This window comes from Pseudomonas sp. 5.2 (assembly GCF_059025405.1).
Genome location: NZ_JBYBHH010000014.1, coordinates 57,672 through 113,505 on the forward strand (window position 1 = coordinate 57,672; position 55,834 = coordinate 113,505).

The following is a 55,834-nucleotide window of genomic DNA, read 5'->3' on the forward strand; positions in this document are numbered from 1 at the left end:
CGTTCCGCATCGCCATTGGCGGGCCGCAGTGCCGGCAACCTTACTCGGCATCGATCTTCAACATCTCGGCCATGAGTTTCGGCGCCCTCAGCGCCAACGCCATCGCGGCGCTCAACCAGGGTGCACGGCTGGGGCGCTTTGCCCATGACACCGGTGAGGGCAGCATCAGCCCCTACCACCGCGAACATGGCGGCGACCTGATCTGGGAGATCGGCAGCGGTTACTTTGGCTGCCGCACCGAAGAAGGCCGTTTCGACCCACAACGCTTCGCCGAGCAAGCCCGCTCGCCGCAAGTGAAGATGATTGAGATAAAGCTCAGCCAAGGCGCCAAGCCCGGCCACGGCGGCATCCTCCCAGGGCACAAAGTCAGCCCGGAAATCGCCGCCACCCGTGGCGTGCGTGAGGGCGAAGACTGTATTTCTCCGGCCGCCCATAGCGCGTTCCGCACGCCGGTCGAACTGCTGCGGTTCGTTGCCAACCTGCGCGAACTGTCGGGGGGTAAGCCGGTGGGTTTCAAGTTCTGCCTGGGCCACCCGTGGGAATTCATGGGCATTGCCAAAGCCATGCTGGCGACGGGAATCACCCCCGACTTTATCGTCGTCGACGGCAAGGAAGGCGGCACCGGTGCGGCGCCACGCGAGTTCAGCGACAACATGGGCGTGCCCATGCGCGAAGGCTTGATGTTCGTGCACAACACCTTGGTCGGCCTGAATTTGCGCTCGAGCATCCGCATTGGCGCGGCGGGCAAGATCGTCAGCGCCTTCGACATCGCCAGTGTGCTGGCCATTGGTGCCGACTGGGTGAACTCGGCGCGCGGCTTCATGTTCGCCATTGGCTGCATTCAGTCGCAGAGCTGCCACACCAACAAATGCCCGACCGGGGTCGCCACCCAGGACCCGCTCCGCCAGCGTGCGTTGGTGGTGCCGGACAAGGCTCAGCGGGTGGCGAGCTTCCACCGCAATACCCTGCATACATTGGCTGAGATGCTTGCGGCGGCGGGCCTGGAGCACCCGTCGGAGCTCAAGCCCAAGCATTTGGCACGGCGTGTCAGCGCCAGCGAGATCGGCTTGTTTTCAGACCTGCATACGTTCCTCAAGCCTGGCGAATTGCTCAGTGGCTCGATTGAAAGCGAGTTTTATGCGCGGATGTGGCGGATGGCGCGCAGCGACAGTTTTGCGCCGGAGACTGGGGAGGGGGTGCTGGTAGCGAAGGCAACTGGCAGGCGCCGTGAGGAAAGCGTCCCAGCTTGATGAGCTGGGGCCGCTTTGCGGCCCTTCGCAGCGCAAGGCTGCTCCTACAACAGGGGCAGCGAGCGCGATGTCCATGTATTTGTAGGAGCAGCCTTGCGCTGCGAAAGGGCTGCAAAGCAGCCCCGAGGCCATGCGATCAGAAGATGCTGATCGGGTACTCGACGAATACGCGGACTTCGTTACCGTCGTCGTTGTAGCCGTTCTGCTGTACGGCATTGTTGGTGCGTACGAACGAGCTGCGCAGCTTGACCGACAGGTCTTTGGCCGGGCCGTCTTGAACCACGTAACGGATCTGGTTGAAGATCTCGCGCTCTTTACCTTCACCGAAACCTTGCGGGTTGGCGACGTTGCGGGTGTTGATGTTGTCACCCACTACGTAGGCCAGCTTGTAGGTCAGGCCCGGTACGCCGTAGGCGCCGAAGTCCAGGCCGTAGCCCAGCTGCCAGGAGCGCTCGTCTTCGGCGTTGAAGTCAGACCAGTACGAGTTGGCCAGGTAGATGGTCGAACCACCGTCACCCACGCCGCCAGCGTTCTGGTAGAAGCCGTAGTTGTAACCGGTGCTGCCGGTGCTGCGCTGGTGAGCGATGGTGAACGAGTGCGCACCGTAGGCGTAGGTCGCCGCCAGGCTCCAGATGGTGTTGGAGTCACCATTGAGCTCGGCCGCTTTGACGAACTTGTTGTTGATGTCCGACTTGTAGCCGTTGAAGTCCAGGGTCAGGGACTGGTCGCTGGCGATCGGGAAGACATAGTTCATGCCCAGGTAGTGCTTCTGCATCACGTCTTCGTTGTCTGCGGTGTACAGCGAAGCGGTGAAGTTGTCGGTGAACTTGTAGCTACCACCGAAGACGTTGATCGACTTCAGGCCACCACCGTCACGACGCTCGGCACTTTTGCGCGCTTCTTGGGTGAAGCGGCCGGCGTTCAGTTCCAGGCCCTGGATTTCTTTGGAAGTAATCAGGGTACCGGTGAAGCTTTCTGGCAGCAGACGGGCGTCGTCGTACTGCAGCACAGGCAGTGCTGGCATCTGGTCACCGTACTTGAGTACGGTGTTGGAGATGCGGAATTTCACGGCTGCGCCGCCACGGGCCAGGTTATGTGGCGAGCTGGCGTTGCCGTCGGCGTTCTTGGTGTCGTGCGGTTTGAAGAAGTCGACGCCGCCACCACCGTTGTGGCCTTTGCCGCCGTCCAAACGCAAGGCGTACAGGCCGAATGCGTCGACGCCGACACCGACGGTGCCCTGGGTGAAACCGGAGGAGAAGTTGGCGATGACGCCTTGGCCCCATTCGATCTGGTCATCGGTACCGTGCTTCTTGTCACGGTTGATGTAGGCGTTGCGCAGCAGAACGTTGGCGTGGCTGTCTTCGATGAAGCCCTTGCTGTCGGCCTGCTCATTGGCCTGGGCCTGGGTCGCGGCGATCATTGCCAGTGCGACCAGGCTGATCCTGGTTTTCAACATGTTGTTTTCCTTATTTCTTAATCAAAAACGCTTCGCAATATGACGCCAGGAACCAACGCCCCTTCGTAGGTTCGACGCTATGCGGATCCAGCCTGAAAGGCTTGCCGGCAATCGCACGGTGGCCTTTTACAGCAGCATGGCCATGTCATGGCCAGCAGGCGTTGGCCGAATCCTAGCGGTGTGCGATTACAAATGTCAAAAAATCGTGAAATGCAGGTTGATATAACCAAAATCACCCAGCCCGCTGGTGCATTTCAATGCCTGTTGGCGCTATCAGTGGGCATTTTTTCTTCTGTCAGAAATGTCGCTTTGACCAACCCGGCAGCTTTCATGGGCGCGGAGCATACAACAGCGGCAGTTACAAAGTGATACATATGTAAAGACAACCCTTTACAAATACCCAAGCAACAGTAAATAGCAAGCATTACCATTCGCACCCTTTCTCACCTGCCACGGTCCGGATGTCTCCATGCTTGTACCCTGCCGCCTCTCCCCGCTGACGCTTGGCCTGTCGCTGCTGTTCAGCGCCAGCCTGGCCACCGCTGCCACCACCACCCTGCCGGAAATGTCAGTGACTGCCGAAGGCGAGCGCGAGGAGGACAACCCGCGGGTCAAGGAAGTCAGTACTGCGACGCGCACCTCGACGCCCGTGCGCTACGTGCCCCAGGCCATCGACACGGTCAAGACCGCCAACGTGCTGGACTACGGCAACAACACCCTGGGCAAGGCACTTGAGGGCATCCCCAACGTCAGCAGCGGCGCCGACACCCGCTTCGACAGCGTGCGCATCCGCGGCTTCGAGGCCAGCAACGACTTCTACCTGGACGGCATTCGCGACGACAGCCAGTACATTCGCGACCTGAACAACATCGAGCGGGTCGAGGTGCTCAAAGGGCCGGCAGCGGTGTTGTATGGCCGCGGCAGCCAGGGTGGCATCGTCAACCGCGTCAGCAAGGCGCCGGAGCACGGCCGCCGTTCGAGCATCGAGGCGCAAGGCGGCAGCGAAGATTTGCGCAGCCTGTACGCCGACCTCAGCGCCGACCCCAGCGATACCATCAGCCTGCGCCTGAACCTGGGCAACCAGGACAACAACAGCTTCCGCGACGGCATCGATGGCAGCCGCCAGCTGTTCGCCCCGTCGATGAGCTGGCAGCTCTCGCCCGACCTGAACTGGCTGGTGCAGTACGAATACAGCCGCTACAACCGCACACCAGACCGCGGTATCCCCGGGGTCAATGGCCGCCCGGCCGACGTCAGCCGCAGCACCACCTACAGCGATACCCAGCGCGACTACATCGATGACCGCGCCCAGTCGCTGCGCTCGCGGCTCAACTACCAGCTGAACGAAACCTGGCAACTGCGCCACACCCTCGGCCTGTTCAAGCTCGACAGCGAGTTCGACAACACCTACGCGACGGGCTACAACGCCAGCACCAACACCGTCACCCGCCAGCGCTGGCAGCAGGACCTGAACACCCGCAACCTGTTCAACAACCTCGAAGCCGAGGGCGACTTCACGACCGTGGGGCTGGAGCACAAGCTGTTGGTGGGCCTGGAGTTCGGCAGCCAACGGCGTGACCCGACCCTGTACACCGCTGCGCCTAATAGTGTGCCCAGCCTGGACGTTGGCAACCCCGACCGCAGCCGGCAGCACACGGGCCCGATGTTGCTGTCGAGCGACAACCACACCGTGGTCCAAAGCCGTGGCCTCTACCTGCAAGACCAGGTCCGCCTGAACGATCAATGGCAGGTGCTCGCCGGCGTGCGTTTCGACCAGTTCGAGGTGGAAACCACCAACAAGGATGGCCTGACCGAGCCGCAGGACAGCAACACCACCAGCCCGCGTCTGGGTGTGGTCTACACGCCGTGGCGCGACCACTCCTTCTACGCATCATGGAGCAAGACCTTCTCGCCAGTGGGCGGTGGCCTGATCGGCATTACCCCTGGCGCGCCGGGCAACACCAATGACACCGGGCCAGAGCTGACCCGTCAGAAGGAGATCGGGGTCAAGAGCGACTGGTTCGACCAGCGCCTCACCACCACCCTCGCCGTGTATGAACTGGAGCTGTACAACCGCCGCACGCGTGACCCGGAGAACCCGGAAATCACCCTGCTCAGCGGCTTGCAACGCTCACGAGGCATCGAGCTGACCGCCACCGGCAATATCGTCGGCAACTGGTACGTGCGCGGGGGCATCGGCCTGCAGGATGCAACCATCGTCAAAGACAACAATAACCAGGAAGGCAACCGCATCAACGACGTGGCCAAGCGTAATGCCAGCCTGTTCGTGACCTGGAAACCGGAATTGGGCTGGTACGCCGAGACCGGCTTGACGTTGGTGGGTGAGCGTTATGCCGACAACCAGAACACCACGGTGTTGCCAGGCTACGGCCGCTGGGATGCGCTGGCCGGCTACCGCACCCACGACTGGGATGTGCGGGCGGCGTTGAACAACATTGCCGACAAAACCTACTACAGCTCAGCGACCAGTGCGGCGCAGATCCAGGTGGGCGACCCGCGGAGCCTGGTGGTGACGAGCACTTACCGCTTCTGATCTTTGGTGGCTGTACCGGCCTCTTCGCAGCACAAGGCTGCGCCTACAGGGATCGCACGCTACCTGTAGGAGCAGCCTTGTGCTGCGAAGGGGCCAGCACCGGTAAAACCGATGAGATCAGTGCCACACCGCCATCAGCGCCTGCATCTCTGCTTCACTGATCAGCCCTTGCGGGTATCGCCCGGCAAGCAAACGTCGTGGGTCGGTCGTCCTGACCTGGATGTTTCCATGGTGCTTCAACCACTGCGCCAACAGCTTGAGCGATGGGTGGTTAACGGCCGATGGGCACAAAGCCGACTCACTTGCTGCGTTCATTTCCACACGTACTCCTTTGCCCGTGAGCGGCTAATTTACGTAGGCATTGTTACAGATCAGAGAGCCCGACCCATTCGAGCTATCTAATTGAAAAACAATACAAAACGTATGCCACTCAGGCGGCCGGACGTCGCTTGGAAAGGTCGCCCGAAAAAAAGGCCCGTCGTATGACGGGCCTCTTTATTCAGGGTGGTCTCAGCGCTTGACTGGCGCCGGCTGCTGCTGGGTCAGGCAGTGGATATTGCCGCCCCCCAACAACAATTCACGGCCTGGGATCATGACCACTTCATGATCCGGGAAGAGCTCAGCCAGGATGGCTCTGGCTTGGGCATCGGCAGGGTCATCGAAGCTCGGCGCGATGATGCCGCCGTTGACGATCAGGAAGTTCACGTACGAGCCGGCCAGGCGCACCGACGGGTCGCGTTCCTGGCTACCGGCCACTTGGTCGACGCCAGCACACTCTTCAGCCGTGGCGTACAGCGGGCCAGGGATCGGCATTTTGTGCACCACGAACTCACGGCCTTTGGCGTCGCGGGTGTTTTTCAACACGTCCATTGCCGCGTGGCAGCGAGCGTAGTTGGGGTCGTTGGAATCATCGGTCCAAGCCAGTAACACTTCGCCTGGGCGCACGTAACAGCAGAAGTTGTCGACGTGGCCGTCGGTCTCGTCGTTGTACAGGCCGTCCGGCAGCCAGACCACGGTATCGACTGCCAACTGCTCACGCAGGACCGCTTCGATTTCCTCACGGCCCAGGTGCGGGTTGCGGTTACGGTTGAGCAGGCATTCTTCGGTGGTGATCACCGTGCCCTCGCCGTCCACGTGGATCGAGCCACCCTCCAGCACGAAGCCTTCGGTCTGGTAGCGCTGGCAGCGCTCCATTTCCAGGACCTTGGCGGCCAGTTCTTCGTCACGGTTCCAGGGGGCGTAAAGCCCGCCATCGAAGCCGCCCCAGGCATTGAAGCCCCAATCCACGCCGCGCACTTCGCCGTGGTCGTTGATGACGAAGGTGGGGCCGGTGTCGCGCACCCAGGCGTCGTCATTGCTGATTTCCACGACGCGGATGTTCGGCAGGTCGAGCTGACGGCGTGCGTTCTCGTACTGGCCAGCAGAAACACCCACGGTCACTGGCTCGAAGCGGGCGATAGCCTTGGCCAATGTCACATGGGCGGCCTGTGCCGGCTTGCCACCCAGGCGCCAGTTGTCCGAACGCTCCGGCCAGACCATCCAGACCTGGGTCTGCGGCGCCCATTCAGCGGGCATGTGGAAGCCGTCGGCACGGGGGGTAGAATTGAGGGTTTTCATGGTTAACCTCTGCGTAGGCCCTGAGCCGATGTGCGCTGGGGCGTTGGTCGATGGGGGTAGGAGCAACGATGGCAAATTTATAACCGATATATATCGGCTTTAAAAGCAAAAATAGCCGATCGGCAAAGCCTTATCGCTTAATAAATCGATATCCATCGGCATATCCATCATGATCACGCTCAAACCCATGATATTTGTCTGCCACCACCCTAGCCGACCAGCTAGGCTGCATGCCATAGAACTTGGTTTACCAGAGGCGACTTGAGATGCGCATACTCGTCACAGGCGGCGCCGGCTTCATTGGCTCGGCGCTGGTCCGTCACCTGATCGGCAACACCGAACACGAAGTGCTGAACCTCGACAAGCTGACCTACGCCGGCAACCTCGAGTCGCTGCAAAGCATCGCCAACAATACCCGTTACGAATTCGTCCAGGCCGATATCGCCGATGCGGCGACAGTCAGTGCCGTGCTCGAGCGCTTCCAGCCCGACGCGATCATGCACCTGGCTGCCGAGTCCCATGTGGACCGTTCGATCGATGGCCCGGCGGCGTTCATCCAGACCAATATCGTCGGCACCTATGCCCTGCTCGAAGCCACCCGTGCCTGGTGGAGCCGCCTGCCTGCCGAGCAGCGCCGTGCGTTCCGCTTTCACCATATCTCCACCGACGAAGTGTATGGCGACCTGCATGGCGCCAACGACCTGTTCCACGAGACCACGCCGTATGCGCCCAGCTCCCCCTATTCGGCGAGCAAGGCCGCCTCGGACCACCTGGTACGCGCCTGGCACCGCACGTATGGCCTGCCGGTACTGATCACCAACTGCTCGAACAACTACGGCCCGTACCATTTCCCTGAAAAGCTGATCCCGCTGATGATCCTCAATGCCCTGGCCGGCAAGCCACTGCCGGTGTACGGCAATGGCCAGCAGGTGCGCGACTGGTTGTTCGTCGAAGACCACGCCCGGGCGTTGCTTGAGGTGGTTAGCCGCGGCGAGGTCGGCGAAACGTACAATATCGGCGGCCACAACGAGCAGAAGAACCTCGACGTGGTCCACGCCATCTGTGCCCTGCTCGACGAGCTGGCGCCACAGCACCCTGAAGGCGTGGCCCGTTATGCAGACCTGATCACCTACGTTCAGGACCGCCCCGGCCATGACCTGCGCTATGCCATCGATGCCAGCAAGATCGAACGGGAGCTGGGCTGGGTACCGCAGGAAACCTTCGCCACCGGGCTGCGCAAGACCGTGCAGTGGTACCTGGATAACCTGCAGTGGTGCCGCCATGTCCAGGATGGCAGCTACCAGGGGGAACGCCTGGGCAATACCGACATCAAGGAGCTCATTGCATGACCAAGGGCATCGTCCTGGCCGGAGGATCCGGCACCCGCCTGCACCCCATCACCCTCGGGGTATCCAAGCAACTGCTGCCGATTTATGACAAGCCGATGATCTACTACCCGATCTCGGTGCTGATGCTCGCCGATATCCGCGACATCCTGCTGATCTCCACGCCCCAGGACCTGCCTCAGTATCGCCAGTTGTTCGGCGATGGCAGCCAGTTCGGCATTCGCATCAGCTATGCCGAGCAACCATCACCCGACGGCCTGGCCCAGGCGTTCCTGATCGGTGAGCAGTTCATCGGTGACGACTCGGTCTGCCTCATCCTCGGTGACAACATCTTCCACGGCCAGAGCTTCACCGAACAGTTGCAGCGCGCGGTCAGCCACCCCAGCGGCGCCACCGTGTTCGGCTATTGGGTCAAGGACCCAGAGCGCTTCGGTGTGGTCGAGTTCGACGAGCAGGGCAACGCGCTGTCCATCGAAGAGAAGCCACTCAAGCCCAAGTCCAGCTATGCCGTGACGGGCCTGTACTTCTACGACAACGACGTGGTCGAAATCGCCAAAGGCATTCGCCCCTCGGAGCGCGGCGAGCTTGAGATCACCGATGTCACCAATGCCTACCTCCAGCGCGGCGACTTGCGCGTGGAGCGCTTTGGCCGTGGCTTCGCCTGGCTCGACACCGGCACCCACGAGAGCCTGCTGGATGCCTCGCAATATGTACAAACCATCGAGAACCGCCAGGGGCTGAAAGTGGCCTGCCTGGAAGAAATCGCCTTCAACAAGGGCTGGATCACCCGTGACCAGCTGCTGGCCAAGGCTGAAAAACTCAAGAAGACCGGTTACGGTCAGTACCTGGGCAAACTGGCAAACGAGTCTGCATGAACATCATCCCCACCGAGATCCCTGACGTACTGATCATCGAGCCAACGGTATACGGTGACAGCCGTGGCTTCTTCTTCGAAGCCTTCAATGCCCGCGAGTTCGCGAAGCACACCGGCGTCACCGTGGACTTCGTCCAGGACAACCACTCGCGCTCCGTCAAAGGCGTGTTGCGCGGCCTGCACTATCAGGTGGAAAACACCCAGGGCAAACTGGTGCGGGTGGTACAGGGTGAGATACGCGACATTGCCGTGGACGTGCGCAGGAGCTCGCCCACGTTCGGCAAATGGGTCGCGGTGCACCTGTCGGCCGATAATCATCGGCAATTGTGGATTCCACCGGGGTTCGCACACGGCTTCTCGGTGGTCAGCGAATCGGCCGAGTTTCTCTACAAGACCACGGACTACTACAACCCTGGCGCAGACCGTTGCATCCGCTGGGACGACACTGAGCTGGCCATCGACTGGCAACTCGCGGGGCCGCCGGTGCTGTCGGACAAAGACAAGGTCGGCGTACCGCTGAGCGAGGCGCAACTGCTGCCATGAAAATCGTCGTCTGCGGCCGTAATGGCCAGGTTGCCCAAGCGCTGCAGGCGCAGTTGGCCGGGCTTGGCGAGCTACACGTGCTTGGCCGCGAGCACCTCGACCTGGCACAGCCCAAGGCCCTGCGCGAGCCGCTGCGCCGGCTCGCCCCCGACCTGATCATAAACGCTGCTGCCTACACGGCGGTGGACCAGGCCGAACAAGAGCCCGCGCTGGCCTTTGCAATCAATGCCCATGGCCCCCGCGTGCTCGCCGAAGAAGCAGCACGGCTGGGTGCGCCGCTCATCCACTACTCCACCGACTATGTCTTCGACGGCAGCAAGGCCACGCCCTATACCGAACAAGACACGCCCAACCCCCTGGGGGTTTATGGCCACAGCAAACTGGCCGGCGAGCAGGCGATTACTGCGGTGGCCGGCCAGCACCTGATCCTGCGTACCAGCTGGGTCTATTCGTTGTATGGGCGCAACTTCCTGCTGACAATGCAGCGCCTGCTGCAGGAAAAACCCCAACTGCGCGTGGTGAACGACCAGATTGGCGCGCCGACGTCTGCCGCTACCCTTGCCGCCAGCACCCGCACGCTGATCGAGCGCTGGCAAGCCGGGCAGGCTGGCGACTGGGGCACCTACCACCTCACTGCGCAAGGTGAGACCTCCTGGTTCGGTTTCGCCCAGGCGATCGCCGAGCAGTTGCGGGCGCAAGGGTTACCCTGTGCCGAACTGCAGCCGATACCGTCCAGCGAATACCCCACACCCGCCCGCAGGCCACTCAATTCACGCTTGGACTGCTCACGCTTGGCCCAGCAATGGCACATCAGCCTGCCGCACTGGCAGCAGGCGCTGATCGACTGCCTCAAGTAGCGCATAATTGCGTCAGACTTTTCTGGCGCATTGACCTGATGATCGCGAAACCCACGCCCCCACGCCGTCCCCGCTGGCGCAGCCTGGCCCTGCTGGCCGTGTGCCTGATCCCACTGCTGTGGCCGCTGCATCATCTGGCCGAGCGCTATTACCAGGAAGAGCTGGCTTCGCAGAATCGCCAGACCCTCGACCTGTATGTCGCCAACTTGCTGGGCACCCTGCACCGCTACGAAACCCTGCCGCAAATCCTCGGCGACCTGCCGGCGCTGCGCGGCGTGCTGGCCGACCCGTTCCGCCTGGAAGCGGTGACCAACGCCAACCGCCTGCTCAAGGATATCGTCCAGCAGACCGGTGCCGAGGTCATGTACCTGATGGACGTCAGCGGCAATACCCTGGCCGCCTCCAACTGGGACAAGCACGACAGTTTCGTCGGACGCAACTTCGCCTTCCGCCCCTACTTCAACGAAGCCATGGCCGGCCACCTGGGGCGCTTCTTTGGCCAGGGCACCACCTCGGCCAAGCGTGGCTACTTCTTCGCCGCCGCCGTGCGCGACCGCGAGCGGATCGTGGGCGTGCTGGTGGTCAAAGTCGACCTCGACCACACCGAAACCCTCTGGGGCCGTACCCCCGAGCAACTGTTGCTGACCGACCATAACGGCGTGGTCATCCTCACCTCTCGGCCGGACTGGCGTTTCCGCGCCACCCGCGCGCTGACCGAGGCCGAGCGCCAGGCGATCATCGCCATCCAGCCGTACCCGACCCAGGCCCCGCAACCCTTGGTGCTGAACCAGGACGCGTGGATCACCCAGACCCGCGACATCAAGGAAACCGGCTGGCAGGTCAGCATCCTCGCCCCGCGCATCCTGGTCGACCGCTCGGTGCAGACGGTGATGGCCATCGGCGCCGGCACGTTGCTGGTGCTGGTGCTGCTGGCCGGCCTGGTGATGCAGCGGCGTCGGCACTACATCGACCGCATCGACTTCGAGGCCCGTGGCCGTCAAGAGCTGGAAAAGCGCGTCGCCGAACGTACCGCCGACCTTGAAGGCCTCAACACCCGCCTCAAGAGCGCCGTGCTCGAACGTGAAAACGCCCAGCAGGAGGCCGTGCGGGCCCAGGACGAACTGGTCCAGGCCGGCAAGCTGTCGGTGCTGGGCACCATGTCGGCGAGCATCAGCCACGAGCTCAACCAGCCGCTGGCGGCCATCCGCAGCTACGCCGAAAATGCCGAGATCCTGCTCGACCACCAGCGCACCGAAGACGCCCGCGGCAACCTCAAGCTGATCGGTGAGCTGACCGGGCGCATGGCCTCGATCATCGCCCACCTGCGCGCCTTCGCCCGCCGCGACCGCCACGCCCCGGAAAGCGTGGCCCTGCAGCCGGCACTGGACGACGCCCTGGCGCTGTTGGCCAAGCGCCGCCGGGCGATGGCCGTCGAGCTGATCCGCGACTTGCCAGAGGCCACGTTGTGGGTGCAAGCCGGCGAAACCCGCCTGCGCCAAGTGCTGGGCAACCTGCTGGCCAACGCCCTCGATGCCCTGACCGAAAAGGCCAACCCGCGCCGCCTCTGGCTGAGTGCCGAACAGCGCGATGGCTACGTCTACCTGTACATCCGCGACAACGGCCCGGGCTTCAGCCGCCAGGCACTGGAGCATGCCAAAGAGCCGTTCTTCACCACCAAGACCCGTACCCAGGGCCTTGGCCTGGGGCTGGCCATCTGCGAAAGCCTGATGCGCGCCCTGGGCGGCGAACTGCTGCTGGCCAACCACCCAGAAGGCGGTGCCCTGCTTACCCTGCAACTGCGCGTGGCGGCACCCGGCGCTACCCTGCCCAATTCGGAGGACCCCTCGGCATGAGCCCCGAGACACTGATCGACAGCCAAGCCCAGGTGATTCTGGCCGACGACGACCCGCACCTGCGCCAAGCCCTGAGCCAGACCCTGGACCTTGCCGGGCTCAAGGTGGTGGCGCTGGCCGATGCCCAAGGCCTGGCCGAGCGCATCGAAGCCGACTGGCCCGGTGTGGTGGTCAGCGACATCCGCATGCCGGGCATCGATGGCCTGCAACTGCTGGAGCAACTGCACGGCCGCGACAGCGAACTGCCTGTGCTGCTGATTACTGGCCACGGCGATGTGCCGCTGGCGGTACAGGCCATGCGTGCCGGCGCCTATGACTTCCTCGAAAAGCCGTTCGCCAGCGACGCCCTGCTCGACAGCGTGCGCCGCGCCCTGGCCCTGCGCCGCCTGGTGCTGGACAACCGCAGCCTGCGCCTGGCCTTGAGCGACCGTCAGCAACTGGCCACCCGCCTGGTGGGCCAGTCGCCGACGATGCTACGCCTGCGTGAGCAGATCGGCGCCTTGGCCGGCACCCGTGCCGATGTGCTGATTCTGGGTGAGACTGGCGCCGGCAAAGAGGTGGTGGCCCGCGCTCTGCACGACCTTTCTAGCCGCCGCGACGGGCCCTTCGTGGCCATCAACGCCGGGGCATTGGCCGAATCGGTGGTCGAGAGCGAGCTGTTTGGCCACGAACCCGGCGCCTTCACCGGTGCGCAGAAGCGGCGTATCGGCAAGTTCGAATTCGCCAATGGCGGCACGCTGTTCCTCGACGAAATCGAGAGCATGAGCCTGGATGTGCAGGTGAAGTTGCTGCGCATGCTGCAGGAGCGGGTGGTCGAACGCCTGGGCGGCAACCAGTTGATCCCGCTGGATATCCGCATCATCGCCGCCACCAAGGAAGACCTGCGTCAGTCCGCCGACCAAGGGCGCTTCCGGGCCGACCTGTATTACCGCCTGAACGTGGCGCCGCTGCGCATCCCCCCACTGCGCGAGCGTGGCGATGACATTTTGGTGTTGTTCCAGCACTTTGCCGACGCCGCCAGCCAGCGCCACGGTTTGCCGCCGCACACCCTGCAGCCGGCCCAGCGTGCCTTGCTGCTGCGCCACGACTGGCCAGGCAACGTGCGTGAGCTGCAGAACGTCGCCGAGCGCTTCGCCCTTGGCCTGGAGCTTGCCCTCGACGGCCAGGCGCCCGCTGCGGCAACGCCCACGGCGGCGGTATTGACCGGCAACCTCAGCGAACAGGTCGAACAGTTCGAGCGCTCGCTGATCGCCGCCGAGCTTGCCCAGCCGCACAGCTCGATGCGCAGCCTGGCCGAAGCGCTGGGCATCCCCCGCAAGACCCTGCATGACAAGTTGCGCAAACACAGCCTCAATTTTGACGGCGGCAGTGGCGGGCACGACGACCAGGAGGACAACCGTCCATGAGCAGCGACAGCCAGTACCTGCAATCCGTACTGCACAGCGACATCCCTCTGACCCGCGAAATGGGCCTGGAGGTCATCGATTGGCAGCAGCACACCCTGCGCCTGCAACTGCCGCTGGCAGCCAACGTCAACCACAAGAGCACCATGTTCGGCGGCAGCCTGTACTGCGCCGCGGTGCTGGTGGGTTGGGGGTGGCTGCACCTGCGCTTGCGCGAGCTGGGCATCGATGACGGGCATATCGTCATTCAGGAGGGGCAGATCAGCTATCCGCTGCCGGTCACCGGCGCGGCAGTGGCCCGCTGTGCGGCGCCGGACGAGAAGGCTTGGGAACGCTTCGTGGCGATGTACCAGCGCCGCGGGCGGGCGCGTTTGACGCTGGAAACCACCGTCAGCAATGCTGGCAGTGACGAGCCTGCCGTGAAATTCAGCGGCCAGTACGTGCTGCACCGCTAGTGAGTCTGTAGGAGCAGCCTTGCGCTGCGAAGAGGCCCGTATCGACACCATCGCTATTGTTGCTTGAACGGGCCTCTTCGCAGCACAAGGCTGCTCCTACAATGCGCGCGCTAGATCGATCAAGGCTTGGCGCCAGGCGGCTGCGCGGGGCAAGGCCAGGAAGAACGGATTAAGCAGGGATTCACGCGCCGGGTAGGTGAACGGCTGGCCATCCAGCCCAATCACCTCGCCACCGGCCCCCTCCAATACGCCCTGTGCAGCGGCGGTATCCCACTGCGACGTCGGCGCCAGGCGCGGGTAGCAATCGGCGCTGCCTTCGGCCAGCAGGCAGAACTTCAGCGAGCTGCCGATATTGGCCAGGTCCAGCTCACCCACCGCCGCCCCTAACCCTGCCAACAGCGCCTCTTGCTCGGGGCTGGAATGGCGACGGCTGGCCACCACGGTGAAACGGCCTTCGGCAGGCGGTGCGTTACGCACCTGGATTGGCTGGGCAGCTTCCCCCGCCTCGGCACGCCACGCACCCAACTGGCGCCCACCCGAGTAGCAGCGCCCGTTGGTCGGCATCGAGACCACGCCAAACACCACCACGCCGTTTTCGATCAGGGCGATGTTGACCGTGAACTCTTCACTGCCCGCAATGAATTCCTTGGTGCCGTCCAGCGGGTCGACCAACCACCAGCGGCTCCAGCCCTGGCGCTCGGCCAGCGAAATGTTGCAGTCCTCCTCGGACAGCACGGGGATGTGTTGCGCCAGCGCCAGCAGCCCATCAGCGATGATGCGGTGGGCGGCCAGGTCGGCGGCGGTCACCGGGGAATCGTCGGCCTTGTTGGTCACCGCCACGTCGGCCCGCCAGAACGGCAGAATCGCCTCGCCCGCCAGATGGGCCAGCTTGACCACTTCGTGCATCAGTTGCAGGTCGTTCATAGCTCCAGAAGCCCCCGCTGGATCAGCAGGTCGCGCGCCAGGTACAGCGCCGCCAAGGCACGGCCCTCGGTGAATTGCGGGTGCATGGCCAGGGCCGACAGCTCGCGCAGGTTGACCTTGTCTACGCCCATGGGCTCTGGTTCGTCGCCCTCAAGGCGTTCTTCATACAGGTCGGTGGCCAGCACCACCTGGATCTTCTGGCTCATGTAGCCCGGCGACAGCGACAACTCGGTCAGGTGTTCCAGCTGCCGCGCACCAAAGCCGGCTTCTTCCTTGAGCTCGCGGTCCGCCGCTGCCAGCACGTCTTCGCCCGGCTCGATCAAGCCCTTGGGCAGCGACAGCTCATATTCGTCCGTGCCGCCGCAGTACTCCTCGACCAGCACGGCATGCTCGGCATCGAGCATGGCCACGATCATCACCGCCCCGTAACCATTGCCCCGGCCGACCAAGCGTTCATACGTGCGCTCGGCACCGTTGCTGAAGCGCAATTGCACGGCCTCGACGCGGAACAGGCGGCTGCTGGCGACGATTTCGCGGTTAAGGACGGTGGGTTTCTGGCGCATGGGGCAGCTCCTTGGCGTGAACGGGTTACTATACCGTGGCTAGCCGACTGAACGAGAGTTTCCCATGCCTGTTCTTCCCTGGTCTGCCATCGATACTGTCCTGCTGGACATGGACGGCACGCTGCTCGACCTGCACTACGACAACCGCTTCTGGCTGGAGCACCTGCCCCAGCGCTATGCCGAGCTGCATGGCGTGAGCCGGGCCATGGCGGAAATGGAGCTGCAGCCTTTGTTCGAGCGCAATGCTGGCACGCTCAACTGGTACTGCCTGGACTTCTGGAGCCGTGAACTGAAGCTGCCGATCCGCGAACTGAAACGCGAGATCGCCGACCTGATCGCCCTGCGCACCGACGCCGACACCTTCCTGGCCGCCATCCGTCAGGCAGGCAAACGCGTGGTGATGATCACCAATGCCCACCGTGACTCGCTGTCACTGAAGCTGGAGCGGGTGGAACTGGCGCCGTATTTCGAGCGGCTGATCAGTGCGCATGATTATGGCTACCCGAAAGAGAGCCCACAGTTTTGGGATGCCTTGCAGGCGGATATCGGCTTTGAGCCTGCGCGCAGCCTGTTCATCGATGACACACTGGCGATTTTGCGCAGTGCCCAGCGGTTTGGCGTGGGGCATTTGCTGGCGGTGCGCCAGCCCGATAGCCAGGCTGCACCTCGCGACACCCAGGAGTTTGCAGCGGTCGAGGATTACCGGGATTTGCTGGCAGGCCTGTGATGCTCCTTTTCGCAGGTACAGCGCCGACCTGTAGGAGCAGCCTTGTGCTGCGAAGAGGCCGGTATGGCAAAAGACATACTCTGGCCATACCGGCCTCTTCGCAGCACAAGGCTGCTCCTACAGGCTGATGCGCTACCCTGCGGTACGGGCAGTAAAGATCAGTCCGGAATGCGCAACACCTGCCCCGGGTAGATCTTGTCCGGGTGCTCGAGCATCGGCTTGTTGGCCTCGAAGATCTTGTTGTACTGGTTGGCGTTGCCATACACGACTACGGCAATGGCTGACAGGGTGTCACCCTTTTTCACGGTAACGAACCGCGCAGCCTGAACGACTGGCCCTGTTACGGTGATCTGATCGTCAACGCTGGCCACACCACTGATGTTCCCCGCCGCCAGAATGATCTTCTCCTTCTCCTCCTGGCTGGCCACCTCACCCTTGAGGATGATCTTGTCGCCTTCTACAGTGGCGGTGATGTTCGGATTACCCAGGCCGACGTCTTTCACGTGTTTCTTCAACTGCTCCTCGGCATTGGCATTGCCGGGGGTCAGCAGGTCGATCAACTTCTCGCCGGCTTCCTTCACGAAACTGAACAGGCTCATTGCGTTCTCCTTGTTGATAAAACCTCGGAGCCAGGAGTCTAGGCCAGGATTGCCCACCCTGCCCCAGTGCGACCAATCGACGCGGTCTATCACGGCATAGACCCTAGCGATTAGACGTGACCGGCCCACAGGCCTAGGCTTGTGCTATCAAAAAGCCGCCGGTAGTCAGCCCCGATGAACAGCAAACCTCCGGTCTGCGCGGCCTCATCGCCTTTGGCCTTGCCCGCCGCCAGCAACACCTACGAGTACGTCCAGCTCAGCGACGCCGAGCGCGCCAGCACGCCATTGGCCGAAGAAGTGGCCCTGGCCATCGCCTTCAACGGCCTCAATCAGGCCGTGATGCTGGTGAGCCCGACCGACCTGGAAGACTTTGCAGTCGGTTTCAGCGTCGGCAGCGGGATTGTCGAAGGCACCCAGGAAATCTATGACCTCAAGCTGTCCGGCAGCGGTTCGGCGATGTACGCCGACCTGGAAATCTCCAGCCGCGCCTTCTGGAACCTGAAAAACCAGCGCCGCCAACTGGCCGGCACCAGCGGCTGCGGCCTGTGCGGGGTCGAAGCCCTGGAGCAGGCACTGCCAGAGCTTGCCGAACTGCCCGGCGCGCCACTGCCGCCCGCGCAGTGGTTGGCTGGCCTGCGCCAGCGCATCGACGCCTTCCAGCCGCTAGGCCAGCATTGCGGCGCGGTGCATGCGGCACTGTTCATGGACCGTAACGGCGAGCTGTTGCTCGGCCGCGAGGACATTGGCCGGCACAACGCCCTCGACAAACTGATCGGCGCCCTGCTGCGCCAAGGCATCGACAGTGAAGGCGGCCTGGCCATCGTCACTAGCCGCTGCAGCCTGGAGCTGATCCAGAAGGTCCTGCGTGCCGGCATCCAGACCCTGGTCAGCCTGTCGGCGCCCACCGGCCTTGCCCTGCAATGGGCACGCAAGCACAACCTCAACCTCATCCACTTGCCCAAGCACAGCGCACCGCGGGTCTACAGCCCAGCGGCGGAGTCGTAACAGCCGTGACCTCGTACCAGCACCTCCCGGACAACGCCCCAGCCTCCTCCCCTCGCTACAAGCCCTACCACGGCCCCGCCGGCGGCTGGGGGGCGTTGCGCAGCGTGGCCAAGGCCTGGGTCGGCAGCGACAATGCGCTGAAGAACATTCGCGCCCTGCTCAAGACCAACCAGAATGGCGGCTTTGACTGCCCTGGCTGCGCCTGGGGCGATTCGCCGGAAAGCGGCATGGTCAAGTTCTGCGAGAACGGCGCCAAGGCAGTCAACTGGGAAGCCACCAAGCGCCGCGTCGATGCCGCCTTCTTCGCCCGCTACAGCGTCAGCGCGCTGCGCGAGCAAAGCGATTACTGGCTGGAGTACCAGGGCCGCCTGACCGAACCCATGGTCTACGACGCTCAACGCGACCATTACCAGCCCATCAGCTGGGAGGCGGCCTTCGCCCTGATCGCCCGCGAACTGAACAACCTGGCAACCCCTGACCAGGCTGAGTTCTACACCTCGGGCCGTGCCAGCAACGAAGCGGCGTACCTCTACCAATTGTTCGTGCGCGCCTACGGCACCAACAATTTCCCGGATTGCTCGAACATGTGCCACGAAGCCAGCGGCGTGGCCTTGGGGCAGAGCGTCGGCGTCGGCAAGGGCACGGTCACCTACGACGACTTCGAGCATGCCGATGCGATCTTCGTCTGGGGCCAGAACCCGGGCACCAACCACCCGCGCATGCTCGACCCGCTGCGCGATGCGGTGAAACGCGGTGCCCAGGTGGTGTGCGTCAACCCGCTGAAAGAGCGCGGCCTGGAGCGCTTCCAGCACCCGCAGAACCCGCTGGAGATGTTGACCAACAGCGACCGACCGACCAACACCGCGTTCTTCCGCCCGGCTCTGGGTGGCGACATGGCGCTGCTGCGTGGCATGGCCAAGTTCGTCCTGCAGTGGGAACGTGAAGCCCAGGCAAAGGGCGAGCCTGCGGTCTTCGACCACGCCTTCATTGCCGAGCATGGCCACGGCGTCGATGACTACCTGGCCGTGGTCGACGCCACTTCGTGGGAACACATTCAGGCGCAATCCGGCCTGACCCTGGCCGACATCGAGCTGGCCGCGCGCATGTACTGCCGTGGCAAGCGGGTGATCATGTGCTGGGCGATGGGCATCACCCAGCACCGCCATTCGGTGCCGACCATCCAGGAAATCGTCAACCTGCAGATGCTGCGCGGCAACATCGGTGCGCCAGGCGCCGGCCTGTGCCCGGTGCGTGGCCACAGCAACGTCCAGGGCGATCGCACCATGGGCATCAACGAGCGCCCGCCGGTGGCCTTGCTCGACGCCATCGAAAAGCGCTTCAACTTCCCCGTGCCGCGGCACAACGGCCACAACACCGTCGAAGCCATCCACGCCATGCTCGACGGCCGCGCCAAGGTGTTCATCGGGCTGGGCGGCAACTTTGCCCAAGCCACGCCAGACACCGAGCGCACCGCGCAGGCGCTGCGCAACTGCGAACTGACCGTGCACATCAGCACCAAACTCAACCGCAGCCACCTGGTCCACGGCAAGCAGGCGCTGATCCTGCCGTGCCTGGGCCGTACCGACATCGACCTGCAGGCCGATGGCCCACAAGCGGTGACTGTGGAAGACTCGTTCAGCATGGTCCACGCCTCCAACGGCCAGTTGAAACCGCTGTCGACGCAGATGCGCTCGGAGCCTGCGGTGGTTGCCGGTATCGCCGCCGCCACCCTGGGCAAACAACCGGTCGACTGGCACTGGCTGGTGGCCGATTACGACCGCATCCGCGACCTGATCGGCGACACCATCCCCGGCTTCAGCGGCTTCAACGAACGCCTGCGTGAACCGGGTGGCTTTTACCTGGGCAACAGCGCCGCCAGCCGCGAATGGAAGACCGCTACCGGCCGCGCCAACTTCAAGGCCAACCTGTTGCCGGATACCTTGCTTGATGAAAGGGTGCGGGCCAGCGGCCAGTTGCCCGACCTGATCATGCAGTCGATGCGCTCGCACGATCAGTACAACACCACCATCTATGGCCTGGATGACCGCTACCGCGGCGTGCGTGGCCAGCGTGAAGTGCTGTTCGCCAACGAGGCCGACATCGTCCGCCTGGGGTTCCAGCCGGGGCAGAAGGTCGACATCGTTTCGTTGTGGGGGGATGAGCATGTGCGCCGTGTGCACGGTTTCACATTGCTGGCCTTCGATATCCCGGCGGGGCAAGCGGCGGCTTACTATCCCGAAGTGAACCCGCTGGTGCCGCTTGAGAGCATTGGCGATGGCAGCCATACGCCGACGTCCAAGTTCATTGCCATCAAGCTTGAGCGGGCGCGGGACAATGGGCGCATTCTTTAGAGATGTGTTGGGTACTTCGCGGGCAATCCCGCTCCCACAGGTACTCCACCAGGCTTGAGAATTGGGGTGATCGTGTAGGAGCGGGCTTGCCCGCGAAAGGGCCGAAAGCAGCACCGCCAAAAACGAAAAAAGCCCTGTTCCGCAACGGTTCAGGGCTTTGTCATAAGTACCTCTGACAGCCAAAAACCGATTAAGTTTCACAGCAAATACAGTAACTTAGAGAATTGTGTACAACTCGTGCTACTCGTCGGATTTCAATTGCCAGCCGCCCTCCAGAGCCTCAAATTCGCCCTCGTCATCCCTATGAGGCTCTCTTGATGAAGAAGTACTCCTCGATTCTGTTGTTGTCTTTCAGCTTGCTCAGCGGCGTTGCCATGGCCGGTGGCAATACCGAGGCCGGCATTGGCGGCGCATTGGGTGGGGTACTCGGCTCCGTCGTGGGCAACTCCATCGGTGGTAGCACAGGCGGCGCGATTGGTGCCGGCCTGGGCGGCGCCGCCGGCGGCGCACTGGGTGCCGACAAACGTCAGCGTGGCGAAGCCGCCATCGGTGGCGCGCTGGGCGCTGCAGGCGGTAACGTGGTCGGTCGCTCCGTGGGCGGTACCACCGGTAGCTACATTGGTGCAGCAGCCGGCGGTGGTGCCGGTGGCGCGCTGGGTAACTACATGGGTAACAAGGCCGACGACGACGAGCGCCATGACGATCGTCGCTACCGTCGCAGCTATGACGACCGCCGTCACTACGACCGTGGCCACCATTACGGCCACCGCAAGCACAAGCGCCACTGGCGCGACTAATGCCTGAGGGCCCAGCCCTGGCAACAAAAGCCCCGCCCGCACCGGCGGGGCTTTTTTATGCCTGTTGCCCCAGCTGAAGGCCAGCGAGCACTGCCTGCAGCGCCTCAGGCAACGGCACAGGCCGGCCGCTTGCCCGCTCGATGAATACCTGCACCACCGTCCCCGCCGCACAGGCGTCTGCTTCACCCGGGCGATACAGGGCCAACCGGTACTCCACGGTACTGCCCGCCAGGCGCGTCACGCCCAGCCCCACCTCAAGCACATCCGGAAAGCCCGGCAGGGCGAAGAAGTCTGCAGCCGAACTGACCACGAACGCCGCCAGCGCACCTTCGCGCAGGTCGAATTCGGCCTGCTCCACCAGAAACGCCTGGATAGCGGTTTCGAAGAAGCCATGCACGGTGGCACCGGCGATATGGCCGTTGTGGTCGTTGTCTTGCGGGCGGGTGAGGATGGGGTGGAAGTGGGTGAATGCGCTGCGCTGTGGGGCTTCAGTCATTTGTCTGTCTCGCGAGGTCGCAATGAATGCTATCAGTGAAACAGAAATTATGGACGTGATGTGCATTTGCTGGCCGAGAGATGGGGTGAAGGCTGCCAGGTGCTTGCCTTGGGTTCTGAGGTGGTGCGCAAATCGAGCGCCGCCCGCGCGGCGCTTCGCAGCACAAGGCTGCTCATTTGTTTCGGGCCAATGCATCCTGAGGCAGAGGCGCGCGGCCCTTTTGGCGTCCACCTCGATATCGTGAGGAACAAACAAGGCGGTCGCGCGCGTTGGTACAGGCGTTACTGGCCCGAAACAGATGTAGGAGCAGCCTTGTGCTGCGAAGCGCCGCGCGGGCGGCGCTCGATCTCACGGGCGCTGAATATGCTGTGACGAGCACCTCCCAGCCAAGACGCATTATCAAAACAAACTCAAAAAAAAGCCGCCCCTAAGGGCGGCTTCCTCGTTGCAACTGGCGACAGCTTACAGCTGTGGACCAGCAGCCTTGATCGCGTCGGAAACTTCGAATTTCTTGAAGTTTTCGATGAACAGCTTGGCCAGGCCTTTGGCCGCTTCATCGTAAGCGGCTTTGTCAGCCCAGTTGGTGCGTGGGTTGAGCAGCTCGGTGTCGACGCCCGGAACGGCCTTTGGCACGTCCAGGTTGATGATGTCCAAGTGCTCGGTTTCGGCGCCTACCAGTGCACCGCTCTGGATCGCAGCGATCACAGCACGGGTGGTCGGAATGCTGAAACGCTTGCCAACGCCGTAGCCACCGCCGGTCCAGCCGGTGTTGACCAGGTAAACCTTGGAGTTGAAGCCGTTGATGCGCTTGATCAGCAGCTCAGCGTACTCGCCAGCCGGGCGCGGGAAGAACGGCGCGCCGAAGCAGGTGGAGAAGGTCGACTTGATGCCGCCGCCCGAACCCATTTCGGTGGAACCGACCAGCGCGGTGTAACCGGACAGGAAGTGGTAAGCAGCCTGTTCGTTGTTCAGGATCGAAACCGGAGGCAGAACACCAGTCAGGTCGCAGGTCAGGAAGATGACCGCGTTAGGCTCGCCACCCAGGTTCGCTTCGGAACGCTTGGCAACGTGCTCCAGCGGGTAGGCCGCACGGCTGTTCTGGGTCAGGCTGACGTCGGTGTAGTCGGCGTGCTTGTTGGCGTCGAGTACGACGTTTTCCAGCACTGCGCCATGCTTGATGGCTTTCCAGATGACCGGCTCGTTCTTCTCGGACAGGTCGATGCACTTGGCGTAGCAGCCGCCTTCCATGTTGAAGACAACGCCTTCGCCCCAACCGTGCTCGTCGTCACCGATCAGGTAACGGCTTTCGTCGGCCGACAGGGTGGTCTTGCCGGTGCCGGACAGGCCGAAGAACAGGGTCACATCGCCTTCTTCGCCGATGTTGGCAGCGCAGTGCATTGGCAGCACGTCAGCGGCCGGCAGCAGGAAGTTCTGCACCGAGAACATGGCTTTCTTCATTTCACCGGCGTAACGCATGCCAGCGATCAGCACCTTCTTCGCGGCGAAGTTGATGATCACGCAGCCGTCGGAGTTGGTGCCGTCACGCTCAGGCTCGCACACGAAGTTGGCAACGTTGAGCACTTGCCACTGGTCACGGCCAGCCGGGTTGAACTGTTCAGGGTTGATGAACAGGCAACGGCCGAACAGGTTCTGCCAGGCAGTCTGGGTGGTCATCTTCACCGGCAGGTAGTGCTCGGCGGCCGCCCCTACGTGAACGTAGGAAACGAAGTGATCCTGGGCGTTGTTGAACGCCTCGACGCGGTCCCACAGGGCATCGAACTTGTCGGCCGGGAACTTGCGGTTGATCGGGCCCCAGGAAATGGCATCCTGGGTGGAAGGTTCTTCGACGATGAAACGGTCAGCCGGCGAACGGCCAGTACGGTGCCCAGTCTCAACGACCAGTGCGCCGGTATCGGCTAGTACGCCTTCACCGCGTTGCAGCGCTTCTTTTACCAGCTCATCGACGCTCAGGTCGGTGTACACGGTGTTGTTGGCTTGCGTCATGAGATACCCCATCCGGCCCGAGGCCGAGTGCTCCAAACGTTTTGTAGTTGTCTGTAAAAAACTACTACAGCGAAAAAAGTGGCCGGATTATGCCAGAAAAGCCCAAAAAAAGTAGGCCCCTCCTGTCGTAACCGCGCTTTTGCGCAATTAGACAGGAGATTTCCCTGCAATTAATCGTTTCAGTGGCGAGTTTCTGAGGCCGTGTCCGTGCCGCCACCCGCAAACAGTTGCGCCACATCGCTTGCATCGAAGAAATAGCGCTCGTTGCAGAACTGGCAATCGATCTCCACCTTGCCACCACACTCCTCGACCAACTGCTTGGCGTCGTGCTCGCCGAGGCTGACCAGCGCATTGCCGGAGCGCTCGCGCGAGCAGCTGCAGTGGAAACGCAGGGGTTCGATGTCGAACAGGCGCACGGCGTCTTCGTGGTACAGACGGTGCAGCAAGGTTTCGTTGTCTTCTTGCCACTCTTCAGGCTTGAGTGTCTTGGCCAGGGCTACAACGTGCTGCCAGCTGTCCTCGCGGTCTTCGTCGTCCGGCTGGCGATCACGTGGCAATTGCTGCAACAGCAGGCCGCGGGCCTTGCCATCTTTGGCATCGAGCCAGAAACGGGTGTTGAGCTGTTGCGACTGAACGAAGTAATTGGTGAAGCACTCCGACAGGTTGGCACCGTCCAGGTCCACGGTCCCCTGGTAGCGCTGGCCGTTGACTGGGTCGATGGTCAGCGTCAGATGGCCGTCGGGCATCAGCTGCGCCAAGGTCGCGTCGGCAAGAATCTGATCGGCTTCGTAACGGGCCACGCCGCGGATTTCGCGCTCGCCCGAGCATTCCACCATCAGCAGCGGGATCGGCCCCTGAGAACGCGCCTGCAGGATCAGCAGGCCGTCGAACTTCAGGGCACCCACCAGCAATGCGGTGGCGGCCATCAATTCGCCGAGCAGTGCGGCCACGGGTTGGGGGTACGGGTGACGCGCCAGCACTTCGGCATAGCTGCGGTCGAGCCCCACCCACTCACCGCGGATATCGCGGTCGTCGAAGAGGAAACGTTGGGTGAAATCGGTATCCGGCAATTCGCTCATAGGTTCTGGCTATCTGAAAATGATGACAAAATGGTTACACGGCGTTTCGAAATACTGCGAAGCCCGTGGCAGAGCGCTCACAAGGCGCTCCGATTCCTGTTGGCAATAGAGGTATCTTATGGACAATCGACCACTGTTCCAAGCAAGGTGGTCCTTCGGGCCCTTGGCAGCCTGCACACTGCTGCCCATCGCTCTACTGTGTTTCTGGTTATGGCCTTTTGGCCAGATCCTGTGCCTGACTTTCGACGAGTGGCTGTTCCACAGCCTCAATGCGCCACTGGCCGACAACACCACCTGGCGCTACATCTGGACCCTTGGCAGCCTGCGCCCGTTCGACATCGTGGTCGGGCTGATCCTTCTGGCGGTGCTGATCCGTGGCAACTGGGTGTTCAAAGCCTGCCAGGTGCGTGAGGCGTTTTTCGGCTTTCTGGTGACCCTGATCCTATTAGTGGTGATTCGCGCGCTGTTTTCCAAGTGGGTGGATGCTGCGGGGTGGCAACACAAGAGCCCGTCGATGATCTTCGATGACGTCGTGCACCTCAGTGACTATTACCCGAACCTGGAAGCGGCCTGGGAACTCAAGGACCGCTCCAGCAAGAGTTTCCCAGGCGATCACGCCTCGGTGCTGCTGGTCTGGGCGTTGTTCATGAGCGTGTTCAGCCGTCGCCTGATGCACTACCTGGTGGTCTGGGGGCTGGCGCTGGTGTTCATGCTGCCACGCTTGGTGGCAGGCGCCCATTGGGGCCAGGACGACTACATCGGCGGGTTGCTGATGGCGGTGCTGGCGTTGGGGTGGAGTTGCTATACGCCTCTGGCGGCCAAAGGCAGTGCGGCGTTGATGCGCTGGACGGCGCCGTTGTTTGCTCTGGCAGCCAGGTTACCGTTGGTCGGTAGATTGGCGGTGGTTCGCTAACAGCGGGGGCCGCTTTGCGGCCCATTCGCAGGCAAGCCAGCTCCTACCTCGATCGCGCTGCCTTAGGGGCCTAGCTAATCAAAGCTACCGTGCAGTTGGTGAATCTGTCGGCGCTGCTTCTTGTTTGGCCGGCCATCGGTGGTCACACCCATCGCCCCGGCCTTGCGCATTTCAGCAGCCTGTTCGCGGCGGCGCACACTCTCTTCGGTTTCGGCATACAGCGCCTGCGCTTCGGGCGCCCCGCGCCTGACCACCGACAGTGCCTTGACCACCACTGTGCGCTCGTCAAACCCGGTGCGCAGGACAAACTCATCCCCTACCCTCGGTTCCTTGCCCGGCTTGCAGCGTTCGCCCCGGCAATGCACCTTGCCACTTTCGATGGCCGCCTTGGCCAGCGCACGAGTCTTGTAGAACCGCGCCGCCCATAGCCATTTGTCCAGGCGAACCTTGTCGTCTTCTTCCGCCTTGTGTGCCATCCCGTTACCTCGAATTCTGTCTTTAATCGAACTGTACTACCGTATCTTGCGGATGCAAAAAGTCCACGCCGTGCTTACAGTTCACCACCTTATCCCCTGGGTGCGCTTCGTGAAGACATTTGACCATTTGACTGTGATCGGCCTGCGCGAGTGGGTAGCCCTGCCCGACCTTGGCGTCGCCGGGCTGCGCGCCAAGATCGATACCGGCGCCAGTACGTCCAGCCTGCACGCCACCGAGGTGGAACAGTTCGAACGTGACGGCCAACCGTGGGTCCGATTTACTGCGCACCTGGGTTCGGTGGTGCAGTTGCGCCACCGCCGTTGCGAAGCGCCACTGGTGACCATGAAGACCATCAAGAGCTCCAATGGCCACGCCCAGACCCGCTATGTGATTCGCACATCGCTGGCGCTGGGCGATAGCGTGTGGGAAGTCGAGTTCACCCTGGCCTGTCGCAAAGAGATGCGCTACCGCCTGCTGCTGGGTTCCAAGGCACTTATTCACGGCCACTTGGTGGTCAACCCTGGCCTGAAGTACGTACAAGACAAACCGGCCTTTCCGGCCACCCTTTCCCCTGTCACAGGTGCTGCATGAAGATCGCTGTGCTGTCGCGCAATCCGCGTCTGTATTCCACCCGCCGCCTGGTCGAAGCCGGTACCCAGCGTGGCCACGAAATGGTGGTGATCGATACCCTGCGGGCCTACATGAATATCGCCAGCCACAAGCCGCAGATCCACTACCGCGGCAAGCCACTGGAAGGTTTCGATGCGGTGATCCCGCGCATCGGTGCCTCGGTGACGTTCTATGGCTGCGCGGTGCTGCGCCAGTTCGAGATGATGGGCGTCTACCCGCTCAACGAGTCGGTGGCCATTGCCCGCTCACGTGACAAGCTTCGCTCGTTGCAGTTGCTGTCGCGCCGTGGCATCGGCCTGCCGATCACCGGTTTCGCCCACTCACCTGACGACATCCCGGACCTGATCCAGATGGTCAACGGCGCGCCCCTGGTGATCAAGGTGCTGGAAGGTACCCAGGGCATTGGCGTGGTGCTGTGCGAAACAACTCAAGCTGCAGAGTCGGTGATTGAGGCGTTCATGGGCCTGAAGCAGAACATCATGGTGCAGGAATACATCAAGGAGGCCGGCGGGGCCGACATTCGCTGCTTTGTGGTGGGTGACAAGGTGATTGCCTCGATGAAGCGTCAGGCCAAGCCCGGCGAGTTTCGCTCCAACCTGCATCGGGGGGGTGTCGCCAGCCTGATCAAGATCACGCCGGAAGAGCGGATTACCGCCATTCGTGCGGCCAAGGTGATGGGGCTGAGCGTGGCGGGGGTGGATATCCTGCGTTCCAACCATGGGCCGTTGGTGATGGAGGTTAATTCGTCGCCGGGGTTGGAAGGGATTGAAGTGACCACCGGCAAGAACGTGGCCGGGATGATCATCGAGCACCTGGAGAAGAATGGCGGGCCGAATCAGACTCGGACCAAGGGTAAGGGCTGAAATGTTGGGGCTGCTTTGCAGCCCATTCGTAGCACAAGGCTGCTCCTACAAGGGACCGCGTAAGCCTTGTAGGAGCAGCCTTGTGCTGCGAATGGGCCGCAAAGCGGCCCCGACAATCACACCGCATTACGCGGCAGCAAAAGCCCCAACGGCAACCTGACCCGCGCCTCGATCCCGCCACCCGACCGGTTGCGCAACTCGACATTCCCGCCATGCTGGGCCGCGATGCGCTTGACGATCGCTAGGCCCAACCCGGTGCCCTTGCCTCCACGGGCACGGTCACCGCGAATGAACGGGTTGAAGATCGTCTCCAGCTCCGACTCGTCGATCCCCGTCCCCCGGTCCAGCACGCTGAGCACCACGTAAGGCGCGCTCTCGTCGCCGGACACATAGGCCGCCACTTCCACGCCCTTGCCGGCATGGTGCAGGGCGTTGCCGATCAGGTTGCCCAACATGCGCTTGAGCGAAACCCGGCGCAGCGGGAACGGCGGAATCGGCTCCAGGCACAGCCGTACACGTTCTTCGGGCTGGTTGTACGGGGCCACCACTTCGCGCACCAGGTCGGCCAGGTCGACCTCTTCCACCGGCTCGTCACGGCCATCGCGAATGAACGCCAGGAACTGGTCCAGAATCGCGTCCATGTCCTCGATATCGCGGACCATGTCATCGCTAAGCTCGTTGTCACTGTCCAGCAGCGAAAGCGACAGGCGCAGCCGCGTCAGCGGTGTACGCAAGTCGTGGGAAACCCCTGCCAGCATCAACTCGCGTTCACGCCCGGCCTGCTCGACATCCTCAGCCATCTGGTTGAACGCGCGGTACACCTCGGTCATCTCACTGGGCGTATCGCTGATTGGCAAGCGCACGCTGCGCCCCTGGCCCAGTTGCCGGGCGGCGAATACCAGGCGCTTGAGGGGCTGGTTCAGCTGGCGCACGAAAATCCAGGCAGAGGCGGTGGACAACAGGCCGATGGCCAGGAACCAGCCAAGCACGTTCCAGATCTTCTGCCCCCGCAGCGGGTGCGGGTACAGCGGCACTTTGAGCCAGCCAGGGCCGAGGCTTGGCGCATTGACCCACAACGCCGGTGGCGCATGGATGCGCAGGCGTACTTCGGTGTCTTCGCCCAGCTCGGCCTGCATCTGGCGCTGGTAGATCTCGCTGTAAGGCCAGTGCTGCTCGCCTTCCGGCACACCCGAGCCGGTCACCCGGATCAGCCCTGCGGCTTCGGCGATCTTGTCACGGTTCTCTTCATCGGCAGCCCAATAGGCGCGCAAGGTCAATGCCACACCGTGGCTGTACTGACGGTCGACCAGCACATCCTCGTTCATCAACAGGTAAACGAGGGTCAGCGCCTTGGAAAACAGGACGACGATCAGCACCAGCCACAGCGTGCGGGCGAAGAAGCTTTGCGGAAACCACAACGGCGTTCTCATGGGCGACGCGGCATCATTTGCCGGCGTTTCCGTCCGGCACGAAGACGTACCCTACGCCCCAGACCGTCTGGATGTACCGTGGCTTGGACGGGTCGGGCTCGATCATGCGGCGCAGGCGCGAGATCTGCACGTCGATGGAACGCTCCAGGGCATCCCACTCGCGGCCACGGGCCAGGTTCATCAGTTTGTCGCGGGTCAGCGGTTCACGCGCATGCATGACCAGCGCCTTGAGCACGGCGAACTCACCGGTGGTGAGCATGTGCACTTCGTCGCCGCGTTTAAGCTCGCGGGTGGCCAGCGACAGCTCGTAATCACCGAAGGTGACCGATTCGTCCTCGCTGCCCGGGGCACCCGGGACGCTCGGCGCCTGGCGGCGCAGCACGGCCTTGACCCGGGCCATCAGCTCGTCCGGGTTGAAGGGTTTGCCCAGGTAGTCGTCAGCGCCCAGCTCCAGCCCTTTGATGCGGCTGAGCTCGTCGCCTTTGGCGGTGAGCATGATGATCGGGATCTGGTTGTTCGACTGGCGCAGCCGCTTGCAGGCGGACAGGCCGTCTTCGCCCGGCAGCATCAGGTCGAGCACCACCAGGTTGAACACCTCCCGCGCGAGCAGGCGGTCCATCTGTTCGGTGTTGGGCACCGCGCGGGCACGGTAGCCCTTGCTGGTGAAGAAACGCTCCAGCAGGCTGCTCAGCCCCGGATCGTCGTCGACGATGAGAATCTTGTCACCTTCAGCGGTGTTTGCAGTGCCGGTCATGAATTACTCCTCTGGTATCGCCGCGCATTATGGCGTAGCCATTGCAACGCGTGCCGTGAGCATTGTTAGCAGATTTTTCCCCCGGCGCCAGTTCCGGGCCGTTCAGGCTGGCTTGGCGCCATCACCGCAAGCCGGTCACGATGGGTATAATGCGCGGCTTTCATCCAGTGCCGTCGGGCTGCAAACCCGCGCGCGGCCCCGTATTCACAATTGTCAGGTGGTTTACATGGACAGCATCAACAGCCGTATCGCCGAGGAACTGGGCGTACGCCCACAACAGGTCGAAGCGGCCGTGGGCCTGTTGGACGAAGGCTCGACCGTGCCCTTCATCGCCCGTTACCGCAAGGAAGTGACCGGCAGCCTGGACGACACCCAACTGCGCCACCTGGAAGAGCGCCTGCGCTACCTGCGCGAACTCGACGAGCGCCGCGCCAGCATCCTGTCCAGCATCGAGGAACAGGGCAAGCTGACCCCGGAACTGGCCCGCGAGATCAAGCTGGCCGACACCAAGACCCGCCTCGAAGACCTTTACCTGCCGTACAAGCAAAAGCGCCGCACCAAGGGCCAGATCGCCCTGGAAGCCGGCCTTGGCGAGCTGGCCGACGGCCTGTTCAACGACCCGCAGCTGACCCCGGAAACCGAAGCGGCCCGCTTCGTCGACGCCGAAAAGGGCGTGGCCGATGTCAAGGCGGCGCTGGAAGGCGCGAAATACATCCTCATGGAGCGCTTCGCCGAAGACGCCGCCCTGCTCGACAAGCTGCGTAACTTCCTCAAGCAGGAGTCGGTGCTCAGCGCCCGCGTGGTGGCTGGCAAGGAAGAAGAAGGCGCCAAGTTCCGCGACTACTTCGCCCATGACGAACTGCTGCGCAACGCCCCGTCGCACCGTGCCCTGGCGATTTTCCGCGGGCGCAACGAAGGCATCCTGAGCGCCTCGCTCAAAGTCGGTGAAGAACTGCCTGGCACCCTGCACCCGTGCGAAGTGATGATCGGCAACCACGTCGGCGTTGAAAACCGCAGCCGGCCGGCCGACAAGTGGCTGGGTGAAGTGGTGCGCTGGACCTGGAAGGTCAAGCTGTACACCCACCTGGAAACCGACCTGTTCGGCGAACTGCGCGACAACGCCGAAAGCGAGGCGATCAACGTGTTCGCCCACAACCTGCACGACCTGCTGCTGGCCGCCCCGGCTGGCCCGCGCGCCACCTTGGGCTTCGACCCAGGCCTGCGCACCGGTTGCAAGATCGCCGTGGTCGACGCCACCGGCAAACTGCTGGACTACACGACGGTCTACCCGCACGCGCCGAAGAACGACTGGGACCGCACCATTTCCATCATGGCCGCACTGTGCGCCAAGCACTCGGTGGAACTGATCGCCATCGGCAACGGCACCGCCAGCCGCGAAAGCGACAAGCTGGTGGCCGAGCTGGTCAAAAAATACCCAGCCCTGAAAATCACCAAGATCATGGTCTCCGAGGCCGGTGCGTCGGTGTACTCGGCATCGGAACTGGCCGCCCGCGAGTTCCCGGACCTGGACGTATCGATCCGCGGCGCCGTGTCGATTGCCCGTCGCCTGCAGGACCCACTGGCAGAGCTGGTGAAGATCGACCCGAAATCCATCGGTGTCGGCCAGTACCAGCACGACGTGTCCCAGCTGAAACTGGCCCGTGGCCTGGACGCCGTGGTCGAGGACTGCGTGAACGCCGTGGGCGTGGACGTGAACACGGCCTCGGTGGCGCTGCTGACCCGCATCTCCGGCCTCAACGCCACGCTGGCACAGAACATCGTCGCCCACCGCGATGCCAACGGCCCGTTCGCGACCCGTGCAGCGCTGAAAAAGGTCAGCCGCCTCGGTGAGAAAACCTTCGAACAAGCCGCCGGCTTCCTGCGCGTGATGAACGGCGACAACCCGCTGGACGCCTCCGCCGTGCACCCTGAGGCCTACCCGCTGGTGCAGCGCATCGCCGCTGGCACCGACCGCGACATCCGCTCGCTGATCGGCGACAGCAGCTTCCTCAAGCGCCTGGACCCGAAGCAGTTCACCGACGAGTCCTTCGGCCTGCCGACCGTTACCGACATCCTGCAAGAGCTGGACAAGCCCGGCCGCGACCCACGCCCTGAGTTCAAGACCGCCACCTTCCAGGACGGCGTCGAAGACCTCAAGGACCTGGAGCCTGGCATGATCCTGGAAGGCGTGGTCACCAACGTCACCAACTTCGGTGCCTTCGTCGACATCGGCGTGCACCAGGACGGCCTGGTGCACATCTCGGCATTGTCCGAGAAGTTCATCAAAGACCCGCGTGAAGCGGTCAAGGCCGGCGACGTGGTCAAGGTCAAGGTCATGGAAGTGGACATCCCGCGCAAGCGTGTCGGGCTGTCCATGCGCATGGGCGATACCCCGGGCGAGAAGGTCGAAGGCAACCGTGGCGGCGGCCGTGGCAACGGCGGCAATCGCCAGCAGCAGGCCCCGCGCCAGCGTGAAACTGCCACTGCCGCCCCGGCCAACAATGCCATGGCGTCGTTGTTCGCCAACGCCAAGCAGCTGAAGAAGAAGTGATGGACGTCCCGCGCGAATACGTCGAAAGCGCCTTCAGCCAACTGCTTGGCTGCCGCCTGCAACGCCTGGACACAGGCGTTGCCGAAGTGGCCCTGGCGCTCGAGCCGCAACTGCGCAACCGTGGCCAGAAACTGCACGGTGGGGCGATCTTCAGCCTGGTGGACATCGCCATGGGCCTGGCCTGCTCGGCCAGCCATGGTTTCGACCAGCAGAGCGTGACCATCGAATGCAAGATCAACTACATGCGTGCGGTCAGTGATGGCGAGGTGCTGTGCACGGCCCGTGTGCTGCACGCCGGGCGGCGCACGCTGGTGGTCGACGCCGACGTAGTTCAAGGCGACAAACTGGTGGCCAAAGCGCAAGGAACCTTCGCGGTTCTCTAGCTCACCAAGCTGTATCTGCGGTATTTTCAGCAGTGCGCTGGCACTGCTGGAACCGCGTAAACCAGGCGACAACGCCAGTTCCTTTCTTCCTACCCTTGTAGACCGTTATCTCTACCCCCATATTGGGGCGACTGACGCGTGAAGGAATACATCTTGAGCGAACTCCTCAACCGCCGCCTGAGCCTGCTCGGCGCAAATCTCCCCCTGCTCAAGCAGTGCCTGCACGGTATTGAGCGAGAATGCCTGCGCGTGACCGATGAAGGTCGCCTGGCCCAGACCCCGCACCCTGAGGCCTTGGGTTCGGCGCTGACCAACGAGCAGATCACCACCGATTATTCCGAGTCGCTGCTGGAGTTCATCACCCCGGCCCTGGCGGACCCGGCCCAGGTGCTCGAGAACCTCGACGAGATCCACCGCTTCGTCTACACCAAGCTGGGTAGCGAATACCTGTGGAGCCCGTCGATGCCCTGCGCGTTGCCGGCCGAGGAAGACATCCCGATTGCCGAATACGGCAGCTCCAACATCGGCAAGCTCAAGCACGTGTACCGCAAAGGCCTGGCCCTGCGCTATGGCCGCACCATGCAGTGCATCGCCGGTATCCATTACAACTTCTCGCTGCCTGAAGCGTTGTGGCCCTTGCTGCGCGCAAGCGAAGGCAGCGCAGAAGAGGCGCGCGATTATCAGTCGTCGGCCTACATCGCGCTGATCCGCAACTTCCGCCGCTACAGCTGGCTTTTGATGTACCTGTTCGGCGCTTCGCCGACCCTGGACAAAGGCTTCCTGCGTGGCCGCCCGCACCAGCTTGAAGAGCTGGATGCCGAAACGTTGTTCCTGCCCTACGCCACCAGCCTGCGCATGAGCGACCTGGGTTACCAGAGCAACGCCCAGGCCGGCCTCACGCCGTGCTACAACAACCTGGCCAGCTACACCGACAGCCTGCGCAAGGCGGTGGGCACGCCCTACCCGCCTTACGTCGAGGTCGGCACGCACGTGGATGGCGAGTGGGTGCAGTTGAACACCAACATCCTGCAAATCGAGAACGAGTACTACTCGAACATCCGCCCCAAGCGTGTCACCTACACCGGCGAGCGGCCGATCCAGGCGCTGACGTCCCGTGGCGTGCAGTACGTCGAAGTGCGCTGCCTGGACATCAACCCGTTCCTGCCGGTCGGGATCGACCTGACCGAAGCGCGTTTCCTCGATGCCTTCCTGCTGTTCTGCGCGCTTGAAGAAAGCCCACAACTGGACAACGGCGAGTGTGGCCAGTGCACCAGCAACTTCCTGACCGTAGTCAAAGAAGGCCGTCGCCCAGGCTTGGAACTACACCGTGATGGTCAGCCCATCGCGCTGAAAACCTGGGCTACCGAGTTGATCACTCGCATTGGCCAACTGGCCGAGCTGCTCGACCGCGCCCACGGCGGCGACGCACATGCCAACGCCCTGCAGGAGCAACAGGCCAAGGTCGACGACGCCTCGCTGACCCCATCGGCCCAAGTCCTGGCACGCATGACCGAACATGACGAAAGTTTTGTCCAGTTCTCGCTGCGCCAGAGCCGCGTTCACGCCGAGCGCTTCCGCGAGCAACCGCTAAGCAGCGAACGCCAGCAGGCCTTCGAAACGCTGGCCCGCGAGTCGCTGGCCAAGCAGGCCGAGCTTGAGCAGACCGAAGTCGGCGACTTCGACCTGTTCGTCGGTGCCTACCAGGCCAGCATCCTGGCGATCAGCAACTGATGAGCCGCACCGCCTCCCCGCGCAAGCCGCGCGCCAGCAGCCAGGCCAGGATCGAGACGATCCTGGCGGCCGCGCGCGAGCTGCTTGCCGAGCTGGGGGTGGCGGGGTTGTCGATCTACAGCGTGGCCGAGCGGGCGCAGATACCCCCTTCGTCGGTGTACCACTTCTTCGCCAGCGTCCCAGCCCTGCTGGAGGCGTTGACCGCCGACGTGCACCGGGCGTTTCGCGAAGCGCTGAGTGCACCGATCGACAGCAGTACGCTGACGACCTGGCATGAACTGTCACGGTTGATCGAGCAACGCATGCTGGATATCTACAACGGGGATGCCGCGGCGCGTCAGTTGATCCTGGCGCAGCATGGCCTGAGCGAAGTGGTGCAAGCTGACCGGCAGCACGACATGGAGCTGGGCGACCTGATGTACAAGCTGTTCGACCAGCATTTTCACTTGCCGGTGATGCCTGCGGATGTGGATGTGTTTGCCCTGGCCATGGAGCTGAGCGACCGGGTGTATGCGCGGTCGGTGCAGTTGCATGAACAGATCACGGCGCGTATGGCTGAGGAAGGCAAGCGGGTGTTCGAGGCGTATCTGGGGCTTTATTTGCCGCCGTTTCTGGCTAAGCGTTTGGGTTGAAATGGTTGGGGCCGCTTTGCGGCCCTTCGCGGGACCAGCCCGCTTCCACATGGGATTCGATCTCCTGATGGGAATTCGATCTCTTGTAGGAGCGGGCTTGCCCGCGAAGGGCTGCAGAGCAGCCCCGTTCAACACCAGAATCACAGCTTGGCGATGGACACTTCTGTCGACTTCACAAAGGCAATCACTTCACTGCCCACCTGCAGCTCCAGCTCACGCACGGAGCGGGTGGTGATCACCGAGGTGACAACGCCGGAGGCGGTCTGCACGTCGATTTCCGACAGTACCGGGCCTTCGAGGATTTCTTTCACGGTGCCTTTGAACTGGTTGCGAACGTTGATGGCTTTGATAGTCATGGCTTGATTCCTTCTCTTTGGCTTCAGTCGGGTAAGTGAGTCATTCAGTGCGCCCAACGCAGTTGCGTGGGCAAAGGGGCTACAGGATCCGGCTCAGGCGCAGTGCCCGGAGCCGACAGAACACGGTTGAGCACTTCGCTTTCCAGCGCCGCCAAACGGTGCGAACCACGCGACCTTGGCCGTGCCAGATCGACAGTGAGGTCGAGCCCGACCTCGCCGTCTTCGATCAAGATCACCCGGTCCGCCACGGCAACCGCCTCGCTGACATCGTGGGTAACCAGCAACACGGTGAACCCGTGCTGACGCCAGAGGCGTTCGATCAATTGCTGCATCTCGATACGGGTCAATGCATCCAGGGCACCCAGCGGCTCATCCAGCAACAGCAGACGCGGTTGGTGAATCAGTGCCCGCGCCAGGGCCACCCGTTGCTTCTGGCCACCGGAGAGTGCTGCCGGCCACTCGTTGGCGCGGTCGGCCAGGCCGACTGCTTCCAGCGCATCCAGCGCACGTGGCCGCCAGTTGCCAGACAAGCCCAGGCCGACGTTGTCGATCACCTTCTTCCACGGCAACAGGCGCGCGTCCTGGAACATCAGCCGGGTTTCTTCGCGGGCTTCAGCCAAGGGTGCGGCACCTGCCAGCAATTCACCGGCGCTGGGCTGGTCGAGGCCGGCCAGCAAACGCAGCAAAGTGCTCTTGCCGCAGCCGCTGCGGCCAACGATGGCGACGAACTGGCCGGCCGGGATGTGCAGGTCGATGCCTTTGAGCACTTCACGCTGGCCAAAGGTTTTGCGCAGGCCGTTGGATGCCAGGGGGATGCCACGCAGCAGGCGTGGCGGCTGTTCCTTGAGCACGGTCATGCGCCCTCCTTCTTGGCCACTTGATAGGCCGGGTGCCAGCGCAGCCAGACACGTTCCAGGCCGCGGGCGGCGAGGTCAGCGAGCTTGCCAAGCACGGCGTACAGGACGATGGCCAAGACCACCACGTCGGTCTGCAGGAACTCACGGGCGTTCATCGCCAGGTAACCGATACCGGCATTCGCCGAGATGGTTTCTGCCACGATCAGGGTCAGCCACATGAAGCCCAGGGCGAAGCGCACGCCCACCAGGATCGAGGGCAACGCACCTGGCAGGATCACCTGACGGAACAGGCCGAAACCGGACAGGCCATAGCTGCGCGCCATCTCCACCAGGGCCGGGTCAACGTTGCGGATGCCGTGGTAGGTGTTGAGGTAGATCGGGAACAACGTGCCCAGGGCGACCAAAAAAATCTTTGCCGACTCATCGATACCGAACCACAGGATCACCAGTGGGATCAGCGCCAGGTGAGGCACGTTGCGGATCATCTGCACCGAGCTGTCGAGCAGGCGTTCGCCCCAGTTCGACAGGCCAGTGATAAAGCCCAGCGCCAGGCCGATGCTGCCGCCGATGACGAAGCCCAGCCCGGCACGCCAGCCACTGATGGCCAGGTGGGTCCAGATCTCGCCGCTGCGCACCAGCTCGACACCCGCGCTGACCACCGCGCTCGGCGCTGGCAGGATGCGGGTCGACAGCCAGCCCGCGCTGACCGCCAGCTGCCAGGCCGCCAGCAGCAGTACCGGCAGTGCCCACGGGGCCAGGCGTTGGGCCAAAGTAGAAGAAGTTGCACGACTCATGGCCCGGCCCTCAGCTCTGCGACACGGACTTGGGCAGGATGTCGTTGGCCACCATCTCGCCGAACGGGCTCACGTAACCGGTACTTTTCGGTTGCTCCGGGCGCTGTACGTCGAGGTGCGGGAATAGCAGCTCGGCAACGCGGTAGGACTCTTCAAGGTGTGGATAACCCGAGAAGATGAAGGTATCGATGCCCAGCTCGGCGTATTCCTTGACCCGCGCAGCCACGGTAGGGCCATCGCCGACCAGCGCGGTACCGGCGCCGCCGCGTACCAGGCCGACACCCGCCCACAGGTTGGGGCTGACTTCCAGGTTGTCGCGGTTGCCGCCGTGCAGGGCAGCCATGCGCTGCTGGCCGACCGAGTCGAAACGCGCCAGCGAGGCCTGGGCACGGGCGATGGTTTCGTCGTCCAGGTGCGAGATCAGGCGGTCAGCGGCGGCCCAGGCTTCTTCATTGGTTTCACGCACGATCACGTGCAGGCGGATACCGAAGCGCACTTCGCGGCCTTGGGCGGCCGCCTTTTCGCGCACCTGGGCGATTTTTTCGGCGACAGCGGCCGGTGGCTCGCCCCAGGTCAGGTACAGCTCGACCTGCTCGGCCGCCAGGTCTTGCGCGGCTTCGGACGAGCCGCCGAAGTACAGCGGCGGACGCGGTTGCTGAACCGGCGGATAAAGCAGTTTGGCGCCCTTCACCTGGATGTGCTTGCCGTCGTAGTCGACGTTTTCGCCTTCCAGCACCTTGCGCCAGATACGGGTGAACTCGACCGAGGCTTCGTAGCGCTCTTCGTGGCTCAGGTGCAGGCCGTCACCGGCCAGTTCGTCCGGGTCGCCACCGGTGACCAGGTTGAACAGCGCACGGCCGTTGGACAGGCGGTCCAGGGTCGCGGCCTGGCGCGCCGCCACGGTCGGCGAAATGATGCCGGGGCGCAGAGCAACCAGAAACTTCAGGCGCTGGGTGACAGGGATCAACGACGCAGCCACCAGCCAGGAATCCTCGCAGGAACGCCCGGTAGGGATCAGCACCCCACCAAAACCAAGGCGGTCGGCAGCCTGGGCAATTTGCTGCAGGTAGCCGTGATCGACTGCACGGGCGCCATCGGAGGTGCCCAGGTACTTGCCGTCACCGTGTGTGGGAAGAAACCAGAAAATGTTAAGGCTCATTGGAGTTGTCTCCTCAAGGGTGGCTCAAGCCGGAGCAACGCCCCGGCGCAGGCAATTCAATCAAGGCGCACTGGCGACCTTGGCCGGGGGTGTCCAGATCACGTCCTTGATGCTCAGCGGCTTGGGAATAAGCTTCAGCGCCTGGAACGTGTCGGCGATCTTCTGTTGTGCGGCCACCACCTCAGGGGTGAGCGGCGCAGCGCCGTAGCCTTGGCGCTTGACCGAGGTCAGGGTGATGTCGGCAGGCAGCCCAAGCAGGGGCGCAACCTGATCGGTGACCTCCTGCGGGTTGGCCTGGGACCACTCGCCCACGGCACGCACTTCGTCGATCAAGGTGCTGATCACGGCAGGGTGCTGGGTGGCATAGTCACGGGTGGCGAGATAGAACTGATGGTTGTCGACCAGGCCTTTGCCGTCACGCAGGGTGCGTGCCTGCAGCTGTTTCTCGGCGGCGGCCTGGTACGGGTCCCAGATCACCCAGGCATCGACGCTGCCACGCTCGAATGCCGCGCGGGCATCGGCTGGCGGCAGGTAGACCGGTTGAATGTCGCTGTATTTGAGGCCTGCATCTTCCAGGGCACGCACCAGCAGGTAGTGGACGTTGGAGCCCTTGTTGAGGACGACTTTCTTGCCTTTGAGGTCTTTCACCGACTGGATCGACGAGCCCTTCGGCACCAGGATCGCTTCGCTGTGCGGCGCCGGTGGCTCGTAGGCCACGTAGAGCAGGTCGGCGCCGGCAGCCTGAGCGAATACCGGCGGCGTTTCGCCGGTGACGCCGAAGTCGATGGAGCCGACGTTCAGGCCTTCGAGCAACTGCGGGCCACCGGGGAATTCGGTCCACTGCACCTGCACGCCCTGCTCGGCCAGGCGCTTCTCCAGCGTGCCTTTGGCCTTGAGCAGCACCAGGGTGCCGTATTTCTGATAACCGATGCGCAGGCTCTCGGCCTGGGCTTGGTTGATGGCGCCGAAGGACACAGCCGCCGCAAACAGGGCGACCAGACCACGACGCAAGAAGACTGTGCGCATGGCGCTCTCCTGTGCGAATGGGGTTCGGGTTGCACCTGCTTGCCTCGTTGACGGGCGAGTAAGGTGGATGACGCGATAAAGCCGTTGAACCGGGTCAGATGCTCCAGCGGGCACTGATCAGGCGTTCATTGAGTACGCCGGGGGCCACGGGGCGCGGCCGACGGGCCAGGGCAACGTGGAAGGTTTCCAGCGAGTCCTGCAGGCGCTCATCCAGAGCAGGTGCCAGCTGTGCCGCCTTGGCGCCTTCTGCGTAGGCGACCTGGCTGTCGTCGGCGAAGATCCCTTGCAGGGTCTCTTGCGCCTTGAGTGCCGACAGCACCGGTTTTAACGCGTAATCCACCGCTAGCATGTGGGCGATGCTGCCGCCGGTAGCGATGGGCAACACGACCTTGTGCTCCAGGGCGCGTTCGGGCAGCAGGTCGAGCAAAGTCTTCAGCGCACCGGCGAACGATGCCTTGTACACCGGGGTGGCGACGATCAGGCCATCGGCCTGGGCCACCAGTTGCTGGAAGTGCTGCACCTGCGGGCTGTCGAAGCGCGCATGGAGCAGGTCCTCGGCGGGGAAGTCACGTACCTGGAAGGTCACCACTTCGACGCCACGGTGCTGCAGCCACTGGCGCGAGCGCTCGAGCAACACGCCGGAGCGTGAACGGGTACCAGGGCTACCACCGATTGAGACGACCAGCATTGGAGCGCTTCCTTGTGTTCTGTTGGGAGTGACATTAACAGCCTGTTCATATATCTAGAAATCATATTTTTTCATTTGTTTATTCCACTTTTATCTATTCCCCAATACGGTCACTGTGGGAGCGGGTTTACCCGCGAAGAAGCCAAAACCGTTCCTTCAGGCATAAAAAAGGGCCGTCGAAACGGCCCGAAATCCCTGCTATGGCTAAGAGCAATGCAACGTGGATCCTTTAACGATTAGGTTGCGGCGTCAGGCGCAGATAAGGCTTCACCGCCCGATACCCTTTGGGGAAACGCTGCTTGATCTCCTCCTCGTCTTTGAGCGAAGGCACGATCACTACGTCGTCACCGTCCTGCCAGTTACCTGGCGTGGCGACCTTGTAGTTGTCGGTCAGCTGCAGCGAGTCGATTACCCGCAAAATCTCGTTGAAGTTGCGCCCGGTACTGGCCGGATAGGTAATGGTCAGGCGCACCTTCTTGTTTGGGTCGATGACGAACAGCGAGCGCACGGTCAGGGTGTCGTTCGCGTTCGGGTGAATCAGGTCGTACAGGTCGGACACCTTGCGGTCGGCGTCGGCGATGATCGGGAAGTTGACCACGGTGTTCTGGGTCTCGTTGATGTCATCGATCCACTTGTGGTGCGAGTCGACCGGGTCCACCGACAGCGCGATGGCCTTGACGCCGCGCTGGGCGAAGTCGTCTTTGAGCTTGGCGGTCAGGCCCAGTTCGGTGGTGCACACCGGGGTAAAGTCGGCCGGGTGGGAAAACAGCACACCCCAACTGTTGCCGAGCCACTCGTGGAAGCGGATCTTGCCTTCACTGGAATCCTGTTCGAAATCGGGGGCGATGTCGCCGAGTTTGAGGCTCATGAGGTGCGGCTCCTATGCTGTGTTCTGGCCTTGTGAGGTTCAATGTGCCTGCATTCAGTTAAAAACAAAAAGAATAAATACTGATTTATTTATAACCACAGAGCATACCGAATTGCAGACACAAAAAAGCCTCGCACTAGGCGAGGCTTCTGGTTCAGCTACGGCTTACAGGAAGTTGTAAGTGTAGTTGAAGATCAGACGGGTCTGATCCTGGTCAGCCAGCGAGCTGGTGCCAGTGCCACGGTAGACACCGTGACGCAGGCTGGCGCCCAGGCCTTTGAAGGTGCCTTCCTGGATGACGTAGTCGACGCGAGCGTCACGTTCCCATTCGCTGAAGGTACCGTTGCCGTTGGCGTTCTTGCCGTCTTCACCTTTCAGGTAGGAGACCGAAGCTTTCAGGCCAGGGACGCCCAGACGCGCGAAGTCATACGAGTACTGACCGAAGGTGGTGTTCTCACCGGCCTTGGCGAACTGGTTGATCATGCTGTCGGTGAACAGGTAGAAGCTGGAACCAGCGGCGCCTTCGTTGCGGCCATTGCCATCAACGACGCTACCTTGGTTGAGCCAGACGAAACCACCGTCATCGTTGACGCGCTGGTGACCGAGCATCAGCGCATGGCCGCCCAGGGTATAGGTGAACATGGCGGTCCAGGTCTTGTTGTCGACCTCGCCAGCGTTCTTGGCATAACCGCCGTTGTTGTTGAAGCGGTAGCCGGCTTCACCGTTCTTGCCGTCGCTGCTGCTGTCGAAGTAGCGCAGGTCGGTCTTGAACGACTGGTCGTCAGCAATCTTGAACACGTGGGTCGCGCCCAGGAAGTGCTGCTTGTAGAAGTCTTCCAGGTTCGAGTAGTAGTACTGCAGGGTCAGGTCTGGGGTGAGCTTGTAGTCCAGGCCGCCGTAGCGGAACTTGTTGCTGTCCTGGGTAGCGCCCGCCACGGACAGGCCGGTACGGTTGCTCGAAGCACGGCCCATGGCGTGGGTCAGCTGACCGGCGTTGACGGTCAGGTTGTCGATTTCCTTCGACTGGATGGTGCCACCCTCGAAGGTCTGCGGCAGCAGACGGCCATCGTTGGCCACCAGGATCGGCAGGTTCGGCGCCAGGGCGCTACCGAAGTGGGCTTCGGTCTTCGAGAAGCGAGCCTTGGCGTTACCGCCTACACGCGCCCACTGGCTTACAGCAGACCCGTCGGTATCGCTCGGGAAGAAGCTGCTGTTGTCAGGGTGCTTGCCGCGGCCGCCATCCAGGTGAATACCCCACAGGGCCTGAACATCGACGCCGAAGCCAACGGTACCTTCGGTGAAACCGGACAGGTAGTCGAGCTTGAAGCCCTGGCCAGACTCGCGGTTGTCAGCACCGCCGTCACGGTTGTCGTTGTTGAAGTACATGGTGCGCGAGCTGAGCGACAGTTTGCTGTCTTCAACGAAACCGGCAGCGCCTGCTTGTTGGGCGAGAACCCCCAGTGCCACGGCCAGAGCCAGGCTGGACTTGTACATGTTTTGCTCCTCTACGTTCTAATTCTTGTGTATCTCTGGAGGCGGGGTCTGCTGCCCCGCTCACCGTGGATTGGCGATTTAGTCCCAAAGCGTGACCATGAAGTCAATCGTTTCTAAACGTTTCGCGACTTTGGTCTAAGACGCCACCTGCGCTACAGGATAATGACAATCCTATAAATCCAAAATGACCGTTTTATGAATTTGTAAGATTTTTCCGGAATATGTTAGGAACCTTTACTGCCTTTTGTTGTAAACGGCACATTGGTTCATAACTGTTGGTTATTTGCAAACGTTTGCTCATAACTTAATTCCATACTGCTCTAAGGGACGAAAAAGCCTAGCAGCCCTGTCGGATTTCGCCATTGCGCGACATCAACGGCGCGCGGCTTAAAGCATTTGGCTCCTAAGCTAATTCTAAAAAGTTATTTATTTTAGATTTCTTAGATCATTTAGTCTTCTCGCCATCCATCACATCGATTGCCTGACGAGAGGTTCAACCATGATCCCGCACGCTCCGCTGCGCCTGTTCGCCGCCCTGACCCTCGCCGGCACCAGCTGGTTGGCCCAGGCCGCCGACCTGACCGTGGCCTACCAGACCACCGTTGACCCGGCCAAAGTGGCCCAGGTCGATGGCGACTACGAAAAAGCCAGCAAGGCCAGTATCGACTGGCGCAAATTCGACAACGGCGCCGATGTGATCACGGCTGTGGCCAGCGGTGACGTGCAGATCGGCTACCTCGGTTCCAGCCCGCTGGCCGCTGCGGCAACACGCAAACTGCCGGTCGAGACCTTCCTGATCGCCACCCAGATCGGCGCGGGCGAAGCACTGGTGGCGCGCGACAGCATCAAGACGCCTCAAGACCTGATCGGCAAGAAAGTGGCCGTGCCTTTCGTTTCCACCGGCCACTACAGCCTGCTGGCGGCGCTCAAGGCCTGGAACATCGACCCGTCCAAGGTACAGATCCTCAACCTCGCGCCACCGGCGATCATTGCCGCCTGGAAACGCGGTGACATCGACGCGACCTACGTCTGGGACCCCGCCCTGGGCGTGGCCAAGGAAAACGGCAAGGTGCTGATCACCTCCGGTGAACTGGCCGAAAAAGGCGCACCGACCTTCGACGCCTGGATCGTGCGCAAGGACTTCGCCGACAAGCACCCTGACGTGGTCAAGGCGTTCGCCAAGGTCACCCTCGACGCCTACGCCGACTACCGCAAAGACCCGCAAGCCTGGCTGGCCAACAAGGACAACGTGGCCAAGCTGGTCAAGCTGTCCGGCGCCAAGGCCAGCGATATCCCGGTGCTGCTGGAAGGCAACGTCTACCCATTGGCCGCCGACCAGGCCAACGCCCTGGGTGCACCGACCACCCAAGCGCTGACTGACACAGCCACCTTCCTCAAGCAACAAGGCAAGGTCGACGCGGTGCTGCCGGACTACTCGCCGTACGTCAGCGCCAAGTTCCTTCCAAACTGATCCGGAGCCCGTCATGGCCTTGCTTGAACTGGAGCGCATCAGCGCACAGTACCCTGGCGCCAGCACCCCGGTGCTGGCCGACATCAACCTGAGCCTGGGGCCACGCCAGCTGCTGGTGGCCCTCGGGCCATCCGGCAGCGGCAAGACGTCGCTGCTCAACCTGATCGCCGGCTTCGTCGCCCCCAGCGGCGGCCGCATCACCCTTGACGGTGCACCGGTCAACGGCCCCAGCGCCGAACGCGGTGTGGTGTTCCAAGACGATGCCTTGCTGCCCTGGCAGAACGTGCTGGGCAACGTCGCCTTTGGCCTTGAGCTGGCCGGCGTACCGCGCGCCCAGCGTGAGGCCAAGGCCCGCGAGATGCTGGCCTTGGTCGACCTGGAAGGGTTTGCCGATCGGCGCATATGGCAATTGTCCGGTGGCCAGAAGCAGCGTGTCGGCCTGGCCCGCGCGCTGGCGGCCGACCCACGGGTACTGCTGATGGACGAGCCGTTCGGCGCGCTCGACGCGTTCACCCGAGAGCAGATGCAAGAGCTGCTGCTGCAGGTTTGGCAGCGCACCGCAAAGCCTGTGTTCCTGATTACCCACGACATTGAAGAAGCGGTGTTCCTCGCCAGCGAGCTGGTGCTGCTGGCGCCCAACCCGGGGCGTGTGGTCGAGCGCCTGCAGTTGGACTTCGGCCAACGCTACGCGGCGGGCGAGCCGGCCCGGGCGATCAAGTCCGACCCACGCTTCATCGAAACCCGCGAGCATGTGCTGGCGCGGGTCTTCTCCCAACGCCAAAGCCTGCAGGAGCGCGCATGAGCAGCCTGGATCTGCCGGTTACCGGCAAACGCGACGCCCACACCCGGCCTGCTGAAAAGCCACGCCGCCCGCTTGCTACCCGCTGGATCAGCACCCTGACCCTGGCCAGCCTGCTGCTGGCCTGGTGGCTGGTGACGGCCGCCGGCTGGATCGAGCCGCTGTTCCTGCCGGCGCCCGGCGATATCCTGGCCAGGGCCTGGACCCTACTGACCCAGGGCTACATGGATGCCAGCCTGTGGCAGCACCTGGGGGCAAGCCTGGGCCGTATCGGCCTGGCACTGGTCGCCGCCACCCTGACCGCCATCCCGGTCGGCATCGCCATCGGTTACAACCGTGTGGCGCGGGGCATTCTCGACCCGCTGATCGAGTTCTACCGCCCTATTCCGCCTCTGGCCTATCTGCCGCTCATCGTCATCTGGTGCGGCATCGGCGAGCTGTCGAAAGTGTTGCTGATTTACCTGGCGATCTTCGCCCCGATTGCCATCGCCACCGCCACCGGCGTACGCACCGTCGACCCGGCCAAACTGCGCGCCGCGCAATCGCTGGGGGCGACCAAGGCGCAACTGATCCGCCACGTGATCCTGCCCAGCGCCTTGCCCGACATCCTCACCGGCATCCGCATCGGCCTTGGGGTCGGCTGGTCGACCCTGGTCGCCGCAGAACTGATCGCCGCCACCAGCGGCCTGGGCTTCATGGTGCAGTCGGCGGCGCAGTTCCTGGTCACTGACGTGGTGGTGCTGGGCATTCTGCTGATCGCCCTGATCGCCTTCGCACTGGAGATGAGCCTGCGGGCGCTGCAACGCAAGCTGGTGCCCTGGCATGGGCAAAGCCACTGACCACGCCGGCATTTCGGCGCCTAGTAAAAACAGATCGAGACCGACATGAGCCTGACCATCACCCCTCTCAGCCCGGCGCTCGGCGCCCAGATCAGCGGCGTGGACATCAGCCGCGACATCACCACCGAGCAGCGCGACGCCATCGAGCAAGCGCTGCTCAAGCACCAGGTGCTGTTCTTCCGCGATCAACCGATCAACCCAGACCAGCAAGCCCGCTTTGCGGCCCGCTTTGGTGACCTGCACATCCACCCGATCTACCCCAACGTGCCGGAAACCCCGCAGGTGCTGGTGCTCGACACGGCGGTCACCGACGTGCGCGACAACGCCGTCTGGCACACCGACGTGACCTTCCTGCCGACCCCGGCGTTAGGCGCGGTGCTCAGCGCCAAGCAACTGCCAGCGTATGGCGGCGACACCCTGTGGGCCAGTGGCATTGCCGCCCTCGAAGCCTTGTCGGCGCCCCTGCGCGAGATGCTTGACGGGCTGACGGCCACCCATGATTTCACCAAGTCGTTCCCGCTCGAGCGTTTTGGCACCACGCCAGAAGACCTGGCGCGCTGGGAAGTGACCCGGCGCAACAACCCGCCGCTGTCACATCCAGTGATCCGCACGCACCCGGTCAGCGGGCGCAAGGCGCTGTTCGTCAACGAAGGGTTCACCACGCGCATCAACGAATTGAACGAGTATGAGAGCGACGCGTTGCTCAAGCTGCTGTTCGCCCATGCGACCAGGCCTGAGTTCAGCATTCGCTGGCGCTGGCAGGAAAATGATGTGGCGTTCTGGGACAACCGCGTGACCCAGCATTTTGCGGTGGATGATTACCGGCCGAATCGGCGGGTGATGCACCGGGCGACGATTTTGGGGGATGCGCCGTTTTGAACCGCGGGAGGCCGTTGGCCTCCATTCGCAGCACAAGGCTGCTCCTACAGGGGATCGCACATCCTGTAGGAGCAGCCTTGTGCTGCGAAAGGGCCGCAAAGCGGCCCCAGCGGTCTAGCGGACCAAGTGCAAGTACTGCATATGCCGCTCGTACTGGTCGAGGATGTCGTTGATGATCTGCTCCTTGCTGTAGCCCACCAGGTCGTAGTTCTGGCTGCCCTCGCTCAGGTGCACCTCCGCCCGGTAATAACGGCGGTTCTTCAACTCCTGAGCACCCAGCCCACCCAGCGCAAACGACGGCGTGAAATAGCCGCGCATCTGCACCTGGTAGATGAAGGGTTGCTCCTCGCCATGGCCCACTTTCAAGCTGACGTTGTCGTGGCTCGGGTCGTCCTGGGTAATCAGCACCAGGCCCTTCTGCTCGAACACCTCACGCACATCGGCAATCGCCGGGCGCACCACGTCGTCCATGAAGCGGTACACCTCATCGCGTGATGGGAAGTGCACGGCCTGGCTCAGGCGCTGGCGCCAGCCGCCGCGCCCGCGACGCGACTGAGCGAACGGCGCCAGCGAATGCATCTGCGCAATCTGCCGCTGGGACTCCAGGTAGAACGCCTTGTGCAGCCCCCACATCATGCACAGCAAGATCAGCGAGAACGGCAGCGAGGTCAGCACCACCGCCGACTTCAGCGAATCGATGCTGCCAGCGAACAGCAATGCACTGGTGATCAGCGCGGTCATCGCGCCCCAGAAAATCCGCAGCCAGTTAGGCCCGTCTTCATCCGGGTCACCACCCTTGGCCGACAAAGTCGACAGCACCACAGTGCCCGAGTCGGCCGAGGTGACGAAGAACACGAAGCTGATAAACACCGTGGTCGCGATGACCACCTTGCTCCAGGGGTAGGTCTCCAGCAGCAGGTACAGGCTCATCGACGGGTTATCCAGCGCCGATTGACCAAGCGCGGTCATGCCATGGTTGATGACCTGGTCCAACGCGCTGTTGCCGAAGATCGACATCCACGCCAGGGTGAAGCCCAGGGGAATCAGCAACACGCCGAAGACGAATTCGCGGATGGTGCGCCCACGCGAAATACGCGCAATGAACAAGCCCACGAACGGCGCCCAGGCAATCCACCAGGCCCAGTAGAACACCGTCCAGCCGCCAAGCCAGTCGCGGTTTTCGCCATAGGCATAGACGTCGAAGCTCTTGCGGGGCAAGGCGCCGAGGTAGTCACCCAGGTTCTGGATAAGGGTGTTGAACAGGTGCTGGGTAGGGCCGGCAAACAGCACGAACAGCAACAGCGCGCAGGCCAGGAACAGGTTGATGTCGCTCATCACCCGCACGCCTTTCTCCACCCCGGCGACCGCCACGGCCACCGCCGCGCCCATCATCAGGGTGATCAGCGCGACCTGCACCCACTGGCTGTGGCTGATCCCGAACAGGTAATCCAGGCCGGCATTCAAGTGCAACACGCCAAAGCCCATGTCGGCGCCCAGGCCGAACACCGTGGCAATGATGCCAAAGCCATCCACCGCGTAACCAATCGGCCCGTTGATGCGCTTGCCGATCAGGGGGTACAGCGCCGAGCGCAAGGCCAGCGGCAGGTTATGCCGGTAGGCGAAGTAGGCCAGCGCCATGCCGACGAAGGCAAACACGCCCCAGCCATGCAGGCCCCAGTGCAGGAACAGGATCTGCATGGCCTGGCGCCCGGCCTCTGCCGTGCCTGCTTCGCCCTGGGGCGGCTGCAGCATGTGGGTCAGCGGTTCGGACACGCAGAAGAAGAACAGCGTGATGCTGATGCCGGCGGCAAACAGCATGCCGGCCCAGGACAAGTAGCTGAACTCGGGTTCGTCGTGGTCGGCACCGAGCTTGATCTTGCCGTAGCCAGACAAGGCGGTGACCACCACGAAGACCAGGTACAGCGTCATCGCCAGCATGTAGTACCAGCCGACCGTGTTGGCCGCCCAGTTCTGCGCCGCCAGCAACCAGTCGCCTGCGGCTTGCGGATTGGTGATGACAATGAGGCCGAAGATGAGGATGAAACTTGCCGCGAAATAGAACACCGGAGGGTTCATGCGCATCTTGCCGTTGGCAAGGGTGGGGGTCGGTGCACTCATCGGGCATGCACCTCGTCACGTGACGTAAGGTTCGAAATGAACGGGTTCAGCAAAGGAATCCTCCTGTTGAACACCGGCAGCGGACCAGCGTTTTTTCATTGAACAAGCGTTCAAGTTAACCATGGATCGGGATTTGATGCGAACCGGGGTGCTGATCGGTGCCTGCCTGAACCGGCCCTTTTGCGGGGCAAGCCCACTCCCCCAGGTACATCACTAGCCCCAATAGGCTGATGATTCTGTGGGAGCGGGCTCGCCCCGCGAAAGGGCCGGTACAGCCAGTAAAGACCTCAGGTCAGTTCTTGTCCTGGCAATCCAGCTGCAGGTTGGCCTGGGTAATGTTGCTCTCGGCCGGCACGCTGCGGGTGAGCCACACATTACCGCCAATGGTCGAGCCCTTGCCGATGGTAATGCGCCCCAGGATCGTGGCCCCCGCATAGATCACCACGTCGTCCTCGACGATCGGGTGGCGCGGCAGGCCTTTGTGCAAGGTCCCCGACTCATCGCTTGGGAAGCGCTTGGCGCCCAGTGTCACCGCCTGGTAGATACGTACCCGCTCGCCGATGATCGCAGTCTCGCCAATCACCACGCCGGTGCCGTGGTCGATGAAGAAGCTCGGGCCGATCTGCGCGCCGGGGTGGATGTCGATACCGGTTGCTGAATGCGCCAGCTCCGAACTGATACGCGCCAGCAGCGGCAAACCAGCCTGGTACAAGTGATGCGCCAGGCGGTGATGGATGATGGCGAGGATGCCTGGGTAGCACAGCAGCACCTCATCGACACTGCGCGCCGCCGGGTCACCGTGGTAGGCGGCCAGCACGTCGGTGTCGAGCAATACCCGCAGGTTGGGCAGCGCCGCGGCAAAATCCTGGATCAGCCGCAGTGCCTGGGCATCGACGGACACCAGGCCACCCTGCGTCTGCCGGGCGGCGTAGCGCAGCTCCAAGCGGGCCTGAGCCAGCAACGCGGTCAGGGCGGCATCCAGGGTGTGCCCTACGTAAAAATCTTCACTCTCTTCGCGCAGGTCGACCGGCCCAAGGCGCATCGGGAACAGCGCCCCGCACAACTGCTCGAGAATCTGCCGCATGGCCTCGCGAGAGGGCAGTTCGCGCCCGCCCTGCTCGCCAATGCTGCGGCCATTGCGGCTGCGCCATTGCTCACGGGCGCTGCGCAAACCACTGACGATGCTGTGCAGCTGCCAATGCGCGGATGTTGGTTGTTCGCTCACGGTGTTCTCCTGCCTGGGGCCAATCTGTCGTTATTCAATCCACTCTACGGCAAATCCATCCCTTGGAAAAAACAACGCTTTATTCCATCCTGCGCTAAGTCGGGCATAAGCCGCGATGACGGCGCCAGTATCCTGGCCTACCCTCAAAGCTGACGTCACTCGGCAAAAAAACAAAAAGGAATAATAAGATAATTTTTTATTATTTCCTGGCCTAAGCGGCCAACTTTATAGTCGCCACCCACTACTTCCACACCAAGCGCGGGGCCTGACATGTCGAAATTCGCCAAACCGCTACTCAACGCCAGCCTGGCCATCCTGCTGGGTGCCGGCCTGCTCAGCCAGGCCTTCGCCGGCGAGCAATTGAAGACCATTCAGGAAAAGGGCGTGATCAACGTCGGCCTGGAAGGCACCTACCCACCGTTCAGCTTCCAGGATGAAAGCGGCAAGCTGGCCGGCTTCGAAGTGGAGCTTTCGGAACTGCTGGCCAAGGAGCTTGGGGTCAAGGCCAAGATCCAGCCGACCAAATGGGACGGCATCCTTGCAGCGCTGGAGTCCAAACGCCTGGACGTGGTGGTCAACCAGGTGACCATCTCCGAAGAGCGCAAGAAAAAGTACGACTTCTCCGAGCCCTACACCGTCTCCGGCATCCAGGCGTTGGTGCTGAAGAAGAAAGCCGCAGACCTGAACATCAAGACTGCACAGGACCTGGCAGGCAAGAAAGTCGGCGTCGGCCTGGGCACCAACTACGAGCAGTGGGTGAAGCAGGACGTGCCGAAAGCCGAAGTCCGCACCTATGAAGACGACCCGACCAAGTTCGCCGACCTGCGCAACGGCCGCATCGACGCGATCCTGATCGACCGCCTGGCCGCGCTGGAATACGCGCAAAAAGCCAAGGACACCGAGCTTGCCGGCGATGCCTTCTCGCGCCTGGAAAGCGGCGTGGCACTGCGCAAAGGCGAACCTGAGTTGCTGGCGGCCCTCAACAAGGCCATCGACAAGCTCAAGGCCGACGGCACGCTGGCCAAGCTGTCGGAAAAATACTTCGGTGCCGATGTCACTAAATGATCGCTGAAAGCCTGCAACTCGTTGTCGATTCCACGCCCTTCCTGCTGAAGGGCGCGGGTTATACGGTGCTGCTCAGTGTCGGTGGCATGTTCTTCGGCCTGGTGCTGGGGTTTGCCCTGGCGCTGATGCGGCTGTCGAAGATGTTGCCGCTGAACTGGCTGGCACGCATCTACGTGTCGTTCTTCCGGGGCACGCCGCTGCTGGTGCAGCTGTTCGTGATCTACTTCGGCATGCCGCAGATCGGTATCGAACTCGACCCCATCCCGGCCTCGCTGATCGGCCTGTCGCTGAACATGGCAGCTTACATATGCGAAATCCTGCGTGCGGCGATTTCCTCGATCGACCGTGGCCAGTGGGAAGCCGCTGCCAGCATCGGCATGACCCGCACCCAGGCCATGCGCCGGGCCATCCTGCCGCAAGCCCTGCGTACGGCCTTGCCGCCGCTGGGCAACAGCTTCATCTCGCTGGTCAAGGACACCGCCCTGGCGGCGACCATCCAGGTGCCCGAGCTGTTCCGCCAGGCCCAGCTGATTACCGCGCGCACCTTTGAAGTCTTCACCATGTACCTGGCTGTGGCGGTTATCTACTGGATCCTCTGCAGTATCCTCGCGCACTTCCAGAACCGCATGGAAGCGCGGGTCAACCAGCATGACCAGGAGCATTGAGCATGATCGTAGTTAAAGGCCTGTCCAAGCAGTTCAAGGGCCAGACCGTGCTCAATGGCATCGACCTGACCGTGCAGCCAGGCGAAGTGGTCGCCATCATCGGCCCCAGCGGCTCGGGCAAGACCACCTTCCTGCGCTGCCTCAACCTGCTGGAAACCCCCGACGCCGGGCAGATCCAGATCGGCGCCATCAGCATCGATGCCAATCGCCCGCTGGGTGGGCAGCAGAGCGCGATTCGCCGGTTGCGTCAGCAGGCCGGTTTCGTGTTCCAGAACTTCAACCTGTTCCCCCACCGCACCGCCCTGGAAAACGTCATTGAGGGCCCGGTGATCGTCAAGAAGACGCCCCGCGACCAGGCGATCGCCTTGGGCCGCAAGCTGATGGCCAAGGTGGGCCTGGCGGGCAAGGAAGACGCCTACCCGCGGCGTCTTTCCGGTGGCCAGCAGCAGCGGGTAGCGATTGCCCGTGCCCTGGCGATGGAGCCTGAGGTGATTCTGTTTGACGAACCGACCTCGGCGCTCGACCCGGAGCTGGTTGGCGAAGTGCTCGCCACCATCCGCGGCCTGGCCGAAGAAAAGCGCACCATGATCATCGTTACCCACGAGATGAGTTTTGCCCGTGATGTGGCGAACCGGGTGATCTTCTTCGACAAGGGGGTGATCGTCGAACAGGGTGAAGCCAAGGCGCTGTTTGCCGCGCCCAAGGAAGAGCGCACCCGGCAATTCTTGCGCAAGTTCCTGGGTACCGCTGCTTCGGAATAAACCTGTACTGGCCTCTTCGCGGGCTTGCCCGCGAAGAGGCCGGCACCTGCTGCGCAAATCTCAACTTCTATATATATTCCAAAAGGTTAGTTCATAATCTTTTAATAAGCCATTAGGGTATATACACCGGACCACCGGACCAGCAAACGTCTGTCGCCATCAGCTGAAGCGACGCATCTACTTTTGTGAGGTTAGGAATGGTCAGGATCACAATCACCCCAGTGCGTATCGCCAGGGCATTGAGTGCAGCCAAGGAGCGGTACTGATGTCCAGCCAGCCAAATACCCTTTTCCACAGCGACGTCGACAGCTCGCCCCTGCTGCTGCCAGCCAAGGTGCTGCGCAACGACGCCGAGGCCCTGCAAGCCGCACGCGAACTGGCCGACGTGGCCCGTGAGCAGGCCGCACGCCGCGACCAGCAACGCAAACTGCCGTGGGCAGAGATCGAGCAGTTCACCCGCAGCGGCCTGGGCAGCATCAGCGTACCCAAGGCCTATGGCGGCCCCGATGTCTCGTTCGAAACCGTGGCGGAAGTCTTCCGCCTGATCAGTGCCGCCGACCCGGCCCTGGGGCAGATCCCGCAGAACCAGTTCGGCATGCTGCAGTTGCTGCGCCTGACCGCCACCGAGGCACAGCAGGCGGTGATCTTCCGCAGCGTGCTGGACGGCTGGCGCATCGGCAATGCCGGCCCCGAGCGCGGCACCAAAGACACCCTGACCCTGAAGGCGAAGATCACCCGCGTAGGCGACGGTTATCGCATCAGTGGTGAAAAGTTCTACTCCACGGGCGCCCTGTACGCGCACTGGGTGGCGGTCAAGGCGCTGGACGACGAAGGCCGCCAGCGCCTGGCCTTCGTCCGCCGCGGCAGCCCTGGGCTGCGCATCGTCGATGACTGGTCTGGGTTCGGCCAACGCACCACCGCCAGCGGCACCGTGCTGCTCGACCAAGTGCCGGTCGATGCGGAGCTGGTGATCGACAACTGGCGCCAGCGTGACACGCCGAATATCCAGGGCGCGGCTTCGCAGTTGATCCAGGCAGCCATCGACGCCGGTATCGCCGAAGCGGCCATCGATGATGCCATCAGCTTTGTGCGCGACAAATCGCGGCCCTGGATCGACGCCAAGGTCGAGCGCGCCAGCGACGACCCGTACGTGATCGCCGACATCGGCCGCCTCAAGCTCGAGCTGCACGCTGCCGAGGCGCTGCTGCGCGAGGCGGCGCGGGTGCTCGATGAGGTCAATGCCGCACCCATCGACGCCGCTTCTGCTGCCCGCGCTTCGATCGCCGTGGCCGAGGCCAAGGTGCTGACCACCGAGGTCTCGTTGCAGGCCAGCGAAAAGCTGTTCGAGCTGGCCGGCAGCCGCGCCACCCTGGCCGAGTTCAACCTCGACCGCCACTGGCGCAACGCACGCGTGCACACCCTACATGACCCGGTGCGCTGGAAGTACCACGCGGTGGGCGCTTACCACCTGAACGGCAGCCTGCCTGCGCGGCATTCCTGGATCTGATTTGCAGCCTTTGGGGCTGCTGCGCAGCCCATTCGCGGGGCAAGCCCGCTCCCACACCTGAGATTAGTGCAGTGTGTCTGTGGGAGCGGGCTTGCCCCGCGAATGGGCCGCACAGCGGCCCCCGGAGAAACACCATGACCACAAACATCATCACCAGCGACACCCAAGCACTGGCCATCGCCGAAGACATCGCCCAGCAACTGCGCCGCGACAGCGCCCTGCGCGACCGCGAGCGTCGCCTGCCCCACGCCGAACTCGACCTGTTCACCCGCTCCGGCCTGTGGGCCATCAGCGTGCCCAAGGCGTTCGGCGGCGCCGGTGTGTCCAACGTCACCCTGGCCAAAGTCATCGCCCGCATCGCCCAGGCCGATGGCTCCTTGGGGCAAATCCCGCAAAACCACTTCTATGCCCTGGAAGTGCTGCGGGTAAACGGCAGCCCTGAACAACAGCAACGCCTGTACGCCGAAGTGCTGGCCGGCCGGCGCTTTGGCAATGCCTTGGCCGAACTGGGCACCAAGACCGCCAACGACCGCACCACCCGCCTGAGCCGCGACGGTGATGGGTTCCGTATCAATGGCCGCAAGTTCTATTCCACCGGTGCCCTTTACGCCCAGCGCATCCCGACCTCGGTGATCGATGACGATGGCGTGCAACAATTGGCCTTCGTCCCCGCCGACAGCCAAGGCCTGCAGGTGATCGACGACTGGAGCGGCTTCGGCCAGCGCACCACCGGCAGTGGTTCGGTGGTATTCGACAACGTGTGGGTCAGCGCGCAAGACGTTGTCCCCTTCCAGAGCGCCTTCGAACGCCCGACCCCGGTCGGCCCACTGGCACAGATTCTCCACGCTGCCATCGACACCGGCATCGCCCGCGCCGCCTACGAAGATGCCCTGCACTTCGTGCGCACCCGCAGCCGCCCCTGGGTCGACTCGGGCCTGGACAAGGCCAGCGAAGACCCCCTGACCCTGAAAAGCTTCGGCCAACTGGCGATCCGCCTGCACGCCACCGAAGCCCTGCTCGAACGCGCCGGTGAATACCTCGACCGCGCCCAGCAAGACAGCAGCGCCGACAACGTCGCCGCCGCCTCCATTGCCGTGGCCGAAGCACGCGCCATCAGCACCGAGATTTCCCTCGCCGCCGGCACCACGCTGTTCGAACTGGCCGGCAGCCAGGCCACCCTCGCCGAGCACAACCTCGACCGCCACTGGCGCAACGCCCGCGTGCACACCCTGCACGACCCAGTGCGCTGGAAGTACCACGCCATCGGCAACTACTACCTGAACAACGAAAACCCGCCGCGCCGGGGGACGATCTGATGGCCAAGCAGATTCTGCTCAATGCCTTCAACATGAACTGCATCGGGCACATCAACCATGGCCTATGGACCCACCCGCGGGACACCTCGACCCAGTACAAGACGCTTGAATACTGGACCGACCTGGCACGCCTGCTGGAACGGGGCTTGTTCGACGGCCTGTTCATCGCCGACATCGTCGGCACCTACGACATCTACGGCCAGTCGCTGGAGGTGACGCTCAAGGAGTCGATCCAGCTACCGGTCAACGACCCCTTGCTGTTGGTGTCGGCGATGGCCGCCGTCACCCGCCACCTGGGCTTCGGCCTTACCGCCAACCTCACCTATGAGGCGCCTTACCTGTTCGCCCGGCGCCTCTCCACGCTCGACCACCTCACCAATGGCCGGGTCGGCTGGAACATCGTCACCGGCTACCTCGACAGCGCGGCCCGCGCCATGGGCCTGGCGCAGCAACCCGAGCATGATCGGCGCTACGACCAGGCCGACGAGTACCTGCAGGTGCTGTACAAACTGCTCGAAGGCAGCTGGGCTGACGATGCCGTGGTCGCCGACCGCGAGCAGCGCGTCTACGCCCAGCCCGACAAAGTGCGCAAGGTCAGCCACCACGGCGAGTTCTACAACGTCGAGGGCTACCACCTGTGCGAGCCTTCAGCGCAACGCACACCGGTGCTGTTCCAGGCGGGCAGCTCCCCGCGCGGCCTCGCCTTTGCCGGCAACCATGCCGAGTGCGTGTTCATCAGCGGCCAGGACAAAACCGCCACCCGCGCCCAGGTCGATAAGGTGCGCGCGGCCGCCAAGGCGGCGGGCCGCGATCCGCAGGCGGTCAAGGTG

General features: G+C 62.9%; 53 protein-coding genes (2 of these 53 only partly in view). 31 read left to right on the forward strand and 22 right to left on the reverse strand.

Going from position 1 to position 55,834, the window contains the following annotated elements; all coding sequences use genetic code 11:
* On the forward strand, window positions 1-1,250 hold the 3' portion of the coding sequence (locus AC5PZ0_RS20475; protein ID WP_493855636.1) for an FMN-binding glutamate synthase family protein. It extends 421 nt beyond the left edge of the window; only the last 1,250 of its 1,671 coding nucleotides appear in the window; its start codon lies beyond the left edge, outside the window; its stop codon occupies window positions 1,248-1,250.
* Between the two features lie 136 nt (window positions 1,251-1,386).
* Here AC5PZ0_RS20475 and AC5PZ0_RS20480 read toward each other — a convergent pair whose 3' ends face one another.
* Window positions 1,387-2,706, reverse strand: a complete 1,320-nt coding sequence (locus AC5PZ0_RS20480) for an OprD family porin (protein WP_027595212.1) — start codon at window positions 2,704-2,706, stop codon at window positions 1,387-1,389.
* Window positions 2,707-2,898: 192 nt separating this feature from the next.
* Between AC5PZ0_RS20480 and AC5PZ0_RS20485 the strand changes: the two genes are divergently transcribed.
* Complete coding sequence (locus tag AC5PZ0_RS20485; protein WP_493855637.1) at window positions 2,899-3,075, forward strand: hypothetical protein; 177 nt, start codon at window positions 2,899-2,901, stop codon at window positions 3,073-3,075.
* 100 nt (window positions 3,076-3,175) lie between these two features.
* Entirely contained in the window at window positions 3,176-5,260 is a 2,085-nt protein-coding gene (locus AC5PZ0_RS20490) for a TonB-dependent receptor (RefSeq protein WP_186703132.1), read from the forward strand.
* Window positions 5,261-5,377: 117 nt separating this feature from the next.
* On the opposite strand, the gene AC5PZ0_RS20495 is transcribed toward AC5PZ0_RS20490, so the two are convergent.
* Window positions 5,378-5,575, reverse strand: a complete 198-nt coding sequence (locus AC5PZ0_RS20495; protein WP_027595210.1) for a hypothetical protein — start codon at window positions 5,573-5,575, stop codon at window positions 5,378-5,380.
* A gap of 195 nt (window positions 5,576-5,770) precedes the next feature.
* Window positions 5,771-6,877: an agmatine deiminase gene (gene aguA, locus AC5PZ0_RS20500; RefSeq protein ID WP_099428084.1), complete on the reverse strand. Its 1,107-nt coding sequence runs from the start codon at window positions 6,875-6,877 to the stop codon at window positions 5,771-5,773.
* Between the two features lie 266 nt (window positions 6,878-7,143).
* Between aguA and rfbB the strand changes: the two genes are divergently transcribed.
* Genes rfbB through AC5PZ0_RS20535 form a run of 7 tightly spaced genes read left to right on the forward strand, consistent with a single transcriptional unit; the run spans window position 7,144 to window position 14,208 of the window.
* On the forward strand, window positions 7,144-8,226 hold the full coding sequence (rfbB, locus tag AC5PZ0_RS20505) for a dTDP-glucose 4,6-dehydratase (RefSeq protein ID WP_027595208.1): 1,083 nt from the start codon (window positions 7,144-7,146) through the stop codon (window positions 8,224-8,226).
* Window positions 8,223-9,098: a glucose-1-phosphate thymidylyltransferase RfbA gene (rfbA, locus tag AC5PZ0_RS20510; protein ID WP_027595207.1), complete on the forward strand. Its 876-nt coding sequence runs from the start codon at window positions 8,223-8,225 to the stop codon at window positions 9,096-9,098. Before rfbB ends, rfbA begins: the two co-directional genes overlap by 4 nt.
* Window positions 9,095-9,640 carry a dTDP-4-dehydrorhamnose 3,5-epimerase gene (gene rfbC, locus AC5PZ0_RS20515; RefSeq protein WP_493855638.1) on the forward strand — a complete coding sequence of 182 codons (546 nt, stop codon included), beginning with the start codon at window positions 9,095-9,097 and terminating at the stop codon, window positions 9,638-9,640. Before rfbA ends, rfbC begins: the two co-directional genes overlap by 4 nt.
* Entirely contained in the window at window positions 9,559-10,497 is a 939-nt protein-coding gene (gene rfbD / locus AC5PZ0_RS20520) for a dTDP-4-dehydrorhamnose reductase (protein WP_493855673.1), read from the forward strand. The genes rfbC and rfbD overlap by 82 nt, the downstream gene beginning before the upstream one ends.
* Before the next feature lie 38 nt (window positions 10,498-10,535).
* The gene (locus tag AC5PZ0_RS20525; RefSeq protein ID WP_027595204.1) at window positions 10,536-12,350 is read left to right on the forward strand and encodes a sensor histidine kinase; all 1,815 of its coding nucleotides are present in this window, start codon (window positions 10,536-10,538) and stop codon (window positions 12,348-12,350) included.
* Complete coding sequence (locus AC5PZ0_RS20530) at window positions 12,347-13,756, forward strand: sigma-54-dependent transcriptional regulator (RefSeq protein WP_493855639.1); 1,410 nt, start codon at window positions 12,347-12,349, stop codon at window positions 13,754-13,756. Before AC5PZ0_RS20525 ends, AC5PZ0_RS20530 begins: the two co-directional genes overlap by 4 nt.
* Window positions 13,753-14,208, forward strand: coding sequence for a thioesterase domain-containing protein (locus AC5PZ0_RS20535; protein ID WP_027595202.1), 456 nt, complete (start codon window positions 13,753-13,755; stop codon window positions 14,206-14,208). The genes AC5PZ0_RS20530 and AC5PZ0_RS20535 overlap by 4 nt, the downstream gene beginning before the upstream one ends.
* A gap of 96 nt (window positions 14,209-14,304) precedes the next feature.
* Here AC5PZ0_RS20535 and cysQ read toward each other — a convergent pair whose 3' ends face one another.
* Window positions 14,305-15,132, reverse strand: coding sequence for a 3'(2'),5'-bisphosphate nucleotidase CysQ (gene cysQ, locus AC5PZ0_RS20540; RefSeq protein WP_493855640.1), 828 nt, complete (start codon window positions 15,130-15,132; stop codon window positions 14,305-14,307).
* Entirely contained in the window at window positions 15,129-15,695 is a 567-nt protein-coding gene (nudE, locus tag AC5PZ0_RS20545; RefSeq protein WP_027595200.1) for an ADP compounds hydrolase NudE, read from the reverse strand. Before nudE ends, cysQ begins: the two co-directional genes overlap by 4 nt.
* Window positions 15,696-15,759: 64 nt before the next feature.
* Between nudE and yrfG the strand changes: the two genes are divergently transcribed.
* On the forward strand, window positions 15,760-16,422 hold the full coding sequence (gene yrfG, locus AC5PZ0_RS20550; protein WP_493855641.1) for a GMP/IMP nucleotidase: 663 nt from the start codon (window positions 15,760-15,762) through the stop codon (window positions 16,420-16,422).
* Between the two features lie 158 nt (window positions 16,423-16,580).
* Here the strand turns inward: yrfG and lysM are convergent, their stop codons facing one another.
* On the reverse strand, window positions 16,581-17,021 hold the full coding sequence (gene lysM, locus AC5PZ0_RS20555; RefSeq protein ID WP_265970222.1) for a peptidoglycan-binding protein LysM: 441 nt from the start codon (window positions 17,019-17,021) through the stop codon (window positions 16,581-16,583).
* Window positions 17,022-17,195: 174 nt separating this feature from the next.
* Between lysM and fdhD the strand changes: the two genes are divergently transcribed.
* The 3 genes from fdhD (at window position 17,196) to AC5PZ0_RS20570 (ending at window position 21,174) form a co-directional block, all read left to right on the forward strand.
* Window positions 17,196-18,026, forward strand: a complete 831-nt coding sequence (fdhD, locus tag AC5PZ0_RS20560) for a formate dehydrogenase accessory sulfurtransferase FdhD (RefSeq protein WP_099428076.1) — start codon at window positions 17,196-17,198, stop codon at window positions 18,024-18,026.
* Window positions 18,027-18,031: 5 nt separating this feature from the next.
* Entirely contained in the window at window positions 18,032-20,377 is a 2,346-nt protein-coding gene (locus AC5PZ0_RS20565) for an FdhF/YdeP family oxidoreductase (protein ID WP_085273861.1), read from the forward strand.
* 317 nt (window positions 20,378-20,694) lie between these two features.
* Entirely contained in the window at window positions 20,695-21,174 is a 480-nt protein-coding gene (locus AC5PZ0_RS20570; RefSeq protein ID WP_099428074.1) for a glycine zipper domain-containing protein, read from the forward strand.
* A gap of 55 nt (window positions 21,175-21,229) precedes the next feature.
* Here AC5PZ0_RS20570 and AC5PZ0_RS20575 read toward each other — a convergent pair whose 3' ends face one another.
* The 3 genes from AC5PZ0_RS20575 to hslO form a co-directional block, all read right to left on the reverse strand.
* On the reverse strand, window positions 21,230-21,670 hold the full coding sequence (locus AC5PZ0_RS20575) for an acyl-CoA thioesterase (protein WP_099452625.1): 441 nt from the start codon (window positions 21,668-21,670) through the stop codon (window positions 21,230-21,232).
* Between the two features lie 462 nt (window positions 21,671-22,132).
* The gene (locus AC5PZ0_RS20580) at window positions 22,133-23,674 is read right to left on the reverse strand and encodes a phosphoenolpyruvate carboxykinase (protein WP_027595193.1); all 1,542 of its coding nucleotides are present in this window, start codon (window positions 23,672-23,674) and stop codon (window positions 22,133-22,135) included.
* A 179-nt stretch (window positions 23,675-23,853) separates the two neighbouring features.
* Window positions 23,854-24,753, reverse strand: coding sequence for an Hsp33 family molecular chaperone HslO (gene hslO / locus AC5PZ0_RS20585; protein WP_493855642.1), 900 nt, complete (start codon window positions 24,751-24,753; stop codon window positions 23,854-23,856).
* A gap of 118 nt (window positions 24,754-24,871) precedes the next feature.
* Here hslO and AC5PZ0_RS20590 point away from each other — a divergent pair, with 118 nt between their 5' ends.
* Window positions 24,872-25,666: a phosphatase PAP2 family protein gene (locus AC5PZ0_RS20590; RefSeq protein ID WP_027595191.1), complete on the forward strand. Its 795-nt coding sequence runs from the start codon at window positions 24,872-24,874 to the stop codon at window positions 25,664-25,666.
* Between the two features lie 74 nt (window positions 25,667-25,740).
* On the opposite strand, the gene AC5PZ0_RS20595 is transcribed toward AC5PZ0_RS20590, so the two are convergent.
* Window positions 25,741-26,142, reverse strand: coding sequence for an RNA-binding S4 domain-containing protein (locus AC5PZ0_RS20595; RefSeq protein ID WP_027595190.1), 402 nt, complete (start codon window positions 26,140-26,142; stop codon window positions 25,741-25,743).
* Window positions 26,143-26,251: 109 nt separating this feature from the next.
* Here AC5PZ0_RS20595 and rimB point away from each other — a divergent pair, with 109 nt between their 5' ends.
* Window positions 26,252-26,734 (forward strand): retropepsin-like aspartic endopeptidase RimB, encoded by a 483-nt coding sequence (gene rimB, locus AC5PZ0_RS20600; protein WP_027595189.1) that lies wholly within the window; start codon window positions 26,252-26,254, stop codon window positions 26,732-26,734.
* The gene (gene rimK, locus AC5PZ0_RS20605) at window positions 26,731-27,636 is read left to right on the forward strand and encodes a 30S ribosomal protein S6--L-glutamate ligase (RefSeq protein ID WP_012316721.1); all 906 of its coding nucleotides are present in this window, start codon (window positions 26,731-26,733) and stop codon (window positions 27,634-27,636) included. Before rimB ends, rimK begins: the two co-directional genes overlap by 4 nt.
* A gap of 116 nt (window positions 27,637-27,752) precedes the next feature.
* On the opposite strand, the gene AC5PZ0_RS20610 is transcribed toward rimK, so the two are convergent.
* On the reverse strand, window positions 27,753-29,066 hold the full coding sequence (locus AC5PZ0_RS20610) for an ATP-binding protein (RefSeq protein WP_027595188.1): 1,314 nt from the start codon (window positions 29,064-29,066) through the stop codon (window positions 27,753-27,755).
* A gap of 13 nt (window positions 29,067-29,079) precedes the next feature.
* The gene (gene ompR, locus AC5PZ0_RS20615) at window positions 29,080-29,820 is read right to left on the reverse strand and encodes an osmolarity response regulator transcription factor OmpR (RefSeq protein WP_085273867.1); all 741 of its coding nucleotides are present in this window, start codon (window positions 29,818-29,820) and stop codon (window positions 29,080-29,082) included.
* Window positions 29,821-30,046: 226 nt separating this feature from the next.
* On the opposite strand from ompR, the gene AC5PZ0_RS20620 reads away from it, so the two are divergent.
* The 4 genes from AC5PZ0_RS20620 (at window position 30,047) to AC5PZ0_RS20635 (ending at window position 35,117) form a co-directional block, all read left to right on the forward strand.
* Window positions 30,047-32,371, forward strand: coding sequence for a Tex family protein (locus tag AC5PZ0_RS20620; RefSeq protein ID WP_085273868.1), 2,325 nt, complete (start codon window positions 30,047-30,049; stop codon window positions 32,369-32,371).
* Window positions 32,371-32,754, forward strand: coding sequence for a PaaI family thioesterase (locus AC5PZ0_RS20625; protein ID WP_050580765.1), 384 nt, complete (start codon window positions 32,371-32,373; stop codon window positions 32,752-32,754). Before AC5PZ0_RS20620 ends, AC5PZ0_RS20625 begins: the two co-directional genes overlap by 1 nt.
* Window positions 32,755-32,907: 153 nt before the next feature.
* Entirely contained in the window at window positions 32,908-34,485 is a 1,578-nt protein-coding gene (gshA, locus tag AC5PZ0_RS20630) for a glutamate--cysteine ligase (RefSeq protein ID WP_420832924.1), read from the forward strand.
* Window positions 34,485-35,117 carry a TetR/AcrR family transcriptional regulator gene (locus AC5PZ0_RS20635; protein ID WP_027595184.1) on the forward strand — a complete coding sequence of 211 codons (633 nt, stop codon included), beginning with the start codon at window positions 34,485-34,487 and terminating at the stop codon, window positions 35,115-35,117. The genes gshA and AC5PZ0_RS20635 overlap by 1 nt, the downstream gene beginning before the upstream one ends.
* Window positions 35,118-35,257: 140 nt before the next feature.
* On the opposite strand, the gene AC5PZ0_RS20640 is transcribed toward AC5PZ0_RS20635, so the two are convergent.
* The 8 genes from AC5PZ0_RS20640 to AC5PZ0_RS20675 all read right to left on the reverse strand — a co-directional run bounded on the left by AC5PZ0_RS20640 (window position 35,258) and on the right by AC5PZ0_RS20675 (window position 42,359).
* Complete coding sequence (locus AC5PZ0_RS20640; RefSeq protein WP_027595183.1) at window positions 35,258-35,473, reverse strand: TOBE domain-containing protein; 216 nt, start codon at window positions 35,471-35,473, stop codon at window positions 35,258-35,260.
* A gap of 44 nt (window positions 35,474-35,517) precedes the next feature.
* Window positions 35,518-36,330 (reverse strand): aliphatic sulfonates ABC transporter ATP-binding protein, encoded by an 813-nt coding sequence (gene ssuB / locus AC5PZ0_RS20645; RefSeq protein ID WP_027595182.1) that lies wholly within the window; start codon window positions 36,328-36,330, stop codon window positions 35,518-35,520.
* Entirely contained in the window at window positions 36,327-37,124 is a 798-nt protein-coding gene (gene ssuC, locus AC5PZ0_RS20650; RefSeq protein WP_027595181.1) for an aliphatic sulfonate ABC transporter permease SsuC, read from the reverse strand. Before ssuC ends, ssuB begins: the two co-directional genes overlap by 4 nt.
* Before the next feature lie 10 nt (window positions 37,125-37,134).
* Window positions 37,135-38,283 (reverse strand): FMNH2-dependent alkanesulfonate monooxygenase, encoded by a 1,149-nt coding sequence (gene ssuD / locus AC5PZ0_RS20655; protein ID WP_099428069.1) that lies wholly within the window; start codon window positions 38,281-38,283, stop codon window positions 37,135-37,137.
* A 60-nt stretch (window positions 38,284-38,343) separates the two neighbouring features.
* Window positions 38,344-39,309, reverse strand: a complete 966-nt coding sequence (locus AC5PZ0_RS20660) for a sulfonate ABC transporter substrate-binding protein (RefSeq protein WP_493855643.1) — start codon at window positions 39,307-39,309, stop codon at window positions 38,344-38,346.
* Between the two features lie 94 nt (window positions 39,310-39,403).
* Window positions 39,404-39,997: an NADPH-dependent FMN reductase gene (gene ssuE, locus AC5PZ0_RS20665; protein WP_027595178.1), complete on the reverse strand. Its 594-nt coding sequence runs from the start codon at window positions 39,995-39,997 to the stop codon at window positions 39,404-39,406.
* A 229-nt stretch (window positions 39,998-40,226) separates the two neighbouring features.
* The gene (locus AC5PZ0_RS20670; RefSeq protein WP_027595177.1) at window positions 40,227-40,865 is read right to left on the reverse strand and encodes a peroxiredoxin; all 639 of its coding nucleotides are present in this window, start codon (window positions 40,863-40,865) and stop codon (window positions 40,227-40,229) included.
* 165 nt (window positions 40,866-41,030) lie between these two features.
* Complete coding sequence (locus AC5PZ0_RS20675) at window positions 41,031-42,359, reverse strand: OprD family porin (RefSeq protein WP_493855644.1); 1,329 nt, start codon at window positions 42,357-42,359, stop codon at window positions 41,031-41,033.
* Between the two features lie 499 nt (window positions 42,360-42,858).
* Here AC5PZ0_RS20675 and tauA point away from each other — a divergent pair, with 499 nt between their 5' ends.
* Genes tauA through tauD form a run of 4 tightly spaced genes read left to right on the forward strand, consistent with a single transcriptional unit; the run spans window position 42,859 to window position 46,347 of the window.
* On the forward strand, window positions 42,859-43,830 hold the full coding sequence (gene tauA, locus AC5PZ0_RS20680) for a taurine ABC transporter substrate-binding protein (RefSeq protein ID WP_085273871.1): 972 nt from the start codon (window positions 42,859-42,861) through the stop codon (window positions 43,828-43,830).
* 13 nt (window positions 43,831-43,843) lie between these two features.
* On the forward strand, window positions 43,844-44,632 hold the full coding sequence (gene tauB, locus AC5PZ0_RS20685; protein ID WP_493855645.1) for a taurine ABC transporter ATP-binding subunit: 789 nt from the start codon (window positions 43,844-43,846) through the stop codon (window positions 44,630-44,632).
* Window positions 44,629-45,468, forward strand: coding sequence for a taurine ABC transporter permease TauC (tauC, locus tag AC5PZ0_RS20690; RefSeq protein ID WP_493855646.1), 840 nt, complete (start codon window positions 44,629-44,631; stop codon window positions 45,466-45,468). Before tauB ends, tauC begins: the two co-directional genes overlap by 4 nt.
* A gap of 45 nt (window positions 45,469-45,513) precedes the next feature.
* Window positions 45,514-46,347 carry a taurine dioxygenase gene (gene tauD / locus AC5PZ0_RS20695; RefSeq protein WP_493855647.1) on the forward strand — a complete coding sequence of 278 codons (834 nt, stop codon included), beginning with the start codon at window positions 45,514-45,516 and terminating at the stop codon, window positions 46,345-46,347.
* 114 nt (window positions 46,348-46,461) lie between these two features.
* On the opposite strand, the gene betT is transcribed toward tauD, so the two are convergent.
* Complete coding sequence (betT, locus tag AC5PZ0_RS20700) at window positions 46,462-48,423, reverse strand: choline transporter BetT (RefSeq protein ID WP_172960398.1); 1,962 nt, start codon at window positions 48,421-48,423, stop codon at window positions 46,462-46,464.
* Between the two features lie 334 nt (window positions 48,424-48,757).
* Entirely contained in the window at window positions 48,758-49,690 is a 933-nt protein-coding gene (epsC, locus tag AC5PZ0_RS20705; RefSeq protein ID WP_099428064.1) for a serine O-acetyltransferase EpsC, read from the reverse strand.
* 270 nt (window positions 49,691-49,960) lie between these two features.
* On the opposite strand from epsC, the gene tcyJ reads away from it, so the two are divergent.
* The 6 genes from tcyJ to AC5PZ0_RS20735 form a co-directional block, all read left to right on the forward strand.
* Window positions 49,961-50,755 (forward strand): cystine ABC transporter substrate-binding protein, encoded by a 795-nt coding sequence (tcyJ, locus tag AC5PZ0_RS20710; protein WP_493855648.1) that lies wholly within the window; start codon window positions 49,961-49,963, stop codon window positions 50,753-50,755.
* Entirely contained in the window at window positions 50,752-51,420 is a 669-nt protein-coding gene (gene tcyL, locus AC5PZ0_RS20715) for a cystine ABC transporter permease (protein ID WP_027595168.1), read from the forward strand. Before tcyJ ends, tcyL begins: the two co-directional genes overlap by 4 nt.
* A 2-nt stretch (window positions 51,421-51,422) precedes the next feature.
* Window positions 51,423-52,181 carry an L-cystine ABC transporter ATP-binding protein TcyN gene (gene tcyN, locus AC5PZ0_RS20720; protein WP_085273875.1) on the forward strand — a complete coding sequence of 253 codons (759 nt, stop codon included), beginning with the start codon at window positions 51,423-51,425 and terminating at the stop codon, window positions 52,179-52,181.
* Between the two features lie 265 nt (window positions 52,182-52,446).
* A complete protein-coding gene (locus tag AC5PZ0_RS20725; RefSeq protein ID WP_493855649.1) occupies window positions 52,447-53,688 on the forward strand; it encodes an SfnB family sulfur acquisition oxidoreductase in 1,242 nt (413 codons plus the stop codon).
* A gap of 134 nt (window positions 53,689-53,822) precedes the next feature.
* Window positions 53,823-55,004: an SfnB family sulfur acquisition oxidoreductase gene (locus tag AC5PZ0_RS20730; protein WP_027595165.1), complete on the forward strand. Its 1,182-nt coding sequence runs from the start codon at window positions 53,823-53,825 to the stop codon at window positions 55,002-55,004.
* Window positions 55,004-55,834, forward strand: partial view of an LLM class flavin-dependent oxidoreductase gene (locus tag AC5PZ0_RS20735; protein WP_493855650.1) — the 5' portion only. The gene runs 561 nt beyond the window's last position; 831 of the gene's 1,392 nt are visible here — the first part of the coding sequence; the start codon lies at window positions 55,004-55,006; the stop codon falls past the right edge of the window. Before AC5PZ0_RS20730 ends, AC5PZ0_RS20735 begins: the two co-directional genes overlap by 1 nt.

Excerpts from the sequence above, each read along its gene's own strand:
- AC5PZ0_RS20480 (WP_027595212.1), bottom strand. The coding sequence starts at position 2,706 with ATGTTGAAAACCAGGATCAGCCTGGTCGCACTGGCAATGATCGCCGCG.
- AC5PZ0_RS20485 (WP_493855637.1), top strand. The coding sequence starts at position 2,899 with ATGTCAAAAAATCGTGAAATGCAGGTTGATATAACCAAAATCACCCAG.
- AC5PZ0_RS20490 (WP_186703132.1), top strand. The coding sequence starts at position 3,176 with ATGCTTGTACCCTGCCGCCTCTCCCCGCTGACGCTTGGCCTGTCGCTG.
- AC5PZ0_RS20495 (WP_027595210.1), bottom strand. The coding sequence starts at position 5,575 with ATGAACGCAGCAAGTGAGTCGGCTTTGTGCCCATCGGCCGTTAACCAC.
- aguA (WP_099428084.1), bottom strand. The coding sequence starts at position 6,877 with ATGAAAACCCTCAATTCTACCCCCCGTGCCGACGGCTTCCACATGCCC.
- rfbB (WP_027595208.1), top strand. The coding sequence starts at position 7,144 with ATGCGCATACTCGTCACAGGCGGCGCCGGCTTCATTGGCTCGGCGCTG.
- rfbA (WP_027595207.1), top strand. The coding sequence starts at position 8,223 with ATGACCAAGGGCATCGTCCTGGCCGGAGGATCCGGCACCCGCCTGCAC.
- rfbC (WP_493855638.1), top strand. The coding sequence starts at position 9,095 with ATGAACATCATCCCCACCGAGATCCCTGACGTACTGATCATCGAGCCA.
- AC5PZ0_RS20525 (WP_027595204.1), top strand. The coding sequence starts at position 10,536 with ATGATCGCGAAACCCACGCCCCCACGCCGTCCCCGCTGGCGCAGCCTG.
- AC5PZ0_RS20530 (WP_493855639.1), top strand. The coding sequence starts at position 12,347 with ATGAGCCCCGAGACACTGATCGACAGCCAAGCCCAGGTGATTCTGGCC.
- AC5PZ0_RS20535 (WP_027595202.1), top strand. The coding sequence starts at position 13,753 with ATGAGCAGCGACAGCCAGTACCTGCAATCCGTACTGCACAGCGACATC.
- cysQ (WP_493855640.1), bottom strand. The coding sequence starts at position 15,132 with ATGAACGACCTGCAACTGATGCACGAAGTGGTCAAGCTGGCCCATCTG.
- nudE (WP_027595200.1), bottom strand. The coding sequence starts at position 15,695 with ATGCGCCAGAAACCCACCGTCCTTAACCGCGAAATCGTCGCCAGCAGC.
- yrfG (WP_493855641.1), top strand. The coding sequence starts at position 15,760 with ATGCCTGTTCTTCCCTGGTCTGCCATCGATACTGTCCTGCTGGACATG.
- lysM (WP_265970222.1), bottom strand. The coding sequence starts at position 17,021 with ATGAGCCTGTTCAGTTTCGTGAAGGAAGCCGGCGAGAAGTTGATCGAC.
- fdhD (WP_099428076.1), top strand. The coding sequence starts at position 17,196 with ATGAACAGCAAACCTCCGGTCTGCGCGGCCTCATCGCCTTTGGCCTTG.
- AC5PZ0_RS20570 (WP_099428074.1), top strand. The coding sequence starts at position 20,695 with ATGAAGAAGTACTCCTCGATTCTGTTGTTGTCTTTCAGCTTGCTCAGC.
- AC5PZ0_RS20575 (WP_099452625.1), bottom strand. The coding sequence starts at position 21,670 with ATGACTGAAGCCCCACAGCGCAGCGCATTCACCCACTTCCACCCCATC.
- AC5PZ0_RS20580 (WP_027595193.1), bottom strand. The coding sequence starts at position 23,674 with ATGACGCAAGCCAACAACACCGTGTACACCGACCTGAGCGTCGATGAG.
- hslO (WP_493855642.1), bottom strand. The coding sequence starts at position 24,753 with ATGAGCGAATTGCCGGATACCGATTTCACCCAACGTTTCCTCTTCGAC.
- AC5PZ0_RS20590 (WP_027595191.1), top strand. The coding sequence starts at position 24,872 with ATGGACAATCGACCACTGTTCCAAGCAAGGTGGTCCTTCGGGCCCTTG.
- AC5PZ0_RS20595 (WP_027595190.1), bottom strand. The coding sequence starts at position 26,142 with ATGGCACACAAGGCGGAAGAAGACGACAAGGTTCGCCTGGACAAATGG.
- rimK (WP_012316721.1), top strand. The coding sequence starts at position 26,731 with ATGAAGATCGCTGTGCTGTCGCGCAATCCGCGTCTGTATTCCACCCGC.
- AC5PZ0_RS20610 (WP_027595188.1), bottom strand. The coding sequence starts at position 29,066 with ATGAGAACGCCGTTGTGGTTTCCGCAAAGCTTCTTCGCCCGCACGCTG.
- ompR (WP_085273867.1), bottom strand. The coding sequence starts at position 29,820 with ATGACCGGCACTGCAAACACCGCTGAAGGTGACAAGATTCTCATCGTC.
- AC5PZ0_RS20620 (WP_085273868.1), top strand. The coding sequence starts at position 30,047 with ATGGACAGCATCAACAGCCGTATCGCCGAGGAACTGGGCGTACGCCCA.
- AC5PZ0_RS20625 (WP_050580765.1), top strand. The coding sequence starts at position 32,371 with ATGGACGTCCCGCGCGAATACGTCGAAAGCGCCTTCAGCCAACTGCTT.
- AC5PZ0_RS20635 (WP_027595184.1), top strand. The coding sequence starts at position 34,485 with ATGAGCCGCACCGCCTCCCCGCGCAAGCCGCGCGCCAGCAGCCAGGCC.
- AC5PZ0_RS20640 (WP_027595183.1), bottom strand. The coding sequence starts at position 35,473 with ATGACTATCAAAGCCATCAACGTTCGCAACCAGTTCAAAGGCACCGTG.
- ssuB (WP_027595182.1), bottom strand. The coding sequence starts at position 36,330 with ATGACCGTGCTCAAGGAACAGCCGCCACGCCTGCTGCGTGGCATCCCC.
- ssuC (WP_027595181.1), bottom strand. The coding sequence starts at position 37,124 with ATGAGTCGTGCAACTTCTTCTACTTTGGCCCAACGCCTGGCCCCGTGG.
- ssuD (WP_099428069.1), bottom strand. The coding sequence starts at position 38,283 with ATGAGCCTTAACATTTTCTGGTTTCTTCCCACACACGGTGACGGCAAG.
- AC5PZ0_RS20660 (WP_493855643.1), bottom strand. The coding sequence starts at position 39,309 with ATGCGCACAGTCTTCTTGCGTCGTGGTCTGGTCGCCCTGTTTGCGGCG.
- ssuE (WP_027595178.1), bottom strand. The coding sequence starts at position 39,997 with ATGCTGGTCGTCTCAATCGGTGGTAGCCCTGGTACCCGTTCACGCTCC.
- AC5PZ0_RS20670 (WP_027595177.1), bottom strand. The coding sequence starts at position 40,865 with ATGAGCCTCAAACTCGGCGACATCGCCCCCGATTTCGAACAGGATTCC.
- AC5PZ0_RS20675 (WP_493855644.1), bottom strand. The coding sequence starts at position 42,359 with ATGTACAAGTCCAGCCTGGCTCTGGCCGTGGCACTGGGGGTTCTCGCC.
- tauA (WP_085273871.1), top strand. The coding sequence starts at position 42,859 with ATGATCCCGCACGCTCCGCTGCGCCTGTTCGCCGCCCTGACCCTCGCC.
- tauB (WP_493855645.1), top strand. The coding sequence starts at position 43,844 with ATGGCCTTGCTTGAACTGGAGCGCATCAGCGCACAGTACCCTGGCGCC.
- tauC (WP_493855646.1), top strand. The coding sequence starts at position 44,629 with ATGAGCAGCCTGGATCTGCCGGTTACCGGCAAACGCGACGCCCACACC.
- tauD (WP_493855647.1), top strand. The coding sequence starts at position 45,514 with ATGAGCCTGACCATCACCCCTCTCAGCCCGGCGCTCGGCGCCCAGATC.
- betT (WP_172960398.1), bottom strand. The coding sequence starts at position 48,423 with ATGAACCCTCCGGTGTTCTATTTCGCGGCAAGTTTCATCCTCATCTTC.
- tcyJ (WP_493855648.1), top strand. The coding sequence starts at position 49,961 with ATGTCGAAATTCGCCAAACCGCTACTCAACGCCAGCCTGGCCATCCTG.
- tcyL (WP_027595168.1), top strand. The coding sequence starts at position 50,752 with ATGATCGCTGAAAGCCTGCAACTCGTTGTCGATTCCACGCCCTTCCTG.
- tcyN (WP_085273875.1), top strand. The coding sequence starts at position 51,423 with ATGATCGTAGTTAAAGGCCTGTCCAAGCAGTTCAAGGGCCAGACCGTG.
- AC5PZ0_RS20725 (WP_493855649.1), top strand. The coding sequence starts at position 52,447 with ATGTCCAGCCAGCCAAATACCCTTTTCCACAGCGACGTCGACAGCTCG.
- AC5PZ0_RS20730 (WP_027595165.1), top strand. The coding sequence starts at position 53,823 with ATGACCACAAACATCATCACCAGCGACACCCAAGCACTGGCCATCGCC.